40 protein-coding genes and 1 pseudogene (2 of these 41 cut by a window edge) are annotated in these 57671 nt (G+C 72.5%); 8 read left to right on the top strand and 33 right to left on the bottom strand.

Going from position 1 to position 57671, the window contains the following annotated elements:
- Window positions 1-522, top strand: partial view of a response regulator gene (locus tag ACIQF6_RS32440; RefSeq protein ID WP_400901492.1) — the 3' portion only. Its footprint begins 162 nt before the window's first position; 522 of the gene's 684 nt are visible here — the last part of the coding sequence; its start codon lies off the left edge, out of view; its stop codon occupies window positions 520-522.
- A 7-nt stretch (window positions 523-529) separates the two neighbouring features.
- On the opposite strand, the gene ACIQF6_RS32435 is transcribed toward ACIQF6_RS32440, so the two are convergent.
- From ACIQF6_RS32435 to ACIQF6_RS32425, 3 genes are all read right to left on the bottom strand, one after another.
- Window positions 530-1723 carry an RtcB family protein gene (locus tag ACIQF6_RS32435; RefSeq protein WP_400901490.1) on the bottom strand — a complete coding sequence of 398 codons (1194 nt, stop codon included), beginning with the start codon at window positions 1721-1723 and terminating at the stop codon, window positions 530-532.
- Between the two features lie 361 nt (window positions 1724-2084).
- Complete coding sequence (locus tag ACIQF6_RS32430) at window positions 2085-3452, bottom strand: M16 family metallopeptidase (protein WP_400901547.1); 1368 nt, start codon at window positions 3450-3452, stop codon at window positions 2085-2087.
- Between the two features lie 29 nt (window positions 3453-3481).
- Window positions 3482-4816, bottom strand: coding sequence for a M16 family metallopeptidase (locus ACIQF6_RS32425; protein ID WP_400901488.1), 1335 nt, complete (start codon window positions 4814-4816; stop codon window positions 3482-3484).
- Window positions 4817-5046: 230 nt separating this feature from the next.
- On the opposite strand from ACIQF6_RS32425, the gene ACIQF6_RS32420 reads away from it, so the two are divergent.
- A complete protein-coding gene (locus ACIQF6_RS32420; RefSeq protein ID WP_400901486.1) occupies window positions 5047-7494 on the top strand; it encodes a DNA topoisomerase (ATP-hydrolyzing) subunit A in 2448 nt (815 codons plus the stop codon).
- A gap of 245 nt (window positions 7495-7739) precedes the next feature.
- Window positions 7740-8645, top strand: coding sequence for a sucrase ferredoxin (locus ACIQF6_RS32415; RefSeq protein ID WP_400901484.1), 906 nt, complete (start codon window positions 7740-7742; stop codon window positions 8643-8645).
- Between the two features lie 51 nt (window positions 8646-8696).
- Here the strand turns inward: ACIQF6_RS32415 and ACIQF6_RS32410 are convergent, their stop codons facing one another.
- From ACIQF6_RS32410 to ACIQF6_RS32385, 6 genes are all read right to left on the bottom strand, one after another.
- On the bottom strand, window positions 8697-10304 hold the full coding sequence (locus ACIQF6_RS32410) for a cation acetate symporter (protein ID WP_400901482.1): 1608 nt from the start codon (window positions 10302-10304) through the stop codon (window positions 8697-8699).
- On the bottom strand, window positions 10301-10723 hold the full coding sequence (locus ACIQF6_RS32405; protein WP_400901480.1) for a DUF485 domain-containing protein: 423 nt from the start codon (window positions 10721-10723) through the stop codon (window positions 10301-10303). The genes ACIQF6_RS32410 and ACIQF6_RS32405 overlap by 4 nt, the downstream gene beginning before the upstream one ends.
- Window positions 10724-10838: 115 nt before the next feature.
- Window positions 10839-11594, bottom strand: coding sequence for a response regulator (locus ACIQF6_RS32400; protein WP_400901545.1), 756 nt, complete (start codon window positions 11592-11594; stop codon window positions 10839-10841).
- A gap of 11 nt (window positions 11595-11605) precedes the next feature.
- Entirely contained in the window at window positions 11606-12766 is a 1161-nt protein-coding gene (locus tag ACIQF6_RS32395; protein ID WP_400901478.1) for a sensor histidine kinase, read from the bottom strand.
- Window positions 12767-12837: 71 nt separating this feature from the next.
- Window positions 12838-13317 (bottom strand): DUF1453 domain-containing protein, encoded by a 480-nt coding sequence (locus ACIQF6_RS32390; protein ID WP_400901476.1) that lies wholly within the window; start codon window positions 13315-13317, stop codon window positions 12838-12840.
- Between the two features lie 140 nt (window positions 13318-13457).
- Window positions 13458-15608, bottom strand: coding sequence for a type IIA DNA topoisomerase subunit B (locus ACIQF6_RS32385; protein ID WP_400901474.1), 2151 nt, complete (start codon window positions 15606-15608; stop codon window positions 13458-13460).
- Window positions 15609-16037: 429 nt separating this feature from the next.
- Between ACIQF6_RS32385 and ACIQF6_RS32380 the strand changes: the two genes are divergently transcribed.
- Window positions 16038-16268, top strand: a complete 231-nt coding sequence (locus ACIQF6_RS32380; RefSeq protein WP_400901472.1) for a hypothetical protein — start codon at window positions 16038-16040, stop codon at window positions 16266-16268.
- A 111-nt stretch (window positions 16269-16379) separates the two neighbouring features.
- Here ACIQF6_RS32380 and ACIQF6_RS32375 read toward each other — a convergent pair whose 3' ends face one another.
- The 7 genes from ACIQF6_RS32375 to ACIQF6_RS32345 all read right to left on the bottom strand — a co-directional run bounded on the left by ACIQF6_RS32375 (window position 16380) and on the right by ACIQF6_RS32345 (window position 27235).
- Window positions 16380-17231: a S1 family peptidase gene (locus tag ACIQF6_RS32375; protein WP_400901470.1), complete on the bottom strand. Its 852-nt coding sequence runs from the start codon at window positions 17229-17231 to the stop codon at window positions 16380-16382.
- Between the two features lie 188 nt (window positions 17232-17419).
- Window positions 17420-19042 carry an RNA polymerase sigma factor gene (locus ACIQF6_RS32370; protein WP_400901468.1) on the bottom strand — a complete coding sequence of 541 codons (1623 nt, stop codon included), beginning with the start codon at window positions 19040-19042 and terminating at the stop codon, window positions 17420-17422.
- Window positions 19043-19459: 417 nt separating this feature from the next.
- A complete protein-coding gene (locus ACIQF6_RS32365; RefSeq protein WP_400901466.1) occupies window positions 19460-20332 on the bottom strand; it encodes a FadR/GntR family transcriptional regulator in 873 nt (290 codons plus the stop codon).
- Window positions 20333-20728: 396 nt separating this feature from the next.
- Window positions 20729-21538: a hypothetical protein gene (locus ACIQF6_RS32360; RefSeq protein WP_400901464.1), complete on the bottom strand. Its 810-nt coding sequence runs from the start codon at window positions 21536-21538 to the stop codon at window positions 20729-20731.
- A gap of 43 nt (window positions 21539-21581) precedes the next feature.
- On the bottom strand, window positions 21582-23510 hold the full coding sequence (locus ACIQF6_RS32355) for an ATP-binding cassette domain-containing protein (protein ID WP_400901462.1): 1929 nt from the start codon (window positions 23508-23510) through the stop codon (window positions 21582-21584).
- A 286-nt stretch (window positions 23511-23796) separates the two neighbouring features.
- Window positions 23797-24555, bottom strand: a complete 759-nt coding sequence (locus ACIQF6_RS32350) for an NUDIX domain-containing protein (RefSeq protein ID WP_400901460.1) — start codon at window positions 24553-24555, stop codon at window positions 23797-23799.
- Between the two features lie 178 nt (window positions 24556-24733).
- Complete coding sequence (locus tag ACIQF6_RS32345) at window positions 24734-27235, bottom strand: glycogen debranching N-terminal domain-containing protein (protein ID WP_400901458.1); 2502 nt, start codon at window positions 27233-27235, stop codon at window positions 24734-24736.
- Between the two features lie 726 nt (window positions 27236-27961).
- Between ACIQF6_RS32345 and ACIQF6_RS32340 the strand changes: the two genes are divergently transcribed.
- Window positions 27962-29275, top strand: a complete 1314-nt coding sequence (locus ACIQF6_RS32340; protein WP_400901456.1) for an alpha/beta fold hydrolase — start codon at window positions 27962-27964, stop codon at window positions 29273-29275.
- 37 nt (window positions 29276-29312) lie between these two features.
- Here ACIQF6_RS32340 and ACIQF6_RS32335 read toward each other — a convergent pair whose 3' ends face one another.
- Window positions 29313-30809, bottom strand: a complete 1497-nt coding sequence (locus ACIQF6_RS32335; RefSeq protein ID WP_400901454.1) for a DUF4192 domain-containing protein — start codon at window positions 30807-30809, stop codon at window positions 29313-29315.
- A 207-nt stretch (window positions 30810-31016) separates the two neighbouring features.
- Here ACIQF6_RS32335 and ACIQF6_RS32330 point away from each other — a divergent pair, with 207 nt between their 5' ends.
- Window positions 31017-33212, top strand: a complete 2196-nt coding sequence (locus ACIQF6_RS32330) for a RecQ family ATP-dependent DNA helicase (protein ID WP_400901452.1) — start codon at window positions 31017-31019, stop codon at window positions 33210-33212.
- A 307-nt stretch (window positions 33213-33519) separates the two neighbouring features.
- A pseudogene (locus tag ACIQF6_RS32325) lies at window positions 33520-34083 on the top strand (hypothetical protein); the annotation flags it as partial.
- Between the two features lie 421 nt (window positions 34084-34504).
- On the opposite strand, the gene ACIQF6_RS32320 reads toward ACIQF6_RS32325, so the two are convergent.
- The 14 genes from ACIQF6_RS32320 to nrdR all read right to left on the bottom strand — a co-directional run bounded on the left by ACIQF6_RS32320 (window position 34505) and on the right by nrdR (window position 52606).
- Window positions 34505-35026, bottom strand: coding sequence for a hypothetical protein (locus tag ACIQF6_RS32320; RefSeq protein ID WP_400901450.1), 522 nt, complete (start codon window positions 35024-35026; stop codon window positions 34505-34507).
- Between the two features lie 406 nt (window positions 35027-35432).
- Window positions 35433-36116, bottom strand: coding sequence for a ribonuclease HII (locus tag ACIQF6_RS32315; RefSeq protein WP_400901448.1), 684 nt, complete (start codon window positions 36114-36116; stop codon window positions 35433-35435).
- A 175-nt stretch (window positions 36117-36291) separates the two neighbouring features.
- Entirely contained in the window at window positions 36292-37932 is a 1641-nt protein-coding gene (locus ACIQF6_RS32310; RefSeq protein WP_400901446.1) for a DUF4153 domain-containing protein, read from the bottom strand.
- Between the two features lie 328 nt (window positions 37933-38260).
- Window positions 38261-41374: an Ig-like domain-containing protein gene (locus ACIQF6_RS32305; protein WP_400901444.1), complete on the bottom strand. Its 3114-nt coding sequence runs from the start codon at window positions 41372-41374 to the stop codon at window positions 38261-38263.
- Between the two features lie 206 nt (window positions 41375-41580).
- Window positions 41581-42537, bottom strand: a complete 957-nt coding sequence (locus ACIQF6_RS32300; RefSeq protein WP_400901442.1) for a carbohydrate ABC transporter permease — start codon at window positions 42535-42537, stop codon at window positions 41581-41583.
- Window positions 42534-43559 carry a carbohydrate ABC transporter permease gene (locus ACIQF6_RS32295; protein WP_400901440.1) on the bottom strand — a complete coding sequence of 342 codons (1026 nt, stop codon included), beginning with the start codon at window positions 43557-43559 and terminating at the stop codon, window positions 42534-42536. The genes ACIQF6_RS32300 and ACIQF6_RS32295 overlap by 4 nt, the downstream gene beginning before the upstream one ends.
- A gap of 96 nt (window positions 43560-43655) precedes the next feature.
- Window positions 43656-45026 (bottom strand): ABC transporter substrate-binding protein, encoded by a 1371-nt coding sequence (locus ACIQF6_RS32290; protein ID WP_400901438.1) that lies wholly within the window; start codon window positions 45024-45026, stop codon window positions 43656-43658.
- A gap of 183 nt (window positions 45027-45209) precedes the next feature.
- Window positions 45210-45776, bottom strand: a complete 567-nt coding sequence (locus tag ACIQF6_RS32285; protein WP_400901436.1) for a Clp protease N-terminal domain-containing protein — start codon at window positions 45774-45776, stop codon at window positions 45210-45212.
- Between the two features lies 1 nt (window position 45777).
- On the bottom strand, window positions 45778-46008 hold the full coding sequence (locus ACIQF6_RS32280; RefSeq protein WP_400901434.1) for an RNA polymerase subunit sigma-70: 231 nt from the start codon (window positions 46006-46008) through the stop codon (window positions 45778-45780).
- Window positions 46009-46089: 81 nt separating this feature from the next.
- Window positions 46090-46842, bottom strand: coding sequence for an SDR family oxidoreductase (locus ACIQF6_RS32275; protein ID WP_400901432.1), 753 nt, complete (start codon window positions 46840-46842; stop codon window positions 46090-46092).
- Between the two features lie 93 nt (window positions 46843-46935).
- Window positions 46936-47676, bottom strand: a complete 741-nt coding sequence (locus tag ACIQF6_RS32270; RefSeq protein ID WP_400901430.1) for a hypothetical protein — start codon at window positions 47674-47676, stop codon at window positions 46936-46938.
- A gap of 113 nt (window positions 47677-47789) precedes the next feature.
- A complete protein-coding gene (locus tag ACIQF6_RS32265) occupies window positions 47790-48908 on the bottom strand; it encodes a hypothetical protein (RefSeq protein WP_400901428.1) in 1119 nt (372 codons plus the stop codon).
- 193 nt (window positions 48909-49101) lie between these two features.
- Window positions 49102-51981: a vitamin B12-dependent ribonucleotide reductase gene (locus ACIQF6_RS32260; RefSeq protein WP_400901426.1), complete on the bottom strand. Its 2880-nt coding sequence runs from the start codon at window positions 51979-51981 to the stop codon at window positions 49102-49104.
- A gap of 154 nt (window positions 51982-52135) precedes the next feature.
- Complete coding sequence (nrdR, locus tag ACIQF6_RS32255; RefSeq protein ID WP_400901424.1) at window positions 52136-52606, bottom strand: transcriptional regulator NrdR; 471 nt, start codon at window positions 52604-52606, stop codon at window positions 52136-52138.
- Between the two features lie 440 nt (window positions 52607-53046).
- Here nrdR and lexA point away from each other — a divergent pair, with 440 nt between their 5' ends.
- Window positions 53047-53772: a transcriptional repressor LexA gene (lexA, locus tag ACIQF6_RS32250; RefSeq protein WP_198520699.1), complete on the top strand. Its 726-nt coding sequence runs from the start codon at window positions 53047-53049 to the stop codon at window positions 53770-53772.
- 123 nt (window positions 53773-53895) lie between these two features.
- On the opposite strand, the gene ACIQF6_RS32245 is transcribed toward lexA, so the two are convergent.
- Complete coding sequence (locus ACIQF6_RS32245; protein WP_400901422.1) at window positions 53896-55977, bottom strand: ATP-dependent DNA helicase; 2082 nt, start codon at window positions 55975-55977, stop codon at window positions 53896-53898.
- Between the two features lie 13 nt (window positions 55978-55990).
- On the bottom strand, window positions 55991-57671 hold the 3' portion of the coding sequence (locus tag ACIQF6_RS32240; protein WP_400901420.1) for an IucA/IucC family protein. It continues 95 nt past the right edge of the window; 1681 of the gene's 1776 nt are visible here — the last part of the coding sequence; its start codon lies beyond the right edge, outside the window; the stop codon is at window positions 55991-55993.

The raw sequence follows: 57671 nt of genomic DNA, 5'->3' as shown, positions 1-57671 counted from the left end.
GATGTGGTGCTGATGGACGTCCGGATGCCGCGCTGCAACGGGATCGAGGCCACCCGGCAGCTGCTGGCCGGCGCCGCCGACCCGCCGAAGGTCGTGATGATCACCACCTTCGAGAACGACGGCTACGTCACCGCCGCGCTCGGCGCGGGGGCCAGCGGTTTCGTGCTCAAGCGGCTGCCGGTCGGGCAGATCGCGGAGGCCGTCCGGGTGGTCGCGGCGGGTGAGGCGATCCTGTTCCCGGCCGCGCTGCGCCGGATGGTCACCGCCCGCCCCCTCGGCTCGGCCGAGGCGCTGCCGCAGGCGGCGCTGACCGGCCGGGAGGAGGAGGTGCTGCGGCTGATGGCCACCGGCCTGTCCAACCCGGAGATCGCCGAGGTGCTCACGGTGAGCACCGAGACGGCGAAGACGCACGTCGGGAACGTGCTGACCAAGCTCGGCGCGCAGAACCGGACGCACGCGGTGGTGATCGCGTACGAGTCCGGGCTGGTGGTGCCCGGATTCCAGGCACCACCCGAGATCTGACGCTCCGTCAGCCCTTGACGCAGATCACCTGCTTGAGGTGCGCGACCACCTCGACCAGGTCCTTCTGCTGGGCGATGACCTTCTCGATCGGCTTGTACGCGCCCGGGATCTCGTCGACCACGCCGCCGTCCTTCCGGCACTCGACGCCCGCGGTCTGCTCGGCGAGGTCCTGCGCGGTAAAGCGCTTCTTCGCGGCCGTCCGGCTCATCCTGCGGCCGGCGCCGTGCGAGGCCGAGTTGAACGAGGCGGCGTTGCCGAGGCCCTTCACGATGTACGAGCCGGTGCCCATCGAGCCGGGGATGATGCCGTACTCGCCGGAGCCGGCCCGGATCGCGCCCTTGCGGGTGACCAGCAGGTCGACGCCGTCGTAGCGCTCCTCGGCGACGTAGTTGTGGTGGCAGGAGATCATCTCGCCGAAGGTGGCCCGGGCCTTGGGCAGTTCGCGGCGGACCACGTCCTGGAACAGGGCCATCATCAGCGCCCGGTTGTGCTTGGCGTACTCCTGCGCCCAGAACAGGTCGGAGCGGTAGGCGGCCATCTGCGGGGTGTCGGCGATGAAGACCGCGAGGTCGCGGTCGATCAGGCCCTGGTTGTGCGGCAGCGAGCGGGCGATCGTCATGTGGTGCTCGGCGAGCTCCTTGCCGATGTTTCGCGAGCCGGAGTGCAGCATCAGCCAGACCGCGCCGTCGTCGTCCAGGCAGAGCTCGATGAAGTGGTTGCCGCTGCCGAGGGTGGCCATCTGCTGGGCGGCCCGCTCACGCCGCCAACGCACGTCGGACGCGATGCCGTCGAAGCGCTGCCAGAAGTCGTTCCACCCGGCGGTGGACTGCCCGTGCAGCTTGCCCGGGTCGACCGGGTCCTTGTGCAGGCCGCGGCCGACCGGGATGGCCTGCTCGATCCGGCGGCGCAGGTGCGAGAGGTCGTCCGGCAGGTCCTTCGCGGTCAGCGAGGACTTGACGGCCGTCATCCCGCAGCCGATGTCGACGCCGACCGCGGCCGGGCAGACCGCGCCCCTCATGGCGATGACGGAACCGACCGTGGCGCCCTTCCCCAGGTGGACGTCCGGCATCACGGCGAGGCCGTGCAGCCACGGCAGGGTGCTGATGTTGCGCAGCTGCTGCAGGGCCTGGCCCTCGACGGTGGCCGGGTCGGTCCACATCCGGATCGGCACCCGGACGCCGGGAATCTCGGTGTACGACATGGTGGTTCGACCTCCTGGGTCGCTGAGTTCAAGGGTGCCGCACGAAGACGCCCGGTGCGGCGGCGGGGAAGATCGGGGGCGGCCCGACGGAACGGGACCGCGGGCGGCAGACGGTGCTGCCGGTGGCAGGCGGTGCTGCGCGGCGACTGCTCAGGCAGTGCGATACGAGGAACAGAAGGGCAGCCTCGGGGAGCGTCGTGGCTCGACCCGCATGGTGACCGCCTCCTTCCGCCGTCGTCGTGACCGCGCGCCTCTCGCCCGGCCGGGACCATCTACCCACGCCCGGCCGCAGCCGCGCAAGGGATTAAAACGCCGAGGGCCCGACGGAGCTGACTGTCCGTCGGGCCCTGCGGGGCAGGCGTCAGTTGGCGATGACCGTGACGTCGCCGATGCCGAGCGCCTTGACCGGCTCGGCGATCACCGAGGCGTCGCCGACCAGCACGGTGACCAGCCGGTCCGGCGGGAAGGCGGCGACCGCGGCGCGGGTGGCCGCGGCGGTGTCGAGCTCGGCCAGCTGCCGGTAGAACTCGGCCTGGTAGGTGTCGGGCAGGTACTGCTCGACCTGGTCGGCCAGGGTGGCGGCGACCGACCCGGCCGTCTCGTACTTCAGCGGCGCGACGCCGACCAGGAACTGCACGGCCTCCTCGCGCTCGGCGTCGGTGAGGCCCTCGGCGGCCAGCGTGCGCAGGATGGTCCAGGTGTCCTCCAGCGCGGGCGCGGTGGACTCGGTGTCCACCGAGCCGCTGATCGCCAGCAGCCCGCGGCCGGAGCCGTCGGCGGCGGAGCGCAGCGGCTGGGCGAACGCCCGGACGCCGTAGGTGTAGCCCTTCTCCTCGCGCAGCACCCGGTCGAGCCGGGAGGTGAGGGTGCCGCCGAGGCAGTAGACGCCGAGGACCTGCGCGGCCCACTCCGGGTCGTGCCGGTCCGGGCCGATCCGGCCGATCAGCAGCTGGGTCTGCACCGAGCCGGGCCGGTCGACGATGATCACCCGGCCGGTGTCGTCGGCGACCACCGGGCCGTGCGCGGACGGCTCCAAGGCCTCGCCGGTCCACCGGCCGAGGGTGGACTCCAGCAGCGCGACCAGGTCGATGCCGGTGAGGTCGCCGACCACCACGGCGGTGGCGGTGGACGGGCGCAGGTGGGCGTCGTAGAACGCCTTCACCGCGTCGCGGTCGATCCGCTTGACGCTGTCGGTGGAGCCGGCCCGCGGCCGGGACAGCCGGTCGGCGTCGGCGAACAGCGAGGCGTACAGCGCCTTGGCGGCCCGCCGGGACGGGTTGGCCTGCTCGTGGACGATCTCGTCGAGGCGGTTGGCGACCAGCCGCTCGATCTCGTCCTCGGGCAGCGCCGGGACTCGCAGCGCGTCGCTCAGCAGGGTGAGGCCGCGCTCCAGCCGGGAGGCCGGGACCTCCAGCGAGACCCGCAGCGCCGGGTGGTCGACGTTGCTGTCCAGGGTGGCGCCGGCCCGCTCCAGCTCGCCCGCGAACTCCTCGGCGGTGAGCGTGTCGGTGCCCTCGGAGAGCGCCCGGGTCAGGATCGAGGCGACGCCGTCCAGGCCCTCCGGCTCGGCGGCCAGCGGCGCGTCCAGCACCACGTCGACGGCGACCAGCTGCTGGCCGGGGCGGTGGCAGTGCAGCACCGTCAGGCCGTTGGCCAGGGTGAGCCGTTCGGGTGCCGGGAACGCCCACGGGGTGGGGGTGCCGGGCTGCGGCTGCGGGTGGAAGTCCATCGCCGGGATGTACTGCGCGGGGGTGTCGCTCACGCCGCCGCCTCCTCGTTCTCGGAGCTGTCGTCGTCGGTGCTGTCGTCGGGGGTCGGCTCGTACACCAGCACCGCCCGGTTGTCGGGGCGCAGCCGGGCCGCGGCCACGTCCCGGACTTCCTCGGCGGTGATGTCGAGGACCTTCGGCAGTGCCTCGTTCACCAGCTTCGGGTCTCCGAACAGCACGGCGTAGCGGCAGAGTTCGTCGGCGCGGCCGGCCACCGTGGTGAGCCGGTCCAGCCACTCGCGTTCGATCTGGGCCTGGGCGCGCTCGAGTTCCTCGGCGGTGGGGCCCTCGGCGGCGAACCGGGCGAGCTCCTCGTCGACGGCGGTCTCGATCTGCTCCAGGGTGGCGCCGGCGGCGGCCTTGACGTCCAGCCAGCCCAGCGACGGCGCGCCGGACAGCCGCAGCAGGCCGAAGCCGGCCGCGACGGCGGTGCGGTCGCGGCGGACCAGCCGGTTGTACAGCCGGGAGGACTCGCCGCTGCCGAGGACGGTCAGCGCCAGGTCGGCGGCGTCGGCCTGCCGGGTGCCGTCGTGCGGCAGCCGGTAGGCGGCCATCAGCGCGCGGGACGGGACGTCCTCGCGGACCAGCTCGCGGACCTCGCCGCCGATGGTGTCGGGCAGCGTGCCGTCGCGCGGCGGCTGCTTGCCGTCGTGGCCGGGGATGGAGCCGAAGTACTTCTCCACCCAGGCGACGGTCTGCTCGGGGTCGAGGTCGCCGACGATCGACAGCACCGCGTTGTTGGGCGCGTAGTAGGTGCGGAAGAACGCCCGGGCGTCCTCCAGCGTGGCGGCGTCCAGGTCGGCCATCGAGCCGATCGGGGTGTGGTGGTACGGGTGCTCGCCGGGGAACGACAGCGCGGTGAGCTTCTCGAACGCGGTGCCGTAGGGCACGTTGTCGTAGCGCTGGCGGCGCTCGTTCTTCACCACGTCGCGCTGGTTCTCCATGGACGTGTCGTCCAGGGCGGCCAGCAGCGAGCCCATCCGGTCGGCCTCCAGCCAGAGCGCGAGCTCCAGCTGGTGCGCGGGCATGGTCTCGAAGTAGTTGGTGCGCTCGAAGCTGGTGGTGCCGTTGAGCGACCCGCCGGCGCCCTGGACCAGTTCGAAGTGCCCGTTGTTGGAGACGCTCGCCGAGCCCTGGAACATCAGGTGCTCGAAGAGGTGGGCGAGTCCGGTGCGGCCCTTCACCTCGTGCCGGGAGCCCACGTCGTACCACAGGCACACGGCGGTGACCGGAGTGAGGTGGTCCTCGGAGAGCACGACGCGCAGGCCGTTGGCCAGGCGGTGTTCGGTGATGGCGAGGCCGCTGGCGGGGCCGGGGTTGGCCATGCGGGGTCCTTCCCGTCGTCGGTTCCGGAGTGTCCGGGCCGGGGGCTTGTGACGTCCCCCATTGTGGTGCAACGCCCGAACCCGCCGTCAGGTGTCCGGGCAGCCGACGCGTTCGCCAGCGGCGGAAGCGGCCCGGGTGACAGGCGGTGTCCCACCGAGGGTCCACAATGGGGGGCGTTCACGCCCGCGTACGCCCGCCCACCCCAGTACCGCAAGGGAGCCCCGCAGCGATGGCCCGCCGCAGTTCGCCCACCCCGCCGCCCGGTGACTTCGAGGAGCGCATCCTCGATGTCGATGTCGTGGACGAGATGCAGGGCTCGTTCCTGGAGTACGCCTACTCGGTGATCTACTCCCGGGCCCTGCCGGACGCCCGCGACGGCCTGAAGCCGGTGCACCGTCGAATCCTGTACCAGGCCAACGAGATGGGCCTGCGCCCGGAGCGCGGCCACGTCAAGTGCGCCCGCCTGGTCGGCGAGGTGATGGGCCGTCTCCACCCGCACGGCGACGCCTCGATCTACGACGCCGTGGTGCGCATGGCGCAGCCGTTCTCGATGCGGCTGCCGCTGATCGACGGCCACGGCAACTTCGGTTCGCTCGGCAACGACGACCCGCCGGCCGCGATGCGCTACACCGAGTCCCGGCTGACCGCCGCCTCGATGTCCATGGTGGAGTCGATCCACGAGGACACCGTCGACTTCGGCCCGAACTACGACGGCTCCGAGCAGGAGCCCCAGGTGCTCCCCTCGGCGTACCCGAACCTGCTGGTCAACGGCGCCACCGGCATCGCGGTCGGCATGGCCACCAACATGCCGCCGCACAACCTGTCGGAAGTGGTCGCCGCCGCCCGGCACCTGATCAAGCACCCGAACGCGGACCTGGAAACCCTGATGCGGTTCGTCCCGGGCCCGGACCTGCCGACCGGCGGCCGGATCGTCGGCCTGTCCGGCATCCGCGACGCGTACGAGTCCGGCCGCGGCACCTTCAAGATCCGCGCCACCACCACGATCGAGAACGTCACCGCCCGCCGCAAGGGCATCGTGGTCACCGAACTGCCGTACACGGTCGGTCCGGAGAAGGTGATCGCGAAGATCAAGGACCTGGTCAACGCGAAGAAGCTCCAGGGCATCGCCGACGTCAAGGACCTCACCGACCGCGAGCACGGCCTGCGCCTGGTCATCGAGGTGAAGAACGGCTTCGTCCCCGAGGCGCTGCTGGAGCAGCTGTACAAGCTGACGCCGATGGAGGAGACCTTCGGCATCAACAACGTGGCGCTGGTGGACGGCCAGCCGCTGACGCTGGGCCTGAAGGAGCTGCTGGAGGTCTACGTCGACCACCGCTTCACCGTGGTCAAGCGGCGCAGCGACTTCCGCCGCCGCAAGCGCCAGGACCGGCTGCACCTGGTCGAGGGCCTGCTGATCGCCCTGGTCGACATCGACGAGGTGATCGCGCTCATCCGCAGCAGCGACGACGCGGCGCAGGCCAAGGAGCGCCTGATGGCGCGCTTCGGCATCTCCGAGACGCAGACCGCGTACATCCTGGACACCCCGCTGCGCCGGCTCACCCGCTTCGACCGGGTGGAGCTGGAGGCCGAGCAGGCCAAGCTGCTCAAGGAGATCGCCGAGCTGACCGAGATCCTGGAGTCCGACACGAAACTGCGTTCCGTGGTGTCCTCCGAACTCGGCGCGGTGGCCAAGCAGTTCGGCACCGAGCGGCGCACCGTGCTGCTGGAGGCCGGGGCGGTTCCGTCGGCGGCGCTGGCGGTGCCGCTGGAGGTTGCCGACGACCCGTGCCGGGTGCTGCTGTCCTCCACCGGCCTGCTCGCCCGCACCTTCGACCTGGAGCCGGTCACCGAGGAGCCGTCCCGCGCCAAGCACGACGTGCTGGCCTCCGCCGTCCCCGCCACCGCGCGCGCCGACGTCGGCGTGGTCACCACGGCCGGCCGGGTGCTGCGCCTGCCGGTGATCGACCTGCCGGCGCTGCCCCCGGGCACCACGGCGCTGTCCGGCGGCGCCGCGGTCTCCGAGTTCCTCCGGCTGGAGGAGGGCGAGCAGGCGCTCGCACTGACCACCCTGGACGAGTCCTCGCCGGGCCTGGCGCTCGGCACCGTGCAGGGCGTGGTCAAGCGGGTGGTGCCCGAATGGCCCGCCAACAAGGACGAGTTCGAGGTGATCGCGCTCAAGGACGGCGACACCGTGGTCGGCGCGGTCGAGCTGCGCACCGGCGAGGAGGACCTGGTCTTCCTCACCTCCGACGCCCAGCTGCTGCGCTACCCGGCGGGCCAGGTCCGCCCGCAGGGCCGACCGGCCGGCGGCATGGCCGGCATCAAGCTGGCCGACGGCGCCCGGGTGCTGTCCTTCACCGCCGTCGACCCGGCCGAGGACGCGGTGGTGCTCTCGGTGGCCGCCGCCTCCGGCACCCTGGACGGCGAGCAGCAGACCAGCTGGAAGCTCACCCCGTTCGACCAGTACCCGCGCAAGGGCCGGGCCACCGGCGGCGTCCGCTGCCAGCGCTTCCTGCGCGGCGAGGACGGCCTGGCGTTCGCCTGGGCCGGCCCGCTGCCCGCCCTGGGCACCACCGCCACCGGCCAGCCCGTCACCCTCCCGGAGCGCGACCCGCGCCGCGACGGCTCCGGCACCCCGGTGTCGGCCCCGATCGCGGCGGTCGGCGGCCGGATGTGAGGCCCGCCTGACGGCAGGTCGGCAACTCGAAACGGCGGGGACCCTCCCGGGAGGGTCCCCGCCGTTCTGCGACCTCTGCCGCCGGTCGCCCGCCCCGCCGCGCCGCCGCCCTGCCGCCCTGCCGCCCTGCCGCCCTCCGGCTGTCGTCTCCCGCCCACCCCGCCGTCCACCGCCCCGAACCCGCCGCCCGGCCGCCCGGGCCGCCCTCAGTGGCCGGAAATCGCGGTCGCACTAGGGTGGGGCAGGTGAGCACCTGTACGACGCTGTCGCGCGAACTGACCGAGCCGCTGGCCGCCACCGCGGCCACCGCCACCACCTGGCTGCTGCTCGAACAGCCCGGCCCGTGGGGCGCCCAGGCGCTCACCGCCAGCCACCTCGGCCCCGAGCTCGGGGCCGCGCTGGACCGGGCCGCCGAGGGCACCGGCGTCCGGATCGCGCTGATCCGCCGGCCCGGCCGGCACGCCGACACCGACACCGCGGCCCGGCACGAGGTGCTGATCGCGCACACCGCGCCCGCCGACCCGTGGGTGCGCCGGGCCCGCGTGGACTCCCCCGCCGCGCTGCTCGGCCTCGACTTCGCCGCCCTCGGCGCGGGCCGCCACGACGGTTTCGGCGCCGAGCACGTCGGCGGCCCGATCGCCCTGGTGTGCACCAACGGCCGGCGCGACCGCTGCTGCGCACTGCTCGGCCGCCCGCTGGCCGCCGATCTGGCGGCCGCCGGCCACAGCGAGGTCTGGGAGGTCACCCACCTCGGCGGCCACCGCTTCTCCCCCACCATGCTGGTGCTGCCGCACGGCTACGCGTACGGCCGGCTCACCGCGGAGTCCGCCAAGGAGGTGCTGGCCGCCACCGCCGCCGGCGCCACCACCCCCGCCCACTCGCGCGGCCGCTCGTACTGGCCCCGCCCGTCCCAGGCCGCCGAGCAGGCCGTCCGCGAGCTGACCGGGGAGGACGCCGCCGACGCGCTGACGATGCGTCAGGCCGCCGACGGGGGCGGCTGGACGGTCGAGGTGGCGCACACCGACGGCCGCCGCTGGCGGGCGACCGTGGCGGAGTCCGCGAGCGAGCCGCCCCGGCCGGAGAGCTGCGGCAAGGCCCCGGGCACCCCGTCCCGGATGGACGTCACCGCCCTCGAACCCCTTGCCGGATGAACGGGAACGGGCCCCGCACCACCCGGTGCGGGGCCCGTTCGTGACGCTCCGTCAGGCGGCTCCGGCGCCGGTCAGGGCGCGGACCTCCAGCTCGGCGTAGCCGTCCTCGTCGGCCGGCTCCCGGTCCAGCAGGGTGCCCAGCCAGCCGGCCAGGAAGCCGAGCGGGATGGAGACCAGCCCGGGGTTCTCCAGCGGGAACCAGTGGAAGTCCATGCCCGGCAGCACCGAGGTCTTCGCCCCGGAGACGACCGGCGAGAACAGCACCAGCACCACCGCCGGAACCAGCCCGCCGTACACCGACCAGACCGCGCCGCGGGTGGAGAAGCGCTTCCAGAACAGCGAGTACAGCAGCGTCGGCAGGTTCGCCGAGGCGGCCACCGCGAACGCCAGGCCGACCAGGAAGGCCACGTTCAGCTGCTGCGCGTACAGGCTGAGCACGATCGCGAGCCCGCCGATCACGACGGCGGAGACCCGGGCCGCGACCACCTCCTCGCGCTCGGACACCTGGCGGCCGCCCTCCCGCCGCCAGGCCCGGGCGTACAGGTCGTGGGCGAAGGCCGCGGAGGAGGCCAGGGTGAGTCCGGCGACCACCGCCAGGATGGTGGCGAACGCGATCGCCGAGATCACCGCGAACAGCAGCAGGCCCCAGGTGGAGCCGTCGCCGCCGCCGAGGTCCAGGGCGAGCAGCGGCACCGCCGTGTTGCCCGCCGAGTTCGACACCCGCAGGTCGTGCCCGCCGACCACCGCGCCCGCGCCGAGCCCGAGCACGATCGCCATCAGGTAGAACGAGCCGATCAGGCCGATCGCCCACATCGTTGAGCGCCGGGCGGCCCGCGCGGTCGGCACCGTGTAGAACCGGCTGAGGATGTGCGGCAGCCCGCCGGTGCCCAGCACCAGCGCCAGGCCGAGGCTGACGAAGTCCAGCCGGTCGAGCGCGCTGGAGCCGTAGTTCAGGCCCGGCCGGAGGTACTTCTCGCCCTCGCCGCTGCGCCGCGCGGCGGTCTCCATCAGCGCGCCCAGGTCTCCGTGGAAGCGGGCCACCACCAGCACCGTGAGCAGCACCGAGCCGCCCACCAGCAGGAACGCCTTGACGATCTGGATCCAGGTGGTGGCGCGCATCCCGCCGACCGTCACGTAGACGATCATCAGGGCGCCGACCGCGATGATGGTCCACGCCTTGGCGGCCCCGCTGTTGGTGCCCAGCAGCAGGGCGACCAGGCTGCCCGCGCCGACCATCTGCGCGATCAGGTACATCAGCGTGACGACCATGGACGACAGACCGGCCGCGGCCCGCACCGGCCGCTGGCGCATCCGCAGCGCCAGCACGTCGGCAAGCGTGTACCGGCCCGCGTTGCGGACCAGTTCGGACACCAGCATCAGCACGACCAGCCAGGCGACCAGGAAGCCGATGCTGTAGAGCACGCCGTCGTAGCCGTACAGCGCGATCAGGCCGGTCACGCCGAGGAAGGAGGCGGCCGACAGGTAGTCGCCGGACAGCGCGAAGCCGTTCTGCAGCGGGGAGAAGTCCCGGCCTCCGGCGAAGAAGTCCTCGGCAGCGTGGCCGCGGCGACCCACCCAGACCGTGATGGTCAGCGTCACCGCGACGACGACGGCGAACAGGGCGACGGCAAGGCCGTGATTGGGGTGGTGAGCAGTCATCGCAGCTGGTCCTGGGTGTCCCAGCGCAGTTCGAGGGCGGCTCGATCGCGCTTGGTGCGGGCATTACGGGCGTAGAGCCAGGTGAGCAGGAAGGTCGAGGCGAACTGGCCGAGACCGAGTGCCCAGGCCACGTTCAGCGGCCCGGCGATCCGGCGGCCCAGCAGGTCGGGCATGAACGCCTCGGCCGTCACGAACAGCAGGTACCAGGCCAGGAACCCGGCGCAGGCCGGGAACACGAACGAGCGGTACCCCCGCCGGATCTCCTGGAAGGCCTCGCTGTCCTGAACGCGCCGGTACACCGCGCCCCCGAACCGGTCCTCCGGCGGCGCCGCGTCCGCCTCCGCGCTGCGCCGCGGCGCCACCACCCGGGGCTGGGGGGGCGCCCCGACCCACCAGTCGACTCTCTCCTGCTGCGCCACTTTGCCGACACCTCATCATTTCGGTCACTCCGACCGAACCATGATGGAGTGTCACAAACCACACAACGAAACCCGTGGAGAAACGTTCTATCCAGACAACAAAAGGGCTGTACGCCTACCAACCTTCCGAAATTCCATGCTTGAAGGCGTATGCGACGGCTTGCGCACGGTCCCGGACCGCCGTCTTGGCGAACAGGTTGTTGATATGGGTTTTCACCGTCGCGGGGCTGACGAACAGCCGCTCGGCGATCTCCGCGTTGGACAGCCCGGACGCGATCAGCGCCAGCACCTCGGCCTCCCGCTGGGTCAGCCCGTCCGGCAGCGCCGCCCGGCCCGGCCGCCCGGCCTCCGCCCTCGCCGGCGGCGCGGCGGGCGGCGCGACGGCCTCGGGCGCAGGCCCGGGCTCCGCGCCGGGCTTCGGCGGCGCGGAGCCCGCCGGGCCGCCCGACAGCCGCTCCAGCAGCCGCAGTTGGACCTGCGGCGAGAGCCCCGCCGCGCCCGAGCGGACGTCCGCCACCGCCCGCGCGATCTCCTCCGCGCCCGCGTCCTTGGTCAGGAAGCCGCGCGCCCCGGCCTGCAACGCCGAGAACAGCGAGTCGTCGTCCGCGTACGTGGTGAGCACCACCACCTCGGTGCCCGGGTGCTCGGCACGGACCCGGCGGGTCGCCTCCACCCCGTCGCAGCGCGGCATCCGTAGATCCATCAGCACCACGTCGGGGGCGTGTTCGGCGACCAGCCGCAGGGCCTCCTCGCCGTCCGCCGCCGAACCGACCACCGTGATGCCCGGCAGCAGGCCGAGCAGCATCACGATGCCCTCGCGGACCACGGTCTGGTCGTCGGCGACCACCACCCGGATCGGCCCGCCCGTCATCTCCGAACCCGTCACGCCGGCACCCGCAGCAGCACGCGCCACCCTCCCTCCTCGGGGCCCGCCAGCAGTTCGCCGCCGAGCAACTCCGCGCGTTCGCGCATCCCGAGCAGACCGTACCCGCTCCCGCTCTCCCCCAGCATCGGGTCCGCCCCGCGCGGGGCGTCGGTGTTGCACACCGTCAGCTCCACCGTGCCGTCCAGGTAGTCGAGCCGGACCGCGACCCGGCCGCCCGGCGCGTGCTTGCGGACGTTGGTCAACGCCTCCTGCGCGGTGCGGCGCACCGCCAGCCCGGCCTCCGCGGGCACCGGCCGGGGCACCCCGTCCACCGTCAGCTCGGCCCCGGACTGGGCGGCCAGCTCGGCCACGAACTCGGCGACGGGGGCGAACTCGCCGCGCAGCGCGGACAGCGCCTGCCGGGTCTCGGCCAGCCCGTCCTGGGCCATCCGCCGGGCGGCGACCACCCGTTCGCGGATCTCGGCCCGCCCGGCGCCGGCGTCCAGCATCAGCCGGGCCGCCTCCAGGTGCACCAGCTGCGCGGACAGGCTGTGCGCCAGCACGTCGTGGATCTCCCGGGCGATCCTGGCCCGTTCGGCGAGCGCCGCGGACTCCGCCCGCGCCGCCTGCGCGGCCCGCTCCTGGGCCATCAGCGCGCGCTGCGCGGAACGGGCCTGGCTGTCCAGCCGCAGCAGGTAGCCGAGCAGCCCGAGGCCGCTCGCGACGGCCAGCATCACCAGCAGCGACTCGCCCGAGCTCAGACCGTAACTGGCCAGCGCGGCCGCGGCGGTGAGCAGCCCGGCGGCCAGCGGCAGGCGGATCACCGCGAGCACCGCGAGGCCGTACCAGACCATCGAGGCGAGGGTCCGCGCGCCGCCCTCCTCGGCCAGCCCGGCCACCAGCAGCAGCCCGGTGGCGCAGGCCAGCGCCGGCCACAGCTGCCTGGCCCGGCAGGCGAAGAACCAGCCGGTGAACAGCCCCGCGGAGGCGGCGATCCAGAGGACCGGGGGCAGCAGCCGCCAGCCCTCGTAGTGCTGTTCGGCGAAGGTGCCGAAGACCACCGTCGACAGCAGGCCGATCCGGCCGACGAACGACAGCACCACCCGGGCCCGCGAGTGCTGCTCCCGGATCGGGACGTCTCCGGCCGGCCAGCGGGTCCAGCGCTCCAGGGTGCTCACCGGACGATCCTCTCTCAATGCCGGTGCCGCCGGCACCCGGTGGGGGTCGGCGGCAGCTCTCCGACGGGTCGTCAGGCGGCCAGGGTGTGCTTGTCGCCCAGCTGGTGGGCCCGCCACTGCACGGCCACCGAGCGGACCAGCAGCAGCAGGCCGAGCGACAGCATCAGCACACCGGTGGACTGGTGGACGTGCATCGCCGCGCCCACGCCGTACCAGCCGACCCGGATCAGGATCGCGCCGACCCAGGCGAACACGGTGGCGGCGGTGCCCTTGCTCCACACCGAGCCGTCCGCCTCGCGCCAGATCCGCACCGTCCAGCCCCAGGCGCAGCCCATGCCGACGGTGGTGAGCATCGAGCCGAGCAGGATCAGGGTGGCGGTGCCCTTGTGCGCCGGGTCGATCAGCACCGGGTCGCGCAGCGCCACCGCGGCGAGGATCAGCGGCAGCAGCCAGAACCGGCGCTCGGTGGTCAGTCGGCGGGCCCGCAGCTGCCGGCCCACCACCAGGACGATCACGACGGCGGCGATCAGGACGTTGGACAGGGCGGTCATTTCGGGTGCCTCCTGGACGGGGTTCTTTCGACACCCCGAACGCTACGGAGATCGCGCCGCCGACTCCTCGGAGCGAGGGTGGAACCCGCAGTTGGAAGGGCTCTCCACCCGTGGGTGGAGAGCCCTTCCGAACGGCTCGCTCAGGCGTCGATCCGGGAGCGGTCCAGGGTGGCCGCCGAGTCCACGATGAACTCCCGCCGCGGCGCGACGTCGTTGCCCATCAGCAGGTCGAAGGTCTTCTCCGCGGACTCCAGGTCGCCCAGGTTGATCCGGCGCAGGATCCGGTGCCGCGGGTCCACGGTGGTCTCCGCCAGCTGGTCGGCGTCCATCTCGCCGAGGCCCTTGTAGCGCTGGATCGGGTCCTTCCAGCGCAGCCCCTTGCCCTGGAACTCCAGCAGGGTGCGCCGCAGTTCGGCGTCCGAGTAGGTGTAGTGGTACTTCTCCTGGCCGCGCTTGGGGTTGGTCAGCTCGATCCGGTGCAGCGGCGGCACGGCCGCGAACACCCGGCCCTGCTCGACCATCGGCCGCATGTAGCGGTGGAACAGCGTCAGCAGCAGGGTGCGGATGTGCGAGCCGTCGACATCGGCGTCGGCCATGAAGATGACCTTGCCGTAGCGGGCCTGGTCGATGTCGAAGGTGCGGCCGGAGCCTGCTCCTATGACCTGGATGATCGCCGCGCACTCGGCGTTCTTGAGCATGTCGCTCACCGAGGCCTTCTGGACGTTCAGGATCTTGCCGCGGATCGGCAGCAGCGCCTGGAACTCGGAGTTGCGGGCCAGCTTCGCGGTGCCCAGCGCCGAGTCGCCCTCCACGATGAACAGTTCGCTGCGGTCCACGTCGTCGCTGCGGCAGTCGGCCAGCTTGGCGGGCAGCGAGGAGGTCTCCAGCGCGGTCTTCCGGCGCTGCGCCTCCTTGTGCTGCCGGGCGGCGACCCGGGTGCGGGCGGCGGCCACGACCTTCTCCAGCACCGCCCGGGCCTGGAGCTTCTCGTCCTTCTTCGCGGAGGTGAGGAAGTTCTTCAACTCCTTGGCCACCACCGCGGCCACGATCCGGTTGGCCGCCGAGGTGCCCAGCACCTCCTTGGTCTGCCCCTCGAACTGCGGCTCGGCCAGCCGGACGGTGACCACCGCGGTCAGGCCCTCCAGGGCGTCGTCCTTGGTGATGTCGTCCTCGGCGACCCGCAGCAGCTTGCTGGAGCGCAGCACCTCGTTGACGGTCTTGGCGAGCTGCCGCTCGAAGCCGTTGACGTGGGTGCCGCCCTTGGGGGTGGCGATGATGTTGACGAACGAGCGCAGCGTGCTGTCGTAACCGGCGCCCCAGCGCAGCGCGATGTCCACCCCGAGTTCCCGGGTGACCTCGGTGGGGGTCATGTGCCCGAGCTCGTCGAGCACCGGGACGGTCTCCTTGAAGGTGCCCTCGCCGCGCAGCCGCAGCACGTCGGAGACCGGGCGGTCGGGGGCGAGGAACTCGCAGAACTCGCTGATGCCGCCGTCGAAGCGGAAGGTCTCCTCCTGGACCTGCTCGCTCTCGGTCAGCCGCTCGTCACGGACCACGATGGTCAGGCCGGGCACCAGGAAGGCGGTCTGCCGGGCCCGGGCGTGCAGCGACTCCAGCGAGAGCTTGGCGTCCTTGAGGAAGATCTGCCGGTCCGCCCAGTAGCGGATCCGGGTGCCGGTCCGGGTCTTGGCGAACCGGCCCTTCTTGGTCAGCCCGCTGCCGGCCGTGAACTTCCCGTCCGGGCCGTCCTCGGCGAACGCGCCGGGGGTGCCGCGCCGGAAGCTGATCGCGTGCGTGGTGCCGGAGCGGTCCACCTCGACGTCCAGCCGGGCGGACAGCGCGTTCACCACCGAGGCGCCGACGCCGTGCAGACCGCCGGAGGCCGCGTACGAGCCGCCGCCGAACTTGCCGCCCGCGTGCAGCTTGGTCATCACCACCTCGACGCCGGACAGCCCGGTCTTGGGCTCCACGTCCACCGGGATGCCGCGGCCGTTGTCCCGCACCTCGACCGAACCGTCCTGGTGCAGCAGCACGTCGATCCGGTCGCAGAACCCGCCGAGGGCCTCGTCCACCGAGTTGTCGATGATCTCCCACAGGCAGTGCATCAGACCGCGACTGTCGGTCGACCCGATGTACATGCCCGGCCGCTTGCGGACCGCCTCCAGCCCCTCGAGGACGAGCAGATGCCGCGCGGTGTAGTCGGACCCGCCCTCACCGGTCACCAGAGAGGACGGGACGGTCTTTTCTCCACTCACGCTCTGCACTCCTCCACGATGTTGACGGACACCCCGCATGCTCTCAGCAACTGAGACTTCGGCCGCCGAGGCCCGCGCGCCTTGTACGCGCTGCGCGAACACGACTCCCACCGCGGACGCGGCCCCCACCCTGCCATCTCCTGCCGACACCACGGGTCCTGGTGGACCTGGGCGGCCGGAGAGGGCGGCGGAGCTGCTGTGATGCGGTCAAACGGGGTCCGGGACGGGGCTTATGCTCCAACCCAGCGGAGGATTATGCTACGCGGACCTCGCACCCCGGCCCGATCGGGCGTTCGAGGTGATTGGCGGACCATCGGAATCGGTACGCATGAACCACCGGTGCCCGGGGCACGTCCTCATCAACGAGACAGCAGAATCCTCAAAGAGAAAAGCCACGAGCGGGAACGAATTCGACCTGGTTGGATGTTGATCCTGGTACACAGCTCGTCGAGCTAGAGAAGAGGCGACGTGACTACTGTTCTGACCCCTGCGAGCCCGCTCACCGCGGCAGACCGCTGCGACCGTTGCGGCGCTCAGGCCTACCTGCGCGTCGTCCTTTCCAGCGGTGGAGAGCTGCTGTTCTGCGCCCACCACGGGCGTAAGTTCGAGCCCGAGCTCAAGAAGATCGCCGTGGAGATACACGACGAGAGCAACCGCCTCTCCGGCACCGCGGCAACGGCTGCCGAGGGCGAGCGCTGACGCTGCCGCTCGAAACCCGAGCTGCCTGAGCGGCCGGGCGGCCCACCCTTCGGGGCGGGCCGCCCGGCCGTGGCGTTTTCCCGGCCGCCGCGGCAGGTGGTGTCGGGCATGTCACAGCGCGTTCTGCACGGACTCCGCCACCGCCGAGATCCTGGTGTACACCCCCGGGTGTGCGGCCTCCGCACAGCCGGCCCCCCAGGACACCAGGCCGGCCAGCCGGCCGCCCACCACCAGCGGGCCGCCGCTGTCGCCCTGGCAGGCGTCCTTGCCGCCGCGCTCCTCGCCCGCGCACACCATGCTGCGCGGGTCGTACGCGCTGTCCGGCCCGCCCGGGTAGGCGCGGCCGCAGGTGGCGTCCGAGATGATCGGCACCGTCACCTGCCGCAGCGTGTTCGAGTAGTTGCCGGTGCCCCGGGTGTCCCCCCAGCCGAACACCGTCGCCGCGGTGCCCACCGCGTACGGCCCGGTCTCGCCCGGGCCCACCATCTCCAGCACCCGCCGGTCGCTCTGCGGCTCGGACAGCGTGAGCACCGCCACGTCCCGGCTGTTCGCGGCGAAGCTGTAGCTCGGCTCGATCCACACGTCGCTGACCGTCACCTCCCGCCCCGCGCTGCCCCGCAGGTCGTCCCGGCCGACGATCACCCGCAGCGCGGGCCGCTGGGTCGGCCGGCCGGTGCTCTCGTCGTAGAAGCAGTGCGCGGCCGTCACCACCTTCGTCGGAGTGACCAGCGCCCCGCCGCAGAACTGACCCGACCGGGACGAGCCGAACTGCGGACGGCTGGACAGCGCCACCATCCACGGGTGGTCGCCGGTGCTGGCGCTCGTCCCGCCGACGATCCGCCGCTCCGCGCCGGCCGGGGCGGCCGCACCCAACGCGATCAGCGGAACGGGCAGGGCGGCCACGGCGACGAGCGCGACCGCCCGGCGGCGGAGCCGAGGCGCGGGCAGGTCCAGGATGGGCACCGTTTCTCCAGGTGGTTCGGCGTGCGGACGGGGGCGCTTGCGACAACCTGCCCAGCGTAGTCATCCGATCACCCACCGTACCGCCGGTCCGCGCGCCCGCCACTCCATCGGGCGACACCCGGACATGCGAACGGGCCCCTCCGCCGGTGGCGGAGGGGCCCGTCCAGGTGACTCGGGCTGACGAGATGTCAGTCCAGGTAGTCGCGCAGCACCTGGGAACGCGACGGGTGGCGCAGCTTCGACATGGTCTTCGACTCGATCTGACGGATGCGCTCACGCGTCACGCCGTAGACCTTGCCGATCTCGTCCAGCGTCTTCGGCTGACCGTCGGTCAGACCGAAGCGCATCGAGACCACGCCCGCCTCGCGCTCGGACAGGGTGTCCAGCACCGAGTGCAGCTGCTCCTGGAGCAGGGTGAAGGAGACCGCGTCGGCCGGGACGACCGCCTCGGAGTCCTCGATCAGGTCACCGAACTCGCTGTCGCCGTCCTCGCCGAGCGGGGTGTGCAGCGAGATCGGCTCGCGGCCGTACTTCTGGACCTCGATGACCTTCTCCGGGGTCATGTCGAGTTCCTTGGCCAGCTCCTCCGGGGTGGGCTCGCGGCCCAGGTCCTGGAGCATCTGGCGCTGCACGCGGGCGAGCTTGTTGATGACCTCGACCATGTGCACCGGGATACGGATGGTGCGGGCCTGGTCCGCCATGGCGCGGGTGATCGCCTGCCGGATCCACCAGGTCGCGTAGGTGGAGAACTTGTAGCCCTTGGTGTAGTCGAACTTCTCGACCGCACGGATCAGACCGAGGTTGCCCTCCTGGATCAGGTCCAGGAACAGCATGCCGCGGCCGGTGTAGCGCTTGGCCAGCGAGACCACCAGGCGGAGGTTGGCCTCCAGCAGGTGGTTCTTGGCGCGGCGCCCGTCCTCGGCGATGATCTCCAGCTCGCGCTTGAGCTTCGGAGCGAGCTTGTCGGCCTGGCTCAGCTTGTCCTCGGCGAACAGGCCGGCCTCGATCCGCTTGGCGAGCTCGACCTCCTGCTCGGCGTTGAGCAGCGGGACCTTGCCGATCTGCTTCAGGTAGTCCTTGACCGGGTCGGCGGTGGCGCCGGCCACCGCGACCTGCTGCGCCGGGGCGTCGTCCTCGTCGTCGTCGGAGAGCACGAAGCCCTGGTCCGACTCCTCCTCGGGACCCTCTTCCTTGCCGTCGCCGGGCAGGGCCACGTCCTCGAGGAGTTCGTCCTCGCCGACGATGTCCTCGTCGCCCTTGGCGCCGGCCTTGCCGGCCGCGGCGGTCTTCTTGGCGGCGGTCTTCTTCGCGGGAGCGGCGGCCTTCTTGGCCACCGCCTTCTTCGCCGGGGCAGCCTTCTTGGCGACCGGGCGGGCCTCGCCGAGACCGATGGTCTCGACGACGGTGACCTCACCGGTCGTCACGGCGGCAGCCACGGCCACCGACGGGGCCGGGGTGGACGCGCCGGGGGCGATCCGCACCGGGGGCTTGGTCTGGGCGACCGGCGTACGGGTGGTGACCGCCTTGGTCGCGGTGCGCTTGGTGGCGCTCTTGGCCGCGACGCTCTTGCGCTTGGCGCCGGCCGGCTCGGCCGCGCTGACCATCAGCTCCACCCCCTCCTCAATCAGCACCTGGTTGAGGCTGCGCATGACGTTCTTCCACTTGGTGACCGGGATCTGGTCCGCCTCGAACGCGTGGCGCACGTCGTCACCGGCGATCTGCCCCTGGGCCTTGCCCCGCTCGATGAGCGCCAGCAGTGCCGCGGACTCGGCGATCTCGGGGGGAAGCGAACGGGATGTGCTGGCCGACACGAACAACCTCTCGGACGATGAGTGGACGATCCCGCACCGACCGCCCGAGCAACTCGGGTGGGTGGACGGTGACCGGGGTCTGCAGGACGGCAGCAGCGCCGCGCACCAACACAGCCATCTGGTCTGTGGTGGTATTCCGGAGCTGCTTCCGCTCCGTACACATCGCTGCCGCCACTCAAGTGTTACGCATGCCCGTCGTGGCGCCCGTCACACCACCCGGCGGCCGGTACCGGCTGCCCCGGGCGGCCTATCGACGACCGGCCCGCCGGGGCCTCCGAAGCCGTTCGCACGGGGACTGCGCGGGCCTCCGGCAGTGTGGCGCGGACAACTGTGTGGCACGCGACACGCCGATGGCCCCCCGGCTGCGGGTGGAGCAGCTGAAGGGCCATCCGTTCGGAACGGGCGGGGCTGGACCGCTCAGTGCTCCCGCGGGGCCGGGACGGCGTGCTCGACGTCCGGGTGGACGGTGAGCAGCGCGCGGACGGCGGCCTCGGCGGCGGTGCCGTCCCCGGTGCCGAGCGAGTCGACCAGCCGGGTGTGCAGGCCGACCGCCGACTCGGACGGACGCTCACAGGTGGTGCCGGCGCCGCCGGACACCTGGAGCGCGCCGGCCACGATCCCGGACAGGTGCTCCAGCATCCGGTTCCCGGCCATCTGCAGCACCAGACCGTGCAGCTCGGCGTCGGCGCGGGCGTAGCTCACCAGGTCGCCCTGGCTGCCGGCCTGGCCCATGATCTCGGTCAGCTCGACCAGCCGGTGCTGGACGTCCTCCCGGCCGTGGCCGGCGGCCAGCCGGGCGGCCAGCGGCTCGATCGCCCAGCGCAGCTCGAACAGCTCGCGGCGCTGCTCGTCGCGCTGCGGGCCGAAGGCGCGCCACTCGATGATGTCCGGGTCCAGCAGGTTCCAGTCGCTGACCGGGCGGACCCGGGTGCCGACGTTCGGCCGGGCCGAGACCAGGCCCTTGGCCTCCAGCACCCGGAGCGACTCGCGCACCACGGTGCGGGAGACCTCGAAGCGCTGGCCGATCTCCTCCGGCACCAGCGGGCGATCGGCGCCCAGGTCGCCGGAGACGATCATCTGGCCGAGCTGCTGGACCAGCTGGCCGTGCAGGCCGCGGCCGCGGCTGCTGGTGGTCTTCCGACCGGCCCGGGCGAGTTCGCTCTCCGCCCCCTCCCAGCGGGGGGCGGGTGGCATCGGACGGTCGGCGTACGGGAAACGGTCCAGCTCGGAGGCGGAGATCGACTCGGCCTGGCGAGCGGCGGTCACGGTGGGGTGCGCAAGGGTACTCACGCCATCCTTTGTCGGCGATCGGCGGGGCCGTCTTGAGCATTCTCCTGAAAAGCACACGAAAGGGTGATCGGCAGTGTCTGGATAATTGACTTCTTATCAGCCAGAAATGCGCATATCGGTCATCCCGGCCACCTCCTGACGACATCTCGCCTTCGCCCCGACTTCGTCCCGGTCGCGCCCCGGCACGAATTCGGCGGCGGCTCCGGACGACGCTTCGCGGCGCCGCCACGGCGGTTGACGGAGCTGTCGCAGCGTCAGCACCGATTGCCGAATTCGGCGGTGCGTCGGGTCGCCCTCCCGGGAACGCCTTCCGCGATCGCCTTCCGGGGGCCTTCCGGGAGGGCCTTCCGGGTGCGACGGCTCGTTGCGGGCGGGGCCGTGCGGGCCGCGGGGCGACTACAGCGCGCGGCGGCGGAGCTGGGCCACCAGCACGGCCAGCACCAGCAGGGCGGCCGGGGCCAGCATGGCGGCGAGGACCACCCCGTCCAGCGCCGCCGCCGTCCGGTCGGCCGCCTCGCGGACCAGGTTCAGGCCGTACTGGAAGGGCAGCAACTCCCGTACCCAGACCGGCCAGTTCCGGCCGAAGTGGTGCAGCAGCAGACCGGCCGTGGGCTCCAACAGGGCGGGCGTCGCGCAGGCGAGCAGCACTCCCACGACGGCGCTGCGCACCAACGCCGCCAGCAGCAGACCGGCCCAGCCGCCGGCCACCGCCAGCGCCAGGAACGCCGGGAGCGGACGGCCGATCCCGCCCACCGCGAACGGGCCCGCCGCCGGGGCCGGGACCAGGCCCGGGAGCGCTGCCAGATCCGCGGGGTGCGGCCGCGCGAACACCGCCGAGGCGTCCACCGCGCCCGGCAGCCCGAACCGGACCACCAGGGTGTTCACCGCAAGCGTCAACGCCGCCAGCAGGACCGCCGCCGCCCCGACCACCAGCAGCTTCGCCACCAGCGCGCCGAGCCGACGACCCAGGCCCACCCGGGACGCGGCCAGGCCGGGCCAGCGCATCTCGTGGCTGTACGCGAGTGCGCCGAGCACCGCCGCGGCCAGCGCGGTCAGCGGGAGCGGCAGCCACGGGACCACGCCGGCCATCGCGCGGACCGCTCCCGACACCGCCAACTCCCCTGCCGGGAAGCGTTGGACCGCCACCGCCGCCAGCGCCGCGTTCAGCACCAGCGCCGCCGCGACCACCACCCACGTGGAGCGCACCCCACGCAGCCGACGCACCTCACAAGCCACCAACCGCACGGTCTCACTCACTCCCGTTCTCGTCGCCGACGGCGCGCCTGCGCACCGCGCTCGCCCCGCTCTCCCCCGCCACCACGTGCGCCCGCCCCGCCGCCGGTCCGACCGGCCGGGCCTGCCCCGCCGAACGCAACTCGGTGGCGTGGACCGGACGGAGCCGCACCTGCGCCCGGCCCTGCTCCGGCACGGGTTCCGACCCGGGTTCCGACACCTGCGCCTGCCCCGGGGGCCGCACGGGGGGCTGTCCGGGAACCGGTCCGGACGCCTGCCCGGGAGCCCGACCCGGGGCCCGAGTGTGACCAACTCCCGTGATCCGGGCGGGAGTCAGCAGTTCCGCATCGGTCGGATTGGCAGCCAGCTGCTCGGCGTCCAGCACGATCGGCGTCGGACCGACGGGCGCCGCGGCAGGCGAGGCGGGCGAGGCGGGCGAGGCGGGGGCGGGCACGGAGGGTGCGGGCACGGTGCGCTCGAACGCGAACTCGGGCTCAGGCGCGGGTGCGGGTGCGGGTGCAGGTGCAGGCTCGGACGCGACCTCGGGTGCGGTCTCGGGGTCCGGAGCGGCGGAGTGCATGGGGGTGTCTGCGGCCGACCGCTCGGGCGGTGCCACCGTGCGGCTCGCGGAGGCGCCGCGGGGCATCCGGCGGGTGAGCTCGACGGCGGCTGCCTCGGCCGGGGCCGGCGGGGCGGGCACCGCGGTGGGGGCGGGCGGTGCCACCGGGTCGGGCGCGAGGGCGGCTGCGGCCCAGCGGCCGGCCTGGAGGCCGCGGTGGCCGAGGGGGCGACGCTCGGAGACCGGGTGCTCGCGCTCGGAGGCCGGGTGCTCGGGGGTGCCGCGCTCGACGTCCGGGGCGGCCGACGGGTGGCCGACGGTGGCGGGCCTCGGAGCGACGGAGTCGCCGGAGGCGGGGGCCGGGACCGGTGCCGGTGCCGGTGCCGGGCCGAGGGCCGGAACAGGTCCGGGGGCGGGGGCGGGGGCGATCTGCGGTTGCCCGCCCGGCTTCCGTCGACCCGTCCGGATCACGACCTCGCCGGAGCGGCGCGAGCCGCTGGGCAGGGCGGGCGGGAACGGGATCGGACGCTGCACCACCCGGTCGGCCAGCTCGTGCAGCAGGACGCCGTGGCGGTAGGCGAGTTCACCGATCTCGGTGCGACCGACCCCGCTCACCGCGAGGCCGACGTTGCCCTCCCGCCGAACCTGCGCGCCCTGGGCGACCAGCAGGTCCGCGAGGCGGGCCATCTGCGGGCCGCGGACCAGGACTTCGGGGTGCAGCCGGGTGCGGCGGAACTCCACCACGGGCTGGTCGGCGGCCAGCCGGCCGGTGTCCAGGGTGACCACCCGGTCGGCCAGCGCCGCGGCCTCCTCCGGGCTGCGGGTGGACATCAGCACGGTGCCGCCGGTCAGCGCGAAGGACCGCAGGTAACCGTGCAACCACTCCTCGCTGCGCGGGGACAGCCCCTCGGCCGGAGCGTCCAGCAGCAGCGTCGTGGGGGCGCCGAGCAGGGCTGCGGCCAGGGCGAGCCGCCGGTGCATGCCGGGCGAGAAGGTGCCGATCCGGTGGTCGGCGACGGGGGCGAGGCGGACCTGTTCCAACAGGTCGTCGGCCCGACGCGCCGGGACGCCGACCGCCCCGGCCAGCATTCGCAGGTGCGCCCGGGCCCGCTGACCCGGGTGCCCGGCCTCCGGCCTGCCGGACGGGAGCAGCACGCCGATCTCCCGCTCCGGACGCCGGATCCGCCGGTAGGTGCGGCCGCCGAACAGGGTGATGCCGTGGCCGCGTTCGAGCTCGACCATCAGCCGGAACGCGGTGGACTTGCCCGCGCCCTCGTCACCCAGCAGCACGGTGACCATCCCCGGGCGGGCGTCGAAGGTCAGGTCCAGCACCGCCGGGGGGTGGCCCCTTCGGTACGTCTTGGTCAGTCCGGTGATCTGGATCATCGCCGCCCGCTCCCTCGCCCGCTCCCTCGCCCACCGACAGACCGGGGTTCGTCCACCAGGCCTGAGCCTGCACAGTAGGACGCGGAAGCGATGAAACCAGGCATTCCGGATGGATCGTGGACGGTGTTAGCGCCTACCTCACCCGAACAGGGGACTGCGGCCGCACGACACTGACGCGTTTCTCACGAGCCGTCACCATTCCTCCGCCGCACCGGAATCGGCGCACCTCGCCCTGCGGACAGCCCGTCCTCGACGACGGCCGGCACGGCCCCGCCGGGGTCGGCCGTCAGGACTCGGGGCGCAGCATCGGCGGGTTGAGCACCGTGGCCCCGCCGGCGGTGAACAGCTGGGCGGGGCGGCCGCCCTGACGGGTCGTCGTGCCGCCGGAGGGCAGCAGGAAGCCCGGGGTGCCGGTGACCTTGCGGTGGAAGTTCCGGGGGTCCAACACCACGCCCCAGACAGCCTCGTACACCCGGCGCAGCTCGCCGACGGTGAACTCCGGCGGGCAGAAGGCCGTCGCCAGCGAGGAGTACTCGATCTTCGACCTGGCCCGCTCCACGCCGTCCGCGAGGATCTGCCCGTGGTCGAACGCCAGCAGCTCGCCGTCGTTCCGATCCACGCCGAACAGTTCGCTGACCGGTGCCCACCGGGCACTGCTGGCGTCGCCGCCCGCACGGGGCGAGGGCAGGTCCGGGGCGAGCACCAGGTACGCGACGCTCACCACCCGCATCCGCGGGTCGCGCTGCGGGTGCCCGTAGGTGGCCAGCTGCTCCAGGTGCGCGCCGAACGGGTTCTGCCCCGTCAGAGCCTGGCCCGGCGCGGACTGCGCCCGCAGCCCGGTCTCCTCCGCCAACTCCCGGGACGCCGCCTCGGCCAGACCCTCGTCCGGCCGCACGAACCCGCCGGGCAGCGCCCAGTAGCCCTGGAACGGCGCCTCGCCGCGCTTCACCAGCAGGGCGCACAGCTCATGGTCGCGCACCGTCAGCACCACCAGGTCAACCGTGACTGCGAACGGGGGGAAGGCCGACGGGTCATAACGCGACATGTCGCCGATCTTAGTCGTCTCTCTGACGATAATCACAGACCACGACTCGACTCCCGATGCCTGTCCCGTCTCCTCCCCGGCCCGTTCCCGCCTTCCGGAGCGCCCGCAGCCGACCGCCCGGCCTCCGGTCGACCGGCCCCGCCCGCAGGCAGACGGGCCTGCGGCGGTGGGCCGGCAGTCAGCTGGCGGCCAGTTGCAGGAACGACGGCGCCTCCTCCACCACGGCGACACCGATCCGGCTGACCCGGACCGAGAACGGCTCGCCGGCCACCCGCAGACCGGTCAGTTCCAGCGCGCCCAGGGGTGCGGTGCTCGCCGGGCAGGTGGCGACCCGGCCGGACGGAACGTCGGGCCGGACGCCGGCCAGTGAGAGCACCAGGTGGACGGCCGCGGCGGCCGACATGGCGGCCGGACGGCAGGCCGCCGGGTGCGGCACCGGTGGGCAGTCGGTGACCTTCTGCTCGCCGGCGTACATCTCCGGCAGCCGGTAGTCGAAGTGCGCGGACGCCTCCAGCAGGCCTTCCAGCAGGATCTCGGCCTCCCGCTCGAAGCCCGCGTCCACCAGCCCGCTCACCGCGAGCGCGGTCTCCTGCACCCGCACCACGCCGCTGCGGTGGCCGAGCGGGTTGAACCGCGGAGACTTCGCGCTCAGCGTCCGCAGGCCCCACCCGCAGTCGAGTTCCGGCGTCACCAGGCGCTGCGCGAGCAGTCTGGCCTGCTCCCGGTCGAGCAGGCCCTCGTGCAGTTCGCCCTCGCCGGCCAGGCCGACGTCGAAGAGGTGGACCAGGGTGGAGGCGAGGGCCGGCACCGGCCGGTCCGACGCCAGCAGGGCGGCCGCCGGGCGGCCTCCTGACAGGTCGTCGATCCAGAACTGTTCGCGGAACCGTTCCCTCAACTCCGCTGCCCAGGCCCGCCACTCTGCCGCTCCGGGCCGGTCGAACGCATCCAGCAGATCCGCTCCCTGAAGCGCCGCGCGGTGCGCCTGCGCCTGGACTTCGCACCTGGCCGGGCCCGGCCGGGCAGCCCGCTCCTCCGCCGGACGGCCGAGGTCGGTGACGAAGCCGACCGGCCCGTCCGGCCCCTCCGCCACCGCAGCGCGCAGCGCACCGAGGGCGCGTTCCACCGCCGGCAGCAACTCGGCGACCTCGGCCCGGGGCATGCCCCAACGCCAGGCCTCCGCCAGCACGGTGACGAACAGCAGGGTCGCCTCCGTGGCCGTGCAGCTCGCCGGCAGCTCGGGGCCGCCGTGCCGCAGCGGCCCGGGGATCACGCCGTCCAACGCCTGCGCCGCCGCGCCGCTCTCCGCGCCCGGGGCGGGCGAACCGCTGCCCTGCGCGGCGGCGGGCTGCGCCGCGGAAGCGCCACCGGACCCCGCGGGGCTCCCGGTCCGGGACGGGCCGGCCACCGACGGGCCTGACGTGCCGTCAACAGCCGTGCCGGCCTCCGCCGGCCGTGCAGCGCCTACGGGTTGCTGGGGCGCGAGGTGTTGGCGGCGGGCCGTCGCGCGGAGCGTTCCGGCGGCGAGTCGGGTGCCGAGCGGCAGCGTCATCCGGGCCGCCCAGAGTGCATCCGCGGCGGTGAGCCCGAAACGCCACGGTGCGCCCGAGGCCGTGTAGAGGTCGGTCGGGCGGTCCGCGTCCGCCAGCAGCAGCCCGCTCAGTGTGTCCAGAGCGCGGCCGACCAGGCGTTCGGCGCGGCGGTCGTCGGCCCGGACCTCTGGTTCGGACCACGGCAGCGGCACACCCGGCCCGCGCCCGGTCGGTGGACGGCCGGTCGACGGAGCCTCCAGCTCCACCTGCAGGTCCACGGACCAGCGGGCTCCGGGCTGGACCTCCAAGTCCCACCGGAGCACGCCCGCACCGGCCAGCACCGCGTGCGGCGACGGGCGGGCGCTGACGGTGGCCGCGCGGCCCTGCCCGGCCCAGCGCAGACCGGAGGACTGCACCTGGCCCGGCAGGTCGGCCGAGCGTCGGCCGGCCGCGATGTCGGTGAGCTGCCCCAGGTCGGTGCCCAGGGCGATCTCCAACGGCAGTCGGGCCGGCCGGGCACCGGTGTTCCGAACCGTCACGGTCTCCGCGCCGTCGGCGTGTCGCAGCCGCTCGACCGTCAGCGCCGGATCCGGGTCGAGGTCCCCCGGCACCCGGACCGAGCCGAGGAAGCGCGCCGCCGCCGCGGATGTCAGGGTGCCCTGGAGCGGCACCGGCTCCATGCCGCCCAGACGCAGCTCCATCCTGGCCAAGGTCCGCACCCCGTGCCGGAAGAAGCCGTGCAGGCTCTGGCCCCGGAGCTGTCCGTCCGGGCCGGACGCCGCCATGCCCGGGGCGTTGACGCACAGGATGTCGTGCGCCGCCGAGGGCTGCGGCCGCGGCGCCACCGCCGGGCCGGCCTGGCGGGCCGCGGCGGGCGTGCCGGCACCGGCCACCTGCTCCGACCGCACGCCCGCCCCACCGGGCGATGCTCCGAGCGGAGCTGACGGGTAGTCGGGGCGCGGCCCCGCGCCGCCGCGCCCCGGGCCCGGCACCCCCGGGCCCGACCTGGTCGGGGTGCCGAAGGGCGGGGTGGGGGTGCCGTACGGCGGCGTCGCGGCGCCGGTGGCCGGAGCGGACCCCGGCGCGTAGGGGGTGGGCGTGGTGAGCGTCCCGTACGGCGGGGTGGCGCCCGGGGCGTACGGCGTGGGCACGGTGGGCGTGCCGTACGGGGGCGTGGCCTGACCGGGGCTGGGTGGGCCGGCCGGGCTTGGGGGAACGGGGGGAGCCGATGCCCCGGCGGGTGCCGGAGCGCCACCCGGTGCGGGCGGGTTGGTGGATGGCAGCGGGTGGGACGCTGCGTGAGGCGGCCTTGAATCGGTCACCAGGCTCTCCTCCCCTCGGCCGACCGGCGGCTGCGGGCCTGGCCGGCCGCGAGCATGCTCGATCGCGGACTGTGCTGCTCTGCCGCTGGAACACGCGGCTCTGACCTGGGCGGGACCGGATCGCCGGTGCCCCGCCCCGGCCGGGGTGGTGTGCCGGCCGGGACGCCGAGGTCGCCCGTGGCCCGGTCGCACCAGGTCGAGCGACACGTGACCGGTGCCCGACACCGTCGCCCTGGCCGCTACCGGCCCGGCGGTGCCGGTTCGAGTGGCGGCGTTCCGCAGGTTGAACGCAGCACACCTGCCCCAGGTCACGCCTGCCCGGCGGACCTCCGGTCGAATGCGGCCACGCGCCGTCGGCTCTTCGGCGGTCTGCGGCCGACACCCGGGGTGCCCGCTGTGTCGTGGCGCCGTTCGGGTTTCTCCGCACGTGACGGACGGCCCCCGGCGGCTCCTGTCCGCCGTCAGGATACGGTGCGAGCACGACGGCGAAACCACCGGCGACCTCGGCGACCGGTGTCGCAACCAGCCTGTGACCAGCTCATACCTAGGAGTTGCATGTCTTCCCTCAGCCGCATCCCCGGGATCGTCGCCACGGACCACGTCTTCCGGGTGCCGCTGGACCATGGCGCTCCCGGCGGCGAGGCGATCAAGGTCTACGCCCGCGAGGTGGTGGCCGCCGGACGCGAGCACGACGACCTTCCGTGGCTGCTGTACTTGCAGGGCGGACCGGGCGGCAAGGCCAACCGGCCGCTCGGCCGGGACGGTTGGCTGGATCGGGCGCTCGACGACCACCGGGTGCTGCTGCTGGACCAGCGCGGCACCGGCCGCTCCACCCCCGCCAACCGGCAGACCCTGGCCCGGCGCGGCGACGCCCGCCGGCAGGCCGAGTACCTGGCGCACTTCCGTGCCGACTCGATCGTCCGGGACGCCGAGATGATCCGCCGCCAGCTGCTCGGCGAGGACGGCCGGTGGAGCCTGCTGGGACAGAGCTTCGGCGGCTTCTGCACCCTCACCTACCTGTCGCTGGCCCCGGAGGGCCTGCGCGAGGCGTTCGTCACCGGCGGCCTGGCCGGCCTCCGCCGCTCGGCGGACGAGGTCTACCGCGCGGCATACCCGCGGGTGGCCCGCAAGAACGCCGGACACTACGCACGGTTCCCGCAGGACGTAGCGGCGGTACGGCGAATCGCGGCGCACCTGATCGAGCGGCCCGCGCCCCTGCCGGACGGCGGGGTGCTCACCGTCCAGGCCTTCCAGGCGCTGGGCATGATGCTGGGCAGCGGCACCGGCTCCTACGTCCTGCACTACCTGCTGGAAGAGGCGTGGGTGGAGGGACCGGACGGGCCGGAACTGTCCGACACCTTCCTGGCGGGGGCTCAGGCGCAGCTGTCGTTCGCCCAGGGGCCGCTGTACGCCGTGCTGCACGAGTCGATCTACGGGCAGCGTTCGGTCGACGCCGGGGCCACCGACTGGTCGGCGGAGCGGGTGCGCAAGGAGTTTCCCGAGTTCGACGCCGCGGCGGCGCTGACCGGGGACGGGCCGGTGCTGCTCACCGGCGAAATGATCTACCCCTGGATGTTCGAGACCGACCCGTCGCTGCAGCCGCTCCGCGAGACCGCGCAGCTGCTGGCCGAGCGCACCGACTGGCCCGACCTGTACGACCTGCAGCGCCTGGCTGCGAACCAGGTACCGGTGTACGCGGCGGTGTACCACGACGACATGTACGTGGACACGGCGCATTCGCTGGAGACCGCGGACGCGGTGGCCGGCCTGCGGACGTGGATCACCAACGAGTGGGAGCACGACGGCGTCCGGGTGAGCGGCCGCCGGGTGCTGGAGCACCTGATGCGGATGGCGCGCGGGGAGGTCTAGCCGCTCGCCGCGCGGGCGGGGGACGAACGTACGCATCTCAGCCTCCGGTGTACTGCTGGTGTCGTGGGGCGCTACCGCGAGGCCTGGGGATCCGGGGCAGCGCCGCCCCGAGCGGGCTCCGTCGGCGCTCACCGCCCGGGCGGTGAGCGGCGGCTGACGCGGCGTCGGGCGAGGTCGTCGGACGGCCGGTTCCTGGGCTGCCGTCCTCGCCGGGTTCCGGGCCGCCCCCTCCGGGCGCGGAGCACTCCCGGTCCGACCCGGGCTCGCCCTGCCCTGCCCCGGAGTCCTGTGCGGACTCCGTGCCGGGCTGGGGCCCGGGCCGGACGGCGGGCGCCTGCGGGGAACCACCGGGCCGGCCGGCTCCCGTCGGACTGCCGGGCGGCGGCAGTTCGCGGCCCGGCAGGAGCCCCGCTTCGCGCAGCCGGGTGGTGCGTTCGCTCCGGACCACCCGGAGCAGGGCCTCCGGGGCGAGACCGGAGTTCAGCGATTCGTAGAGCAGCTGGGCCAGGGTGTAGCCCGGATCCAGTTCCAGTGCCCTGGCCAGCACGATTCTTGCCGTCGCGGGATCTCCGGCCAGCCAGGACGTCCATGCCAGCAGCGTCATCGGCGGGGCCGCCAGGTGCTCGAACGGGTCAACGCAGCGTTGGACGAGGTAGCGCCACAGCTTCTGGGCGGTGGCGAGTTCGTGCGGTTCGGCGTACTCGGCGGCGCGATCGCGGCCGAGCTTGTCCTGCAGGCCGATCAGGAGGCGGGCCGTGCGCCTGGTGTCGAGCTCCCGGGCACCGTTGCGGAACTCGGCCATCGCACTGGCCAGCAGCTCGTCGGTGCGCTCGACCGCCGTGTGGCGGCCGTCGGGGCCGGCCAGCTCGCGGATGAACGGCGGCCCGGCGTCCTCCAACGCGCGGCGCTGCAGCTCGCACAGCGGCGGGCCCACCGGTGCCAGGCCGGCCACGATCGCCTTGCGGCTGCCCCGCGGGGCGAGGCCCGCGAAGGTGGCCGCGGCGACGAGTGGGCTGGGCTGGTGGGCGGCGCGGACCGGAGTGCCGTCCGGCGGACAGCAGTCGATTCCGGCGCACAGGAAGGACCACCAACGGCCGGCGGAGACGCACAGCGACTCCTTGACGATCACCTGCTCGTTCTGGAACGCCCGGGTGAGCGCGGCCGCCAGCGGGCGGAGCTCCGCCAGGACGGCCTGGCTGCCCTCGGGCACGGGCGTGCCGTCGTCGGGATCACGACACAGGTACAGCAGGACTTGGACGGGGCGGCGATCACGCTGTTCGGACAGCTCGACCAGGAGCCGGGCGGATTCTTCGGCGGTGCGCTCCCAGGATTCCGGGTTCTCCGGAATGTCGATCCGGATCACTCCGCCCTGGTCGAGCGTGGGGCCCTGCAGGCCCACCGCGACGATGCTGTCGTCGGGGAAGAAGCCCAGCAGGTAGGGGAGCATCTCCGCCATGTCGGCGGGGCCGCGCAGCCGGACCGGGAGGTGGCCGGGGCGCGAGGGGTGCTTGGTGGTGCGGTCGTCTGCGGTCATGGCGGAAAGCCTGGACCCGATTCCGCCGGCGCTGCGGATATTTCGCCCGCCCTGTGGATAAACCGGGGGGTTCAGCATCAGCTACCCCGAATGGCGGACAATTCCGACGCGAACAGCGCGATTCGGAGGCATATCACCCGACAAAAGACAGGTTGTCCACAGCCCGGCATTCGCGGTCCGTCCACGGAGCACGGTATCCATGACCTCATGCAGACGCGCGAACTCCACCCGACCACCCCCACCGACCGCGCCGCCGTCCGGTCCTCGGCGGAAGCCGTGCTGCGCAACCTCGCGGGGCCCTCCGCGACACTGCGTGAGGACCAGTGGAAGGCGATCGAGGCCCTGGTGGTGGACAGCCGCCGCGCCCTGGTGGTCCAGCGCACCGGTTGGGGCAAGTCCGCCGTCTACTTCATCGCCACGGCACTGCTCCGCGAGCGCGGCGCCGGCCCGACGGTGATCGTCTCGCCCCTGCTGGCGCTGATGCGCAACCAGGTCGAATCGGCCGCCCGGGCGGGCATCCACGCCCGGACGATCAACTCGGCCAACCCCCAGGAGTGGGAGGAGATCCAGCAGGAGGTCGCCGACGGCCGCGTCGATGTCCTGCTGGTCAGCCCGGAACGGCTCAACAACCCCGATTTCCGCGACCACGTCCTGCCCAAGCTCGCCGCTTCCACCGGCCTGCTGGTGGTGGACGAGGCGCACTGCATCTCCGACTGGGGTCACGACTTCCGCCCCGACTACCGCCGGCTGCGCACCATGCTCGCCGAGCTCTCCCCCGGCGTCCCGGTGCTGGCGACCACGGCCACCGCGAACGCCCGAGTCACCGCCGATGTCGCGGAGCAGCTCGGCACCGGCGTCGGCGACGCACAGGCCCTGGTGCTGCGGGGCCCGCTGGACCGGGAGAGCCTCAGCCTCTCGGTGCTGTCGCTGCCCGACCCGGCGCAGCGTCTGGCCTGGCTGGCCGACCACCTGGCCGACCTCCCGGGCTCCGGCATCATCTACACCCTGACGGTCGCCGCCACCGAGGAGGTCACCGAGTTCCTGCGCGAGCGGGGCTACCCGGTCGCCTCCTACTCGGGCCGGACCGAGGACGCCGAACGCCGCGAGGCCGAGGCCGCCCTGCTGGCCAACCGGGTCAAGGCACTGGTCGCGACCTCCGCGCTCGGCATGGGCTTCGACAAGCCGGATCTCGGCTTCGTGGTCCACCTCGGCTCGCCGAGCTCCCCGATCGCCTACTACCAGCAGGTCGGCCGCGCCGGCCGCGGCGTCGACCGCGCCGAGGTGCTGCTGCTCCCGGGCCGGGAGGACGAGGCGATCTGGCGGTACTTCGCCTCGGTCGGCTTCCCGGCCGAGGAGCAGGTCCGGCGCACCCTGGCCGCGCTGGACGAGGCCGGCCGGCCGCTCTCCACGGCAGCGCTGGAGACCTCGGTCGACCTCCGCCGCACCCGGCTGGAGACCATGCTCAAGGTGCTCGACGTGGACGGCGCGGTCCGCCGGGTGCGCGGCGGCTGGGAGTCCACCGGCCAGCCGTGGCGGTACGACGCCGAGCGGTACGCGAAGGTCGCCCGGGCCCGCGCGGCCGAGCAGCAGGCGATGCGGGAGTACGTCGCGACCGAGGGCTGCCGGATGGAGTTCCTGCGCCGTCAGCTCGACGACCCGGACGCAGTCCCGTGCGGCCGCTGCGACCGGTGCACCCGCACCCGGCCCTCCGCCGAGGTGTCGGCCGAAGCCACCGGTGCGGCCCGCGCCGCGCTCGGGCGCCCCGGCGTCTCCTTCGAGACCCGGCGGATGTGGCCGACCGGCATGGAGTCCCTCGGCATCCCGCTGCGGGGGCGCATCCCCGCCACCCAACAGGCCGAGCCGGGGCGCGCGCTGGGCCGCCTCTCCGACATCGGCTGGGGAAGCCGGCTGCGCCCACTCCTCGACGAGCGCGCCCCGGACGGTCCGCTGCCGCGCGAGGTGCTGGACGCCGTGGTCGGCGTCGTCGCGGACTGGGCGCGCGGCCCGGGCGGCTGGGCCGGGCCGGCCGGGCCGGACGACGCCCGGTTGGAGCGTCCGGTCGGCGTGGTCGCCCTGGAGTCCTCCACCCGCCCGCAGCTGGTGTCCGACCTCGCCGGCGGCCTCGCCTCGATCGGCCGGATGCCGCTGCTCGGCCGGGTCCAGTACGCCACCGGGGAGCCCCCGCACGGGCCGCGCAGCAACAGCGCCCAGCGGCTGCGCTCGGTCGCCGGAGCGCTCGTGCTCTCGCCGGGCCTGGCGGACACGCTGGCCGCGGCCCCCGGGCCGGTCTTCCTGGTCGACGACCTGGTGGATTCGGGTTGGACGCTGACGGTCGCGGCCCACCTGCTCCGTCAGGCCGGCGCCACCGCGGTGCTCCCCCTCGTCCTGGCCGTCCGGGGGTGAGGGCAGTCCGACCGGACTCGGCGCCGGGTGCGGCGCGCGCGGACGCCCGAACGGCAAGCCCCGTTCACCGGACGGCTTCCGGCCGTACATGCCGCACTCACCGGGCGGTCAGCCGGATGGCTCCGCTCCGAGGGCGGGACATATCGGGCGGGTAGCCGGTTTTCGGGTGGCGCTTGTCATTTCATCATTGCCGCCCGGCTGCTCTCGCCCGAGAATTGGAGGGTATCCAGCGCCCGGTCCGTCGGACCCGGCCTTCGGCGTACGCCCGCGCACCTTCGGGAGTGCGGGCACGGGAAGGAGGATCGTGATCAACGGCATCGACCGAGGTCCTTCCCACTACGACGGCCGTCGGACCATCACCCTGCAGGAGTGGGAGCGCCTCGGCGTGCCCCTCCTTCGCGCACCCCGAGAGTTCGTCACCGAACTTCACCGGCGGCACCTCCCGCAGCCCGGAACCACCGTGGTCGCGGTACTCGACCCCGAGCACCGGGTGGTGGCGTCCGCCTCCTTCGGTGTCCGCCCGCAGTTCAGCGACGGCTGGGACCACCGCAACGCCCTGCTCGGCCACCTCCGCCGGGTCACTCCGCACGACCTGAAGCGGATATCCCCGAGCCGCACCGCGGTCCTGCTGCGCTGCCGGGACGGCGGTCCGGCCTGGACCGAGCAGGACGGGGCCTGGATGTGGGCCCTGCGCGCCGCCGCCGAACTGCACGGCCTGCGCTGCGGCTCGTACCTGACGCTGACCTCGGCCGGTTGGCAGTCCCTCGGCGACGGCCGGCGCGGGCGCAACCCGCACTCCGGGTCGTGGGCGCTCGGCCCGATCCACACCGTCACCGAACTGCCGCCGCGCGTCCCGTCCGGCACCGTGTCCGAGCGATCCGCAGCACCGATCCCGCCGGAGCCGTCGGCCATGAAGCCCCGTAGCGGTGCGCCATCACCCGGGTCGCGCCGGGCAGCACCGATCCCGCCGGAGCCGTCGGCGGTGAAGCCGTCGGCGCCGGAGCCGCCGGTCGCCCCGGTCACCTCGCTGGAGGCGATCCGCGCACTGGAGGCCACCCGCGACACCCGGGCGATACGCCGAACTGCCGCGCGCTGAACGGCCGTCCACCCACCGTGCCCACACACGGAACGGGACGGACCGACTCCCGGGAACATCAGCACGTCAGCGCATCAGCCCCCCGACACTCCGTCGGCGCGACGGCAGTGCAGCGCCACGGCGCAACGGCCTCGGGGCGCGGCTGCGCCCCGGCCCCGCCCGCAGGCGGAGCCGGACCGGCACGACGGACGGGCGGTCAGGCGAACAGCGGGGCGACGGTGTCCGTCTCGCCGCAGACCACCAGCAGCTTCGCGGCCCGCTTCAGCGCCTTGCGCGCCGCGGCAGCCACCCGCTCTGCGTGGTTCTCGTTGACCACCAGCACCACCACGTCCCGGCGCAGTGTCCGGTCAGTGGCGGAATCGGCGTAGAACACGTCGCCGCCGTCGGCGAGTTGAGCCCAGTAGCGCTCCTCGCCGAAGCTCAGCTCGTGCTCCTGCCAGGGGTGCACGGCACCGACGGTCAGGACCAGCACGTCGCCGGGGCGACGGCCGGACTCCAGCAGCGCGTCGACCGCTTCGTCGCCGCGGTCGAGCGCCTCGGCCGCGGCGACCGGCAGGAGTTGAACGGTCGGCCCGCCCGGGCGCGGCGCGGGGCCGGGCTTGGGTCGGGCAGCGGGCCGCGGACCGGGAATCGGCCGGTCCGCACGGGGCGGCGTGGGGCGCGGCGGGCCGGGGCGAGGGCCCGGGACCGGAGCGGCGACGGCAGTGGAGGAAGGCATACGGTGGGCAGATGCGTCCGACTTGTGGGGAAGGGGAACGCCGGGGCCCGGGATCGTCTCGTGAATCTCCGGCTCCTCGGGGAAGACAGGCATACCCGGATTCCTATCAAATGCCGGTCGGATGCGCACGGGCACCCCACCACTTGAAAGTCTGACCGTCCGGACGCGGGCGCACGACAACGTTCGAGTGACGGGTGGATGAATCTTGACGAACCGTCAGAAACCACGGATATGACCGCCCCAATGCCCTCATGAGACCCTCGGCGGGCTGCCGACAGACTCTCGGCAGTCGTGGCGAACCATCGGATTGTGCGACCGTACGAAGGCGCGTGGTGCTCCCAGGGGCGCGCAGGGACGCCGACGGCGCAGTGTGATACGGGAGGGCGCGCCGTGGTGCCGGAAGCGGTCAGAAACCCAGCGAGAGCTGCTCGCCGGTGTCGACCGGAACCCGCTGCCGCTTGAGGTGGCTCCAGCGCGGCAGGGCGTCCAGGTAGGCCCAGGACAGGCGGTGGTGCTCGGTGGGCCCGAACTCCTCCAGCGCGGCACGGTGGGTCGGCGAGGGGTAGCCGGCGTTCTCCTCGAACGCGAACGCCGGGTGGTCCACCCCGAGTTCGGCCATCAGCGCGTCCCTCCGAACCTTGGCCAGCACCGAGGCGGCGGAGACGCAGACGCACGACTGGTCGCCCTTGATCACCGTGCGCACCCGCCACGGCCCACCCAGGTAGTCGTGCTTGCCGTCCAGGATCACCGCGTCGGGCTGCACCGGCAGCGCCTCCAGGGCGCGGACGGCGGCCAGCCGCAGAGCGGCCGTCATGCCGAGGTCGTCGCACTCCTGGGGCGAGGCGGCGCCGATCGCGTAGGCGGTCACCCAGTCCTCCAGGATCGGAGCCAGCGCTTCCCGGCGCCGCTCGGTGAGCAGCTTGGAGTCGGTGAGACCCTCCGGCGGGCGGCGCAGCCCGGTGACGGCGGCCCCGACCATGACCGGCCCGGCCCAGGCACCGCGGCCCACCTCGTCCAGCCCGACCACCAGGCGGGCTCCGGCCCGACGCAGGGAGCGTTCGACCGAGTGCGTCGGAGGGTCGTACGGCATCGAGGGTTCCTTCACTGGACAGGGCGACAGCCGGGCCCGCGTACCAGCACGCTCCCGACTGTTTCAGCCTACGCCGCCGCCCGGACAGCCCGGCCGCCCGAGCGACCGGCGACCGCCGCCCACCGACCAGCGGCCACCGGCAACTAGGCGGCAACCAGGCGGCAACCGCCGACCGTCAGGGGTACTCGGTCAGGGCCTCGACCAGCCCGACCCGGCGGCAGGCCTGGCCGCGGTCCCGGACCACCGGGTGGGCGGCGAGGATCTCCCGGGCCCGGGCCTCGGAGCGGCTCATGGCGTACCAGGCGGGTGCGGGTTCGTCCGCCAACTTCGCGGCGATCGGCTGGAGTACGCAGGTGCGCAGGTCGTCGGGCAGTCGGTCCAGGGCGGGTACGGCGTCGACGGAGAGGCCGCGCAGGTAGCCCACGTCGAGTCGGTTCGCGGAGGTTCGGTAGCGGTCGATGTTCTGGTCGGCGATCAGACCGTCGGTCCGCAGCAGCCCGAACAGCGCCACGGCCAGCGCCGCGCTGAGCACCACCGCCCGGGGCAGCCAGCGACGGGCGGAGAGCACGGAGCCGAACAGCACCATCAGGAAGACCAGGCCGAGCCAGATCTCCACCGCGGCGACGTTCACCCGCAGGCGGGTGAGTCCGAAGGCGTCCATGTACAGGCTCATCCGGACCAGGGCGGTACCGACCACGACCAGGGTGAGCGTGCAGAGCAGTCCGAGCATCACCTTGACCAGCCGCCGGTCGCCCGCGCTGCTGCGCGGCGCCCAGTACTTGGCGAGCGCGACGACCGCCAGGGTGAGCACGGCGATCCAGAGCAACTGCCAGAAGCCCTGGCGGGCGTAGGCGGCGGGCGTCATGCCGGTGCGACGCATGATCGAGCCGTAGCCGCCGATCAGTACCACCAGCTGCACCACCACGAAGGTGGCGAACAGCAGGTTCATCACCGCCAGCGGCATCGCCCACTCCAGCCGTCCGCGCTCCTTGCCGGGAGGGGTCCTGGTGCGGTCCCAGCGGCGCGGCGCGGCAGCGGCATGCGCGGCGCCCAGGGCCAGCAGCACTCCGCCGGCGAAGCACACGAAGCGCATCGGGGTCTCCTCGACCTCCAGCGACGGGACGAGGTGGTCCAGCAGGTCGGCGACGGTCGAGTCGGCGCCGGCGAACAGCGTGCCGAAGACCACCAGCAGCACCAGGGAGACCCCGACCGCCTTCGCCACCTGCCCGACCCGGGCCTTGGCCGGAAAGCGACGCTCTTTCAGCCCCCGGAAGCCCCAGGCGAGTCCGGGCAGGAAGTGCGCCCACAGTCCGATCGAGCCCATCGCCACGCCGACCCAGCGGGCGCCGCCGTGCAGGGTGAGCGAGCCGACGCAGATCGCGGCGATCACGGCGAGCGCCACCGCCCCGCCCGCTCCGCTGACGGCCGGCACCAGACAGAGCAGCAGCGCGGCCACGGCGAACGCCAGGTGCCACGGCGTGATCCGACGCCCGGTGCCCAGTGCGGTCATCCCGGCGCCGACCGCGCCCGCGACGGCGCAGAGCAGCAGGTTGACCCCGAATCCGCTGCCGAGCACCAGCGCGCTGACCAGACCGGACCCGCCTGCCGCGGCCAGCACCCGCAGCCGGGCGGGCGCGACGGCCCGGGGCTCGCTGGGCCGCAGCCACTCCAGTTCCGGCAGCTCCAACGCCCGGTACTGGTACGGGTTGTTGCCGATCGCCCCCGGCCCCGCGGTCGACGCCGGCCCCGCCGTCGGCCCCTTCCCGAACCCCGCCGGCGGCGCAAACGGGTCGAGCGAGTCGGACGGCTGCGGCACACCGCTCGCGCCCTCCCCGGCCTTCAGCTGCTCGCCGGAGTCCCCAGGGCCACCAGGCCCGCCGGACCAACCGGACCCAGCAGAGCCACCAGAACCCCCAGGTCCACCAGAGCCACCAGCGCCCCCAGCACCGCCGAAGTCGGACGACTGCGACATGAAACCCCCTCAGAATGCGGGCGCGCGACGATTTCCGGCCAGTCGCACGCCCGGTCGTGCCGGCGACTCTAAAGCCCGAGGAGCACTTCTGAACAGGTTCAAAAAGCCGCCGGGACGGCTTGGTCACAGAGCTGTGACACAAGCCGCCCCGGCAGGCAGGAGCAGCGGTCGATCAGTAGGTGCCGTACAGCGAGTACACGAGGTTGTCCTTCACGGCGGTGCCGAAGGCGGCCGGGAAGGTCCCGAACGGGACGCTCGCGCTGCTGTAGACGCCGGACCCGGCGGGGCCGGAGCTGTAGTGCATGTTGTTGACGGTGGAGCTGGTGCCGTTGGAGTTGTAGACCAGCCAGTAGGTCGTGTTGGCGGCCAGGGTGTAGGTGATGGTGGCGCTGTTCCAGGCGTTGGCGCTCAGCGTGCCGACCGAGCTGCTGGCGAGCAGGGCATCCGGCGAGCCGCCGTTGTCGCTGTAGACGGCGATCTGGAACTGGTTGTTGGGTGCGGCGCTGGTCTGGCCGATGTGCACGTTCAGCGAGGTGAGCGCGATCGGCGTGGCCCCGGTGGTGATCTTCGAGCCGTTGAGGTGGTTGGAGTTGGTGTCGTCGAGCAGGGTGCCGACGGCGTTGTTGCCGATGGTCTGCGGCGGGGCGCCGGCGGTGGTGAAGGCCGCGGTGTAGGCCGCTGTCTGGGTGTTGCCCGCCAGGTCCTTCACGTTGGCGATGCTCAGCGTGTAGCCGGTGTTGAGCGCGAGCGCGGCGTTCGGGGTGAAGGTGACGGTGTTGGTCGCGGAGTCCAGCGCGACGGCGCCGGCCACCGCGGTGCCGCCGGTGGTGGTCTTCAGGGTGACGTTGGCGGCGGTGACGGTCGCGGCCTGGACCGGCTCGCTGAAGGAGGCCTTCACCGGGGCGGTGGCGGAGACGCCGGTCGCGCCGTTGGCCGGGACGGAGCCGGTGACGGTCGGCGGGACGGTGTCGGCGCCGTAGGTCGCGGTGTAGGAGCCCACGTTGCCGTCGAAGAAGGCGTACGTGATGCCGTGGATGGTCTCGATCCGGTAGTTGACGGCCGTGGTGCCCTGCTTGATGCCGGTGAGGGTGCCGCCCGCCGAGTTGACCGGGACCATGGCCCGCAGGCCGTTCGCGCCGCCGGTGATGCTGAAGCTCAGCGTGTTCGCGTTCCACGCCATCCCGGAGAACGCGGAGCCGCTGCGGAAGTCCAGCCAGTTCAGCAGCTGGCGGCCGGAGACCACGGGCGTGCCGTGCGCCTTGGCCGACGCGATGACCTGGTCGGACGCGGTGGAGGCGGCGTAGTCGGTGTGGATGTTGGCGGTCAGGACGGTGTAGTAGCCCTTGGAGTTGTAGGCGTTGTCCAGCAGCGTGTTGACGGTGCCCGGCATCGACTGCCCGGACTCGTCGGTGAGTTCGGTGGTGGCCTGGTACTCGTTGATGGTGGCGCCGTTGCTGTCCGCGTACTTCATCGGCAGGCCGGTGCCGTTGAAGTAGCCGGGCCGGTCCTGCACAAAGCTCGCCGGGTAGTAGTAGTAATCGGTGTCCAGCCGGATGCCGTTGGCGAGCTTGGTCTTGGCCTGGGTCGCCCAGTCGTCCCACTCGACGCAGTGGGTGCGGGTGCTGTCCGGGTTGGGCAGCGACGGGAACTTGGCCTTCCAGGCGGCGATCTGGGTGGTGTAGATGTTCGCCAGGTCGGCGGGGGCGCCCCACGGGGTGCAGTTGGTGGTGACGTGGGTGCCGATCTCGAAGCCCTGGTCGGAGTAGGCCTTGGCCTGGGCGTCGGTCATCGGCCCGCTGGCGTAGACGTAGGACGAGGCGCGCACGCACTCCCAGTTGGCGACGTTGCAGCCGACCGGGCTCTGCGCGATGTAGCCGTCGAAGCGTCCGGAGGTGCCGCCGATGCCGTGGTCGTCGCCGGTCATCACCACGACGGCCTTGACGTCGCGGGGGAAGTACCAGAACTTCGGCAGCGGCTTCTTGGCGGCGTCCATGGTGGTGATCAGGTTGCCCAGCAGGCGCTGCTGCTCGTCGGCGATCGGGATCTGCGCCTTGTCGAGGTTGTTCCAGTTCTGCTGTCCGCCGACGCCGAAGAACATCTCGCTGGCCTCGATGCCGTCCACGTTGTCGCGCTGCTGGCCGCCCCAGGCGATGTTGCCCTGGCGGGTCTGCACCACGGACTTGGCGAGGTCGAAGGTGAACGCGGCGGCCTGGCCGGTGCCGACGGTGCGCAGCGTGACGGCCGGGTTGGTGGTGGCCACGGCGACGTCGCTGTACAGGGTGGCGACGGCGGTCGCGCCGTTCAGCGTGTACTTGTCGGCGGTGCCGTGGTAGCCCATGGTGTCGGAGGTCAGTCCGAGGCCGGGTGCGGCGGTGGTGTCGATCTTCAGGTAGGAGTCGGCCAGCGTGTCGGTGGTGGCCGTGAGGCCGAGCAGCCCGGCGAGTTGCTTGTCGGGCCGCATCGCGACCAGCCGTCCGCCGCCGTTCACCCAGGTGGTGAACATGGTGGACTGAGCGGCCGTCAGCTGGTTCTCCGCCAGCAGCACCACGTCGTACGAGGCGAGCGTGGCGGAGGTGACGGTGCCGAGATCGGCGGTCTTGTAGTAGTTCAGGCCCTCGGCCTTGAGGATCTCGCCGTAGTACGAGGTGTACGGGTTGGCCGGGTCGGTGACCAGCAGGATCGGGCCTTCGTTGCCGGGGCCGCTGCCGGGCGTGGTGCTGCCGCCTCCGGACGGGGTGTAGGTGGCGTAGATGGAGTAGTTGAGGCTGCCGGTGGAGACGGCGCCGAAACTGCTGGGCCAGGTGCCGAAGGCCTGGCCGCCGGTGGAGTAGCCGCTCTGGCCGCCGCTGGAGTAGTTGAGGTTGTTCACCGCGGCGGAGACGCCGTTGGAGTTGTACGCCAGCCAGTACGGCGTGTTGGGCGCGAGGGTCGCGGCGACCGGCAGGGTGTTCCAGGTGTGCGCGGTGAGCGTGCCGGCGGCGGAGGAGCCGAGCAGCGGGCCGGGCTTGCCGGCGACGTCGCCGTACACCGCGACCTGGTACTGGTCGTTCGGCGTGGCGCCGACGGCGCCCACGTACACGCTGACGCTGTTGACCGTTCCGCCGCTGGAGCCGGTCACGAAGCGCGAGGTGTTGATGTAGTTGGAGTCGCCGGAGTCGGTGGCGGTGCCAACGGTGTTGTTGCCGAGGACGGCGGTGGTGTCCGCGTGTGCCGCGGGCCCCGCCATCAGTCCGGTGGATGCGAGCAGGGCCACGAGCAGCCCGGCGAGCCGTTTTTTGAACCTCACGCCAACCCCCCAAGGTCGGATGACCGGATGAACGGCAGAAGTGCCGCCCTCCGTCCTACCGGCTCCGACCCTGGCGCGTCCGCAGAACCCTCACATCACAGCCACGACTTCCGGCCAACTCGAACGCAAACGCTCCGCATCCGACCGGTATGTCTGCACACCTTCAACACGTGCCACTGTGTTCAACATATGAATGAATGATCGGCTCAGCCCTTCACCGACCCGGCCAGCAGGCCGCGGACGAAGTAGCGCTGGAGCGCGAAGAACACCGCCAGCGGCACCACCATCGACAGGAAGGCGCCCGCCGAGAGCAGCTCCCAGCGGCTGCCGTTGGAGCCGGACAGCTGGGCCAGCCGGGAGGTCATCGGCGCGACCGTCGGATTGCCGCCGGCGAAGGTGAGCGCCACCAGCAGGTCGTTCCACACCCACAGGAACTGGAAGATGGCGAACGAGGCCAGCGCGGGCGCGCTCAGCGGCAGCACGATCGAGCGGAAGATCTTGAAGTGCGAGGCCCCGTCCACCACGGCGGCCTCCATCAGGTCGCGCGGCAGCTGGGCGATGAAGTTGTGCAGCAGGAAGATCGCCAGCGGCAGCGCGAACATCGTGTGGGTCAGCCACACCGGCAGGTAGGTGTCCTTCAGGTTGAGCGCCGGGATCACCGTCAGCGAGCCGAGGTGGGCGCCGCCGGAGAACAGCCGCAGCAGCGGGATCAGCGACATCTGCAGCGGCACGATCTGCAGCGCGAAGATCACGAAGAACAGCGCGTCGCTGCCCTTGAACCGCACCCAGGCCAGCGCGTACGCCGCCATCGCGGCCAGCACCAGCGGGAAGACGGTGGCGGGGACACTGATCGCCACCGAGTTGACCAGGTACGGCATCAGGCCGCCGGAGGTGCCGAAGGAGTTGTCGAACAGCACCGACCGGTAGTTCTCCAACCCGAAGTCGGGGTGGACGAACGCCTCCCACCAGCCGGTGGACGCGACGTCGCCCTTGGGGCGCAGCGAGGTGACCAGCAGGCCGACGGTCGGTACGGTCCACAGCGCGGTGACGGCGACCACCAGGATGCTCGCCAGCGGGCTGCTGAAGGACCGTCGGACGGCCTTCGCGGGCGGCAGTTCGGGCTTCGCGGCCTTGGTGGGGGCCAGGGTGGGCTGGGCGCTCATCTGGTCGCACGCTCCTTGCGCAGCAGGGCGATGTTGTAGACCACCAGGGGGGCCACCGCGAGAAAGAGGATCACCGCGAGGGCGCTGCCGCGGCCGTAGTTGTACTGCTCGAAGCTCTGCGAGTACATCTCGTTGGCGAGCACCTGGGTGCCGAAGTTGCCGCCGGTCATGGTGCGGACGATGTCGAAGGCCTTCAGCGTGATGATCATGATGGTGGTGAGCACCACCACCAGCGTGGTGCGGATCATCGGCACGGTGACGTGCCGGAACAGCCGCACCCCGGTGGCGCCGTCGAGCCGGGCGGCCTCGGTGATCTCGTCCGGGATGGCCTTGATCGCGGCGGACAGCACCACCATGGCGAAGCCGGTCTGCACCCAGACCAGGACGGCCATCAGCAGGAAGTTGTTCAGCGGCTGGGACAGGATCCAGTTCGGCGGGTCGTTCCAGCCGAGCGCGACGGCGAGTTGGCTGAGCAGGCCGACCTGGTTCTGGCCCGCGCCGCGCGACTCGTACACCAGCTTGAAGACGATCGAGGCGGCCACCAGCGAGACCGCCATCGGCATGAAGATCAGTGACTTGTAGACCGCCTGGCCGCGCATCCGGTCGACCATCAGGGCCAGCGCGAGGCCGAGGCCGGTGGCCGCGAGCGGGGCGATCACCAGCCACAGCAGGGTGTTCAGCAGCACCCCGTGGATGGGCGAACTGGTCAGCGCCCAGCCGTAGTTCTTACCGCCGACGAACTTCGCGCTGTCGGCGTCCAGGAAGCTCAGCACGACGGTGCGCAGCAGCGGCACCACCAGGCCGGTGAGCAGCAGCACGATCGCCGGGCCGAGCATCAGCACGATCGCCAGCGGCCGGGAGAAGCGCCCGGTGGCGCGGCCGGCCGCGAAGAAGACGGCCAGCAGGACGCCGACGAAGCCCAGCACCGCGCCGGCGGTGTTGCCGAACTTGAGTGCCGCGTCCTGCCAGAGCGAGTCCGCGAGGTGGAGCGCCGGCCCGGCGAGCCGGGTGTCGGTGGGCATGCGCAGGGTCCTTCCTCAAGACCTCGTGATCTTCAGGGCATGGGGAGGGGGCAGCGCGGGCGGTGGCTCCCGCCCGCGCCGTCCCGGGACTTCGTCCTACTGCGGCCAGGCGGCGTCGATGTCGGCGGCCGTCTTCTGGATCGACTGGCCCTCGGCGAACCAGGCGGTGAGCGCCTTCCATTCGGCGCCGGCGCCGACGGCGGCCGGCATCAGGTCGGAGGCGTCGAAGCGGAAGGTGGCCGTCGGGTCGGTGAGGAACTCGGCGGACAGCTTGTCGATCGGGTCGGTGTACAGGCTCTTGTCGACGCCCTGGTTGGCGGACACCCAGCCGGACGAGACCTTGACCCGGCTGCCGGCCCACTCGGAGCTGGACAGGTAGTTCTGCACGGCCTGCACCTCGGGCCGGTCCGAGAACGCGGCGGCGAACTCGCCGCCGCCCTCGACCGGGCTGTTGACCTGCGGGTTCACCGCGGGCAGGTGGAAGGCGAAGACGTCGCCGTCGGGGCCGATGCTGGTGCCCTTGGGCCACTGCGCGCTGTAGAAGGACGCCTGCTGGAGCATCGCGCACTTGTTGCTGAGGATCGGGGTGCCCGCGTCCTGGAAGGTGGTGGTGGCGATCGACTTGACGTCGCCGAAGCCGCCGTTGACCCAGGCCGGGTTCTGCATCCAGTCGGCGACGGTCTTCATCGCGGTGGTGATCTTCTCGTCGGAGAACTTCACCTGGTGGCCGACCCACTGGTCGTAGACGTCGCCGCCGTAGGTGCCGAGGACGACCTCCTCCAGCCAGTCGGTGGCCGGCCAGCCGGTGGCGGTGCCGGAGCCGATGCCGCCGCACCACGGCTTCGTCGACCCGGCCTTGGCGATCTTGTCGCTGAGCGCCATCAGGTCGGTCCAGGTCTTCGGGACGTCGTATCCGGCGGCCTTGAACGCCTTCGGCGAGTACCAGACCAGGGACTTCATGTTGGCGCTCATCGGCGCCGCGTAGAAGGTGCCGTTGACCGACCCGTAGGTCTTCCAGATCGGCGACCACTTGCTCTCGTTGTCGACGGTCTGCTGCGGGGGCTTGACCACCTTGCCGCTCTTCACCATCTGGGCGAGCAGTCCGGGCTGCGGAATGATCGCCAGGTCGGGAGCATTGCCGCCGGCCACCCGGACCGGCAGCTGCGACTCGAAGTCGTTGGAGCCCTCGTAGACGATCTTGATTCCGGTGCACGAGCTGAAGTCCGCCCAGGACTTCTCCAGCGAGTCCGACTCGGGCGCCAGGATCGACGCGTACATCGACACCTTGGTACCCGAATGACCCGCGTACGCCTGGTACTTGGCGCAGTCACCGGTGAGCGCGGCGGCCGACCCGCCGCCCCCGCCGCCGGACGAGGAACTGTTGGAGCAGGCGGCTGTCAGCGCCAGTGCCAGAACGGCCGGGACAGCCAGTAGCCGCCGGCGTCCAGTGGTCACGGGGGTGGTCAATGCGGTCCTCCTTGCCAGGGCATGGGCATGCCAGCCGTAAGACGAACTCAACACTGCGCTGTACCGGAGATATGGGTGTACCCAGCTGATCGCTGGCTCAAAGACGTTAACCCACCGGCCATGCCACGCCAAGGAGTGCGTTCGACCTTCATCTGGTGGCTCCCCAGTTGTGACCGCGCCGTGTTACGAGGCCGCCGCCCGGCCGTCCGCCAGCATCGCCTCGGCGTCCCGCTCCAGGTCCGCCAGGTCCACACCCCGCTCGCGCAGCACCCGGACCGCCGCGCCGCCGCCCTCCCGCAGCAGCCCGAGCAGCAGGTGGCCGGTCTCGATCCGGCGCACCCGCGAATCGGCCGCGGCACGCAGCGACAGCGCCAGCGTCCGCTTGGCCCGTTCGGTGAAGCGCGGCCCGCCCCACCGCGAGCGCCGCCCCGGCGGCGGGGCGTCCAGGGACCCCGGGCCGAAGGTCGACTCGACGGCCTCGCGCACCGCCTCCAGGTCGATGCCGATCGCCGCCAGCGCCGCCCCGTCCCGCTCCGGGTCCGGGCCGCCGATCAGGCCGGCGACGGCACTCCTGCCCGCGTCCAGGTCGAGGCCGAACCGGGCGAGCAGGCGGGCGGTCGGGTCCTGCGGCCGGGCGAGCAGACCGAGCAGCAGATGCTCGGTGCCCAGGTGCTGGTGGTGCAGGCGCCGCGCCTCGTCCTCGGCCAGCGTCACCGCGCGGCGGGCCTCCTCCGCGAACCGTTCGAACATCTCAGTCCCCTCCCCGTTCCGTCGCCCGTCGGGCGTGCTTCTTGTGCACCGCCTGCCTGGTGACGCCCAGGCAGACCGCGATCTCGTGCCAGGACCAGCCCTTGCTGCGGGCGTTGCCGACCTGGAGGTCCTCCAGCCGGTCGGCCAGGTCGCGCAGTGCCCGGACGGCGCGCAGGCCGATCGCCGGGTCGCCGCTGCTCGCGTCGGCCGCGAGCTGTCTCGTCTCGCTCATGCTGTCAACATAGGTTGACGGCAGCGGGTGCGTCAACCCTGGTTGACAGAAATTCGGGCAGCGGACGGGCGGGGCCCGGGGTCAGCGCCGCTCCGCCAGAAACTCCGCGAAGGTGATCCGGCCGTCCGCGTGCCCCGGCGTCAGGTTCCCCCCGGCCCGCATCGCCTTCATCGCCGCGCCCGGCACCGGCACCCGCAGCACCGGCCGCCGCCGGCCCCTGGCCCGCAGGAACTCCGCCGCCAGCGCCTCCACCGGACGCACCTGCGGCCCGCCGAAGTCCGCCACCCGCCCGGCCGGCCCGCCCTCCGCCAGGTCCGCCAGCCGCTCGGCGACGTCCCGCACGTCCACCGGCTGGAACGCCACGCCGCGCGGCAGCAGCAGCACCGGCGCCTTCGACAGCCCGTCCAGCACCCGCAGCACCAGGTCGTGGAACTGGGTGGCCCGCAGCACCGTCCAGCCGAGACCGGACTCGGCGATCAGCCGCTCGCACTCCGCCTTCGCCCGGTAGTAGCCGAGCGGCACCTCGTCGATCCCGACGATCGACACGTACAGCAGGTGCGGGACGCCGGCCGCCCGGGCCGCCGCGACCAGCCGCCGGGTGGCGTCCACGTCCCGCTTCCCGCTGGTGGTCGCGCAGTGCACCACCGTGCCGGCCCCCGCCACCGCCGCCTCCACCCCGCGCCCGGCCACCAGGTCCGCGACCGCCCACCCGTGCTCGCCGGGCGTGTGCGCCTGCCGGCTCACCACCCGCACCGGGCACCCCCGCGCCAGCAGCCGACGGACCACGACCCGCCCCAGCGTCCCCGTCCCGCCCGTCACCACGATCTGCCGCATCGCGTCACCCCATCTCCACTCCCCCACCCTGCCCGCGCCGCCGGCCTCCGGCAGCCCGGCCCGCGCACCCGGGGGAACGGGGTCACCCCGGGGTCACAGGTCTTCCGGCCACGGGTGGCCGAGCAGCTCCGCGTAGGCCGGGCTGCCGCCGCAGACCCGCGCCCGGTCCCGCGGGTCCGCCGAGGTGAGGCGGTCGACGAGGTCGGCGGCCAGGGCGACCGGGTCGCCGGCCGGGACGGTCAGCTCGACCTCGAACTGCAGGTAGGGAAAGTCGCCGAGGTGGTCCGGCTGGTGTCCGTCCGGGCGCCAGACGAAGGTCAGGTCGATCCGGTCGGGGCCCGAAGGCCAGGTCCACAGGGCGTCGAACTCGCACTCCCAGGCGGCCAACAGCTCCGGCCGGCGGACGAGTTCGGCCTGCACCAGGCGTCCGACGCCGCGCGCGGGCCAGTCCTCGACCCCGACGCCGGCCCGGTCGAGCTCCGCCAGGTACTGCGCGGCGTCGAACCGGTACGCCGGGAGGTCGAGGTCCTTGATGTCGGGGTTGCGCCAGCCGTCCCAGACCACGGCGCCGCCCTCCTGACGCACCGTCACGTACAGGGCGCCGCAGCAGATCTCGCCGCACCCGGCCAGGTGGAGCCGGACCTCCCGGGGCTCGAGGCCGGGCAGCAGCGGGCTGTACGGACCGAGCAGGGAGCGCGGGTCCGGGCCGAGGTGCCCGTCGGCGAAACCGGTGGCCAGCAGGTCGCGCCCGTCGGCCAACAGCCGGAGCTGGTGCCGGCCCTCCGACGCGTCCTCGATGCGCAGTTCCAGCCGGTTGTTCGTCGCCTCGTCCATCCCGGCATTGTGGCCGCACACGGCGCAGGGCGCCGACCGAATAAACGGTCGACGCCCTGCGCGTCACTGCGTGACAGCGGGTGCTGGTGGAGATCACGTGTTCCCGACCTGCGCTATTCCTCGGCGTCCGGCAGGCGATCGGGGAACGCCCGGAGCCTCAACTGTGGTGACCGATGGTCGGCGATCCACCGCATCCGCCTGTCGCCCGCCGCAAGACCGGCGCGGGCGGTCCGGGTCCACTCCTCCCGGTCGAGCACCGAGAGGTAGGTCGCCTGGAGCGCTTCCTGCTGCTCCGCGGTGCACCCCGCAGCCAGGGGAGGTCTCGTGGTGAGGAAGTGGGTGAGCCACGCGACGCCGTAGTAGCGCCTGACGGTCGGGCTGAGCGAACCCACATGCCGAGCATGAGCTTCGAAGACCGCTGCCGAGTGAGGGTAGTGGGCGAGGGTCAGGCCCATCCCCCCGCAGTCGCTCATCGACTGCAGCAGCAGACCGGTGTGGTCGACCATCTCGCTGTCACCGTCCAGGTCTGCGAGCGCCTCGTGGAGTCCGGCGACTGTGGCGACCTTGGCGGCGAAGCAGCCGTTGAGGAAGTCGCCGTCGCAGGCTCTGCGAAGCAGCCATGGTCGGGCAATCGGGCTGTCGAGCCTGCAGAGGGCTTCGACGACGTAGACACGTCCCCAGCCGGTGACCCGCTCGGCAAGCCAGAGCAGGGCCTCGACCTCTCCCGGCTGCCGCTCAAGGGCTTGCGCCGCCAGTGCACCGAAGTGGTTGGACAGCAGCCCGATCGTCTGGATCAGGGGGATGTCTTCGGCTGTTCCCACGGAAGCGAGCAGGGCGAGCCCAACGGTGACCGCGCATCGGTCGGTCCCGTGTCGGACCAGCCAGCGGCCCGTTCGGCGAACGCGGTCCCGGTCCGCCTGCTCAGCTGCGGCGGCGATGTGCTCGCTGTGGTGAATCGGGATGTGGACGGCGTGGAAGGCGTCGGCCAGTTCGCCGGGAAGGGCGGAGGTCCGCGCGAAATGCGCGTGGAGGATGAGCGCCGCGTCCTTGCCGAGCGAGTGCCGGTCCTCAGGTGGGTTCGGGCCTTGTCGCCCGCGGTGCGACGCGTCGTCGGGATACGGTCCCCCGTCGCGCGGAAGCGGCGCCCCCGGAGCCAGCCGATGCAGGCGGAGCGCGTGGTCGAACAGTGTGGTCGGTGATCCGGGCAGTCCCGTCCCGGTCGTCCCGCTCATCGGCGGACGGAGGACTCGATTCTCTTGATCACGCCCACGAGCCTGGCAGCGCAGCACCCTCCGCACAAGCCTGTTTCGCAGCGATCCCGTCGCATCGGACCCAATCGGCCGGCGTGACCAGGACCGAGGGCGGTGGAGCCGGATTCGGCTCCACCGCCCTGACCAGTCGCTACGTCCCTGGTTTGCCCGACAATCAGCTGCAGCCGCTGGTGGAGCCGCAGCCCTCGCAGAGGTAGCAGCTGCCGGCGCGGCGCATCTTGGTGCCGCAGGAGAAGCAGAGCGGCGCGTCGGCGTTCAGGCCGAGGCGGATCTCGGCGAGCTCCGTGGAGTTGTGCGCGGCGGGCGCCGGCTTGGGCTGCTCGACGACCGGGAGGGCGACGTGCGGCTTCTCGGCGGCGAGCGGCGCGGACTGGGCGAGCGACTCGACGTCGAGCTCCTCCTCGGTCGGCTCGTAGGAGCCGGTCTCCAGGTGCCGGGTGCGCTCCTCGACGGAGTGGATGCCGAGCGCGGAGCGGGTCTCGAACGGCAGGAAGTCCAGCGCCAGGCGGCGGAAGATGTAGTCCACGATGGACTGCGCCATCCGCACGTCCGGGTCGTCGGTCAGGCCGGCCGGCTCGAAGCGCATGTTGGTGAACTTCGCGACGTACGTCTCCAGCGGGACGCCGTACTGCAGGCCGACCGAGACGGCGATGGAGAAGGCGTCCATCATGCCCGCGAGGGTCGAGCCCTGCTTGGACATCTTCAGGAAGACCTCGCCGAGGCCGTCGTCCGGGTAGGAGTTGGCGGTCATGTAGCCCTCGGCGCCGCCGACCGTGAAGGACGTGGTGATGCCGGGGCGGCCCTTGGGCAGGCGCTTGCGGGTCGGGCGGTACTCGACGACCTTCTCGACCGCGGGGGCCGCGGCCGGGGTGGGGGCCGAAGTCGCCGCCGGGGTCTTGGTCTTGGCCGAGAGCGGCTGGCCGACCTTGCAGTTGTCGCGGTAGATGGCGAGCGCCTTGACGCCGAGCTTCCAGGCCTGGAAGTAGATCTCCTCGACGTCCTCGACGGTGGCGTTCTCCGGCATGTTGACGGTCTTGGAGATCGCGCCGGAGATCCACGGCTGGATCGCGGCCATCATCCGCACGTGGCCCATCGGGGAGATCGACCGCTCGCCCATGGCGCAGTCGAACACCTCGTAGTGGGCGGCCTTCAGGCCGGGCGCGTCGATGACGTTCCCGTTCTCGGCGATGTGCGCGACGATCGCCTCGATCTGCTCGTCCTGGTAGCCGAGGCGCTTCAGGGCGCGCGGGACGGTGCCGTTGACGATCTGCATCGAGCCGCCGCCGACCAGCTTCTTGAACTTGACCAGGGCCAGGTCGGGCTCGACGCCGGTGGTGTCGCAGTCCATCATCAGGCCGATGGTGCCGGTCGGGGCGAGCACCGAGGCCTGCGCGTTGCGGAAGCCGTTCTGCGCGCCGAGCCGGACCACGTCGGCCCAGGCGTCGTTGGCGACGGTCCACACCGGCGCGTCCAGGTCGTCCAGCGGGGCGACCGCGGCGGAGGCGTCCGCGTGCTGCTTCATCACCCGCTGGTGCGGGGCCGCGTTGCGGGCGTAGCCGTCGTACGGGCCGACCACGCCGGCGAGTTCGGCGGAGCGGCGGTAGGCGGTGCCGGTCATCAGCGAGGTGATGGCGCCGGCCAGCGCGCGGCCGCCCTCGGAGTCGTAGGCGTGGCCGGTGGCCATCAGCAGCGCGCCGAGGTTGGCGTAGCCGATGCCGAGCTGGCGGTAGGCGCGGGTGGTCTCGCCGATCTTCTCGGTCGGGAAGTCGGCGAAGCAGATGGAGATGTCCATCGCGGTGATGACCAGCTCGACGACCTTGGCGAAGGTCACCGCGTCGAAGCTGTCGTCGTCGCGGAGGAACTTCATCAGGTTCAGCGAGGCCAGGTTGCAGCTGGAGTTGTCCAGGTGCATGTACTCGGAACACGGGTTGGAGGCGTTGATCCGGCCCGACTCGGGGCAGGTGTGCCAGTGGTTGATCACCGAGTCGTACTGGATGCCCGGGTCGGCGCAGGCCCACGCGGCCTCGGCCATCTTGCGGAACAGGCCCTTGGCGTCGACGGTCTCGATGACCTCGCCGGTCATCCGGCCGCGCAGTCCGAAGCCGGTGCCGTTCTCGACCGCGGTCATGAACTCGTCGTTGACGCGGACCGAGTTGTTGGCGTTCTGGTACTGGACGGAGGCGATGTCGTCGCCGCCGAGGTCCATGTCGAACCCGGCGTCGCGCAGCGCGCGGATCTTCTCCTCCTCCTTCACCTTGGTCTCGATGAAGGCCTCGACGTCCGGGTGGTCGACGTCCAGCACGACCATCTTGGCGGCCCGGCGGGTCGCGCCGCCGGACTTGATGGTGCCGGCCGAGGCGTCGGCGCCGCGCATGAAGGAGACCGGGCCGGAGGCGTTGCCGCCGGAGGAGAGCAGTTCCTTGGAGGAGCGGATCCGGGAGAGGTTCAGGCCTGCGCCCGAGCCGCCCTTGAAGATCATGCCCTCTTCCTTGTACCAGTCGAGGATCGACTCCATGGAGTCGTCGACGGACAGGATGAAGCAGGCGGAGACCTGCTGCGGCTGCTGGGTGCCGACGTTGAACCAGACCGGCGAGTTGAAGCTGAACACCTGGTGGAGGAGGGCGTGCGTCAGCTCGTGCTCGAAGATCTCGGCGTCGTCCGGGGAGGCGAAGTAGCCGTGCTTCTCGCCGGCGGCGCGGTAGGTGAGCACCACCCGGTCGATGATCTGCTTCAGGCTCCACTCGCGCTGCGGGGTGCCGATCGCGCCGCGGAAGTACTTGCTGGTGACGATGTTCACGGCGTTCACCGACCAGAAGTCGGGGAACTCGACGCCGCGCTGCTCGAAGTTGATGGACCCGTCGCGCCAGTTGGTCATCACGACGTCGCGGCGCTCCCAGGTGACCGCGTCGTACGGGTGGACCCCAGGGGTGGTGTAGATCCGCTCCAGCCGCAGACCGGCCTTGGGGGCCTTGGCGCCCTTCGCGGCCTTCTCCGACTTCGACCCGCGCGCGGAACCGCTCGTGGTGTCTGTCATGCCTTGCTCCTCCTCCTGGGCAAACGCCCGAAGTGCCCTGAAAAGTCCGGGCACGACTGGTTCGTTCTCCTGGTGTGCGGGCAGGCGGAAGCCCGACCACGGCACACGGGTACTGCGGTGACTTGAATGAAAAAAGCGGTGAGGGGCCCGGCCGTTACGGCACGGGCACCGGGGCCGCGGGCCGTTCGGAGCGCAGCTCCGCGATCGCGGCCTCGAAGTCCTCGAGGTTGTCGAACGCCCGGTAGACGGAGGCGAACCTCAGGTACGCCACGACGTCCAGTTCCTTCAGCGGGCCGAGTATCGCCAGGCCCACGTCGTGCGTGGAGAGCTCCGCGCTGCCGCTGGCCCGCACGCACTCCTCGACCCGCTGCCCGAGCTGGGCGAGCGCGTCCTCGGTGACCGGGCGGCCCTGGCAGGCCTTGCGGACGCCGGAGATCACCTTCTCGCGGGAGAAGGGCTCGGTGACGCCGCTGCGCTTGATCACCATCAGGGTGGCGGTCTCGACGGTGGTGAACCGGCGACTGCAGTCCGGGCACTGCCGGCGACGGCGGATCGAGCAACCGTCGTCACTGGCCCGACTGTCCACGACTCGGCTGTCCGGATGCCGGCAGAAGGGGCAGTGCACCTGGAACTCCCTCCCTGACCCGACGGCGAACGACTCGGACCACTCTACCCGACTCGAAACACAAGACCTGTGCCCGATCGAGGACACTAGCCACTAGATCTAGTGGCGGACACTGCGCCACGCCGGGCAACCGGGTGAGAGCCGGGGACACCGCGCGCCGCGACCCCATAGACTGTTCGAGTCGAACATGCAATCGACTTACACCCGGAGGCTTGATCAAGTCAGGCAACCTCGAATAAATTCACTCGAACGTGTGTTTGGCGCAACCTTTCGATAGAGGCGCCAGTTGAGCCGGACAGTTGGAGCACCAGTCGAGAGGGTCGCCCGCGATGTCCACCCCCAGCGCCGCCAGCGTCATGCACACCGTCGAAGCCAAGACCGCCATCCCGGTGCAGGAGCGTTCCGCGCGCACCACTGACCAGGAGAGCATGGATCAGACCATGAGCCGTAGTCAGCCGATCGAGGAGTCCCCGCTCGGTGTGCCCACCCCCGTCGTCCGCGCCCTCCCCGGCCGCCCGCCCGGCATCCGCACCGACGAGGCCGGTCTGACGGAGCGCCAGCGCCGCGTCATCGAGGTCATCCGCGATTCCGTCCAGCGCCGGGGCTACCCGCCGTCCATGCGCGAGATCGGCCAGGCCGTCGGCCTGTCCTCCACCTCCTCGGTCGCCCACCAGCTGATGGCTCTGGAACGCAAGGGCTTCCTGCGCCGCGACCCGCACCGCCCGCGCGCCTACGAGGTCCGCGGCGTCGAGGTCGCCCGCCCCGCCGCCGCCGAGACCTCCGGCCGGCCGTCCACCTCCTACGTGCCGCTGGTCGGCCGGATCGCCGCCGGCGGCCCGATCCTCGCCGAACAGACCGTCGAGGACGTCTTCCCGCTGCCCCGTCAACTGGTCGGCGAGGGCGAGCTGTTCGCGCTGACGGTCAAGGGCGACTCGATGATCGACGCGGCGATCTGCGACGGAGACTGGGTGACGGTCCGCCGGCAGCCGGTCGCCGAGAACGGGGACATCGTCGCGGCGATGATCGACGGCGAGGCGACGGTGAAGCGGCTCAAGCGCGAGGACGGGAAGATCTGGCTGATGCCGCACAACGTGGCGTACGAGCCGATTCCCGGCGACAACGCCACCATTCTCGGCAAGGTCGTGGCGGTCCTGCGCCGGCTCTAGACGCAGTAGGACGAGCCCCGTCAGGGACGCGGGGAACTGCGCGAAGCGGAAGGCACCCAGCAGAAAGGTCCGGTCGAGGACGGTACTCCCGTCTTCGGCCGGACCTTTCTGTGCGTTCCTGATCTATCTGGCCTTGACCGGTGGCGCGGAAGCGTCGATCGCGGCGAGGGAGCGCCGGACCTGGTTGCGGTCGGTGGTGTACCAGAAGTCCGGCATCGAGGAGCGGAAGAAGCTCCCGTACCGGGCGGTGGCGAGACGCGGGTCGAGGACGGCGACGACGCCGCGGTCGTCCGCCGCGCGGACCAGGCGGCCGGCGCCCTGCGCCATCAGCAGGGCCGCGTGCGTCGCCGCGACCGCCATGAAGCCGTTGCCGCCGCGGGACTCGACGTCCTTCTGCCGGGCGCTCATCAGCGGGTCGTCGGGGCGCGGGAACGGAATGCGGTCCATGACGACGAGCTGACAGGCCGAGCCGGGGACGTCGACGCCCTGCCAGAGCGACAGGGTGCCGAACAGGCAGGTCTGCGCGTCGGAGGCGAAGGTGCGGATGAGCTCGCCGAGGGTGTCCTCGCCCTGGAGCAGGATCGGCACGTCGAGCCGTTCCCGGAGTGCCTCCGCGGCAGCTTGCGCGGCCCGCATCGAGGAGAACAGGCCGAGGGTGCGGCCGCCGGCGGCGCCGATCAGCTCGGTGAGTTCGTCGAGCATCTCCGGCCGGTCGGGCTCCCGGCCGGGCGGCGGCAGGTGCTTGGCGACGTAGAGGATGCCCTGCTTGGGGTAGGTGAACGGGGAGCCGACGTCCAGGCCGCGCCAGTACGGCGGGGCGTCCTCGCCGGTCTCCGCGCTCGGGCCGTCGGGCGTCCGCTGGTCGGGCAGCCTGGTCTCGCCGGGCAGGCCGAGGGACGCGGCGACGCCGAGGAAGTCACCGCCGAGCTTGAGCGTGGCGGAGGTCAGCACCACCGAGCGGTCCTTGTACAGGTTCTCCCGCAGCAGCCCGGACACGGACAGCGGGGCGACCCGCAGCGACGCGGTGCCGAGGCCGAAGCGGTCGCTGCGTTCGATCCAGATGACGTCGTACTCGGAGCCGGTGAGCAGCCGGTCCGCCGTCTCGTGCAGGGTCTCCGCGGAGGCCATCGCCTGCTTGCGGACGGCGTCCTCGTCGCTGAGGCCCTTGTCGCGGGTCTCGCCGAGCGAGGTGATCACCTGGCGGCAGGCGTCCCGGATGCCGGCCACGGCGTAGCCGAGGTACTCGGGGAGTTCCTCGACCTGGCCGGGCTGTGCGGTCTCCATCAGGCCGTGGAAGTTCTCCGCGGCGGCCTGCAGTGCGTCCACCGACTTCTCGTTGGCGAGCTTCGCCGCCCGCTTCACCGCCCGGTTGACCGCGCCGACGGTGAGTTCGGCGGTGGCGGCGCCGGTGACCCGGTTCACCAGCTCGTGCGCCTCGTCGATGATCAGCAGGCCGTGTTCGGGCAGGACGGGCGCGCCCTCGATCGCGTCGATCGCCAGCATCGCGTGGTTGGTGACCACCACGTCCGCCAACTTGGCGCGCTCCCTGGCCTGTTCGGCGAAGCACTCCTGGCCGTAGGCGCACCGGGCGGCGCCCAGGCACTCCTTGGAGGTGACGGACAGCTGGGCCCACGCCTTGTCGGAGACGCCGGGGGTCAGGTCGTCGCGGTCGCCGGTGTCGGTCTCGTCGGCCCAGTCGCGCAGCCGCAGCACGTCCTGGCCGAGCTTGCCGGTGGGGCCGCCGAGCGCGTCGACCGGGTCGAACAGGCCCTCGCCCTCGTCGCTCGGGGTGCCCTCGTTGGCGCGGTGCAGGCACAGGTAGTTGGAGCGGCCCTTGAGCATCGCGAACAGCGGGCGGCGGCGCAGCGTCGGGTGCAGGGCGTCGACGGTGCGCGGCAGGTCGCGTTCGACCAGCTGGCGCTGGAGGGCGAGGGTCGCGGTGGCGATCACCACGTTGTCGCCGTGGGCGAGGGCGGGCACCAGGTAGGCCAGGGACTTTCCGGTGCCGGTGCCGGCCTGGACGAGCAGGTGTTCGCCCTCGTCGACGGCGTCGGCGACCGCCTCGGCCATCCGGACCTGCCCGGGCCGCTCCACGCCGCCGACGGCGGTGACGGCGGCGTGCAGCAGCTCCGGGATACGGGAGGCGGGGACGGGAGGCGCCGACGCGTCCGGGCCGCCGGGCAGGGGTGCGGTGTCGTTCGTCATGACGCTCCCCAGCCTACGGGGCCGGGGTGACAATCCGCTGCGGTCGGGCCGGGAGGTCCGCGGTGCTGTGCAGCGGGTTGTCGACCTGGCCGTGGACGGCGGCGTGCGGGCGGTCCGGGCGGTCGCGGTAACCGTCGAGCAGCAGCCGGTTGCGGTTCAGGCAGAGCCGGTCGATCCGCGGCGCGAACAGGTCGAAGAGCCGGTGCCGGTCGGCGAGTTCCGGGAAGCGCCGCTGGCAGTCGAGCACCCGCTCGCGCAGCAGCTCCCAGAACTCGGCCTCGGGCAGTCCGAGTTGGTCCTCCAGCAGGGGCGCGAGGTAGCGGTAGACGCCGATGAACAGCCCGGAGTGCAGGAACTGGCACAGGTAGTCGGGGTTCTCCCGCAGCAGGACGTCGCCGATGCCGTCGGGCAGGTCGGCGAGTTCCGGCAGCGGCCGGTCGCTGATGTTGACGTCGTCGACGAAGTCCTTGACGGCGAGCCGGACCGGGACGTCCTGCCGGTCGAAGACCACGATGGCGTTCTCGCCGTGCGGGGAGAACACCAGCCCGTACCGGTACAGGAAGTGCAGCAGCGGCGGCAGCATCACGGCGAACAGCCGGCTCACCCAGGCACGGACGTCCAGGCCGGAGCGGGCGACGAGTTCGGCGGCCAGCGCGCGGCCGTCGGAGCCGGTCTGGAGCAGCGCGGCCAGGGTGCGGCCCCGTTCGCCGTCGTCGAGGTACCGGCCGAGGGGTTCGCGCCAGATCGCGCCGAGCAGTTCCTTGTACTGGTAGGGCGCGTCGGGCAGGTCCCGGTACAGCGGGTGTTCGACGGTGACGGAGGCGATCTCGCCGAGCAGGATCACCCGGCATTCGTCCCGCAGGTACGGGTCCCGGTCGCGCAGCCCCTGGATCCAGCCGGTGACGGCGGGCGCGGCGAGCGCGCGTTCGGTGGGCAGGCCGCGCCAGACCAGGGTGTTGAGGATGGCGAGCGGCAGCTTGACGGTGCACCGGTCGGGGCGGCTGAGGTTGAAGAACGACCGGATGGACTGCTGGGGCAGTCGCAGGTCGCCGTCGCTGGGCAGCGGGACGATCTCGCCGCTGGCGATCCACGGCGCGAACAGGCCGACCACGGTCTCGTCCCACTGCCAGGGGTGCACCGGCAGCAGCCAGAACTCGTCGGCGCGCTCGCCGAGTTGGGCGCGGAACGCGGGGTCGAGCTCGGTGTCGTAGATGGTCGGGTCGCCGCGGAAGGCGGCCAGGTCCTTGTGCACGGCGAGCCACGGCAGGGTGCGCGGCAGCCGGGCCTCGGGGGCCCAGCCGGCCGCGTCGGTGGCGGAGAAGCCGACCCGGCCCTTGTTGGCGACGATCCACGGATGGCCGGTCTGTCGGCCCTCCAGTGCGACGTGGTCGAGGTCGGCGAGCTCGGCGGCGGTGAGCGCGGTGGCCCGCAGGTGGGCGTCGGCGATCAGCGTGGCGGTGAGCTCACGGACCAGGTGGCCGGTGGTGTCGCCGCTCAATTTCAGGGTGTGACGGGCCTGTTGGAGGAATCTCAGCGGGTCGTCGCCACCTGCTATCGAGTCCGGGTCGACCCGCCAGCTGCCGTAGGCGCCCCGGCGGGCGGTGAACCGGTAGGCCGCGCCGGGGAGTTCGACCAGGTAGTGGTCGCCCTCCGGCCGGGGGTGCAGCAGTTCCTCGTAGGCGAACTCGCCGAGC

Source organism: Kitasatospora sp. NPDC092948, from assembly GCF_044754805.1.
Classification (GTDB): domain Bacteria; phylum Actinomycetota; class Actinomycetes; order Streptomycetales; family Streptomycetaceae; genus Kitasatospora.
The sequence above is the reverse complement of the archived record's forward strand: the minus strand, read 5'-3'. Positions and strand labels throughout refer to the sequence as shown.

What these genes read in the sequence shown, in the direction of transcription:
- ACIQF6_RS32435 (WP_400901490.1), bottom strand. Translation starts at nt 1,723, where the DNA reads ATGTCGTACACCGAGATTCCCGGCGTCCGGGTGCCGATCCGGATGTGG.
- ACIQF6_RS32430 (WP_400901547.1), bottom strand. Translation starts at nt 3,452, where the DNA reads ATGGACTTCCACCCGCAGCCGCAGCCCGGCACCCCCACCCCGTGGGCG.
- ACIQF6_RS32425 (WP_400901488.1), bottom strand. Translation starts at nt 4,816, where the DNA reads ATGGCCAACCCCGGCCCCGCCAGCGGCCTCGCCATCACCGAACACCGC.
- ACIQF6_RS32420 (WP_400901486.1), top strand. Translation starts at nt 5,047, where the DNA reads ATGGCCCGCCGCAGTTCGCCCACCCCGCCGCCCGGTGACTTCGAGGAG.
- ACIQF6_RS32410 (WP_400901482.1), bottom strand. Translation starts at nt 10,304, where the DNA reads ATGACTGCTCACCACCCCAATCACGGCCTTGCCGTCGCCCTGTTCGCC.
- ACIQF6_RS32400 (WP_400901545.1), bottom strand. Translation starts at nt 11,594, where the DNA reads ATGACGGGCGGGCCGATCCGGGTGGTGGTCGCCGACGACCAGACCGTG.
- ACIQF6_RS32390 (WP_400901476.1), bottom strand. Translation starts at nt 13,317, where the DNA reads ATGACCGCCCTGTCCAACGTCCTGATCGCCGCCGTCGTGATCGTCCTG.
- ACIQF6_RS32385 (WP_400901474.1), bottom strand. Translation starts at nt 15,608, where the DNA reads ATGCGGGGTGTCCGTCAACATCGTGGAGGAGTGCAGAGCGTGAGTGGA.
- ACIQF6_RS32355 (WP_400901462.1), bottom strand. Translation starts at nt 23,510, where the DNA reads ATGATCCAGATCACCGGACTGACCAAGACGTACCGAAGGGGCCACCCC.
- ACIQF6_RS32350 (WP_400901460.1), bottom strand. Translation starts at nt 24,555, where the DNA reads ATGTCGCGTTATGACCCGTCGGCCTTCCCCCCGTTCGCAGTCACGGTT.
- ACIQF6_RS32340 (WP_400901456.1), top strand. Translation starts at nt 27,962, where the DNA reads ATGTCTTCCCTCAGCCGCATCCCCGGGATCGTCGCCACGGACCACGTC.
- ACIQF6_RS32335 (WP_400901454.1), bottom strand. Translation starts at nt 30,809, where the DNA reads ATGACCGCAGACGACCGCACCACCAAGCACCCCTCGCGCCCCGGCCAC.
- ACIQF6_RS32330 (WP_400901452.1), top strand. Translation starts at nt 31,017, where the DNA reads ATGCAGACGCGCGAACTCCACCCGACCACCCCCACCGACCGCGCCGCC.
- ACIQF6_RS32320 (WP_400901450.1), bottom strand. Translation starts at nt 35,026, where the DNA reads ATGCCTTCCTCCACTGCCGTCGCCGCTCCGGTCCCGGGCCCTCGCCCC.
- ACIQF6_RS32315 (WP_400901448.1), bottom strand. Translation starts at nt 36,116, where the DNA reads ATGCCGTACGACCCTCCGACGCACTCGGTCGAACGCTCCCTGCGTCGG.
- ACIQF6_RS32300 (WP_400901442.1), bottom strand. Translation starts at nt 42,537, where the DNA reads ATGAGCGCCCAGCCCACCCTGGCCCCCACCAAGGCCGCGAAGCCCGAA.
- ACIQF6_RS32295 (WP_400901440.1), bottom strand. Translation starts at nt 43,559, where the DNA reads ATGCCCACCGACACCCGGCTCGCCGGGCCGGCGCTCCACCTCGCGGAC.
- ACIQF6_RS32285 (WP_400901436.1), bottom strand. Translation starts at nt 45,776, where the DNA reads ATGTTCGAACGGTTCGCGGAGGAGGCCCGCCGCGCGGTGACGCTGGCC.
- ACIQF6_RS32280 (WP_400901434.1), bottom strand. Translation starts at nt 46,008, where the DNA reads ATGAGCGAGACGAGACAGCTCGCGGCCGACGCGAGCAGCGGCGACCCG.
- ACIQF6_RS32275 (WP_400901432.1), bottom strand. Translation starts at nt 46,842, where the DNA reads ATGCGGCAGATCGTGGTGACGGGCGGGACGGGGACGCTGGGGCGGGTC.
- ACIQF6_RS32270 (WP_400901430.1), bottom strand. Translation starts at nt 47,676, where the DNA reads ATGGACGAGGCGACGAACAACCGGCTGGAACTGCGCATCGAGGACGCG.
- ACIQF6_RS32265 (WP_400901428.1), bottom strand. Translation starts at nt 48,908, where the DNA reads ATGAGCGGGACGACCGGGACGGGACTGCCCGGATCACCGACCACACTG.
- ACIQF6_RS32260 (WP_400901426.1), bottom strand. Translation starts at nt 51,981, where the DNA reads ATGACAGACACCACGAGCGGTTCCGCGCGCGGGTCGAAGTCGGAGAAG.
- lexA (WP_198520699.1), top strand. Translation starts at nt 53,047, where the DNA reads ATGAGCCGTAGTCAGCCGATCGAGGAGTCCCCGCTCGGTGTGCCCACC.
- ACIQF6_RS32245 (WP_400901422.1), bottom strand. Translation starts at nt 55,977, where the DNA reads ATGACGAACGACACCGCACCCCTGCCCGGCGGCCCGGACGCGTCGGCG.